We start from the raw sequence: 41,722 nt of genomic DNA, 5'->3' as shown, positions 1-41,722 counted from the left end.
GCGGGCCACGTTGTCCTGGATGGTGGAGATTTCCTTCTGCAGCTTCTGCTGCTTCTCCTTGGCCCCGTTGTACTTCTCGGTGGCCTGCTCCGCCTCTTCGTAGAGCTTGTCGACCTTCGCCTTGACCTCGTCCTTGCCGAGCTTCTCGCTCGGAGCGGCGTTGGCGGCGTTCGCGCTCAGCGCGACGGCGGCGGCGGCCGCGGTGGTCAGCACGGTGACACGCGTGCGGCTGGGCTGCTTGGGTCGACGGTGGGACGCCACGAGGGACGGTCTCCTTGCTCCTTCGGCCGCCTGCCGGGCACGTCGGTGGGCGGGCCCCTGCGCCGTCACTCCGCTTGAGTGATCACCTGAGCGGGGGCTGGAGCACGACCTTAATGACTTTCCTATGGATAGATCAAATGTTTGCATGGGGCCCCGTTCGGCGTACCCGGCCCCGGGACGCCGAGAGGGCGTGCCGTCGGCCGGACGGCACGCCCTCACGCGGACGTCGCTGCGGGGGAGTTGACCCGTCCCGCCGCCGCGCGGGCTCAGCGCATGCGCAGCGCCTCGCGGACCGTGGTGAACAGGTCCGTCTGGTTGGTGACGCCGAGGACCCGGTAGGCCAGCGGGCCCTGGGCGGCGATACGGACCTCGGTGCCGGTGTGCTCCTGCGACTGGCCCGGGGTGTTGGTCGAGTAGTTGACCTTGAGCTGCTGGCCCTCGTCGGTGACCAGGGTGGAGGACAGGCCGGGCGGCGTGGCCTCCAGCGGCACGATCTGACTGGTGTGGCCGTGGTCGGCGGTGGTGACGACCAGGGTGTCGGGGTGCTTGGCCGCGTAGGCGCGGGCCACCTTCACCGCGCGGTCGAACGCCGCGGTCTCACCGATCTGGCCGCACGGGTCGGCGGCGTGGTCCTGCTTGTCGATCGAGGCGCCCTCGACCTGCAGGAAGAAGCCCTGCTTGGAGTGCTTGGCCCGCTGCTTGGCCTCCAGGAGCTGGATCGCCTTGGTGGCCGAGTCGGCGAGGCTGGGGGTCCCGGAGGGGCGGTTCGGGTTGGAGGTGACGCACCGCTGGGGGGCCGTGCCGCCGACGGCCGCCGCCTTGCCGGTCCACTCGGTGGCCACGTTGCCCGGGGCGAAGAGGCCGAGGACCGGCCGGCCCGACTTGGCCGCCTTCATGGACGCGTCGTCGGTGACGACCTGGTACCCCAGCTTCCGGGCCTGCTGAGTGACCGTCAGGCCCTTGTACTTCCCGTCGGTGACGGCCTGGTCGAAGCGCTGCCTGCCCCCGCCGAAGAGGACGTCGACCTTGTGGCCGACCTCCTGTTCGGCGATCGAGCCCGGCCCGCCGGCGGCGATCGTGTCGCCGGGGCACTTGGCCATGTCGGCCGGCCCCTGGCAGGAGCGGTCGGTGGCGTGGGCGGCGAGCACGGCCGGGGTGGCGTCGGTGAGTTCGGCGGTGGTGACGTCGCCGGTGGCGTAGCCGTTCCTCTGCGCCAGCTCCAGCAGGGTCCGCACCGGCTTGTCCGTGCCGGGCGTCTTGGAGATCCGGCCGTTCACCGTCTTCACACCGGTGGCCCAGCCGGTGCCGCTGGCGGCGGAGTCGGTGACGTAGTCCGGGGTGCCGTCGGCGTGCACGGCGTAGGTGGTGTAGGCGCCGGTGAGCGGGAACTTGTCCATGGCGAGGCGGCCGTCGGCGCCCACGGTGTAGTCACGGGCGAGGGTGATCTCCGAGTCGCCCATGCCGTCGCCGATCAGCAGGATGACGTTCTTCGCCTTCCCGTCCTGGATCGCGTCCCGTGCCTGCTCCTTGCCGCCGGAGGCGCCGGCGGCGCTGGTGACGGCCACGGCGGCGGTGGTGGCGGTGACCAGCGCGGTCGCGACCGTGAGGCGACGGCGGGTGGCTCTGCGCATGCGATGACTCCTTGAGCGTCCGGTGATCGGACAGCGGGTCCGACGGGGACCAGATCACCAGGCGCCGGCGAAGAGCAGGTGAACCACCGGCCGTGTGCACGTAGCCAGGTCATGACGTGCGGTGGCTCATGAACCAGTGGGTGTCGAAGTAACGGGCCATCGTGTAGGGATGGTGCGGGTCGACGAGGATGCGGCAGACGAACCGCGCGGTCCCGCTGTCGAGGACGAGGTCCCTCGTGTTGTCGAAGGAGCGGACCACGACCGGCCACCGGTCGGGGTCGTCGCCCTCGGCCCGCCAGCAGTACACGTCCTCGTGCTCGGTGCCCGCCCAGATGAGCAGACCGTCCTCCCTGAGATCCGTCCACGGCTCCTGGTTCAGGTCCAGATACGCGTCGAAGGCGCCCACGCCGAACGTCTCGACCATCCGCTTGTAGTCGCTCGGCAGCGCGGTGCCCAGGCGTGACTCCGTCTCCGCCCAGTCCACGTCCGGCCGCTGGTCGGGCCGGGTCCAGCCGGTGATCTCCTTGAGGCGCTCCAGCCAGTCGACGTCCTCGTCCGGGCCGGTCGCCAGGGGCGGCGGCACCTCCCGGTGAGCGACCGTCAGCACCGGCCGCTCGGTCCCCTCGGTGTCCAGGGCCGTTCCCGCGGCGATCCACCGGTCCCCGTACGCCCACGCCCGTATGGTCACGGCCCGGTCCTGGAAGGGGACGAGGAGGGCCGCGCCCCTGGACTCGTCGACCGTCGGATCGGTGAAGCCGTCGAGGACGAGGGTGCGAGGGGCGCCGTATCTGCCGCCGAGCAGGTCGGTCAGTTCATGCACGTCCAGATCGCCGGGCAGGTACACGGGGCCGTCGTCCGGCCCGAGTCCGGCGAGCAGATCGCCGAGGGCCGCTTGGGTGAGCTGCATGCCGGACAGTGAAGCGCACCGCACCGACAGCCGACGCCTCGGGGGCCGGCGGTCAGGACCGGCCTGCGGTCCTGCCGACCAGGAACTCCACCGCGCCGGACAGCGTGTCCAGTTCGGGGTAGTCGTCCTCGTCGATGCGGACTCCCGTCCGCTCGGACAGCAGCTCCACGAGGGTGAGGAAATCGAGTGAGTCGAGTTCGAGCACGTCGCGGAACCGGTCGTCCGGTTCGAGCCGGCCGAAGTCGGCGTCGGGCACGATGTGTGTGATCGACTCCTTGACCACCGCCGTGGCGTCCGCGTCGTTCAGGGGCTTCATCCGGCTCACAGCTCCTCGGGTTTCCGCAGCAGTCGCTCGACCGCCGTGAGGTAGCGCGCTCCCACGGCGCCGTCCGTGGCCCGGTGGTCGGCGGCCAGGGTCGCGGTCACCACCGGACGTACCCCGAGCATGCCGCCCGCGGCCCAGGGCCGCTCGACGACCGCGCCGAAGCCGACCAGGGCCACCTGGGGCGGGTGGATGACCCCGAACACCGCCTCCACACCCTGGTCGCCCAGGTTGGTGACGGTCAGGCTGGCACCGGTCGTCTCGCTGCCGCGCAGCCGGCCGCGGCGGGCGCGCTGGACCAGGTCCTTGAGGCGGGCCATGAGATCGTCCGGCGAAAGGGTGTCGGCGTGGTGGACGACCGGGGCGAGCAGCCCGCCCTGCCGGAGCGACACCGCGATGCCCAGATTGACCTCGGTCCCCGGCACGAACCCGTCGTCCCGCCAGTGGCCGTTGAGATCCGGTACCTCGCGCGCCGCCACCGCGGCGGCCTTGAGCAGGAGGGCCGCGGGCACGAGGCGCTCGGCGGGCGGACGGCCGCGGTTGGTCCGGCGCAGCCAGTCCCCGGCCGCCGTCAGGTCGATGGTGGTGGACAGGTAGTAGTGCGGGATCTCCCGCTTGGACCGGCTCATCAGGTCGGCGATGGCGCGGCGCATGGCGTCCGCGCGTTCCTCCGGCGGGCCGACGGCCGCTGCCGCCGGACGGGGGCGCCGCTCGCCGTCGCGCGGGCGGTGCGCAGGCCGCGCGGCCTCCTCCCCGGCCTCCCCGGCACCCGGGCCGCTGCCCGCCCTCCGGGCCGTGCGTACGTCCGCCGCCCGTACGGCCCCGCCCTCACCGGTGCCCCGCACGGTCGTCAGGTCGACGCCGAGATCGAGGGCGAGGCGCCGGGCGTACGGGGTGGCCCGCACCCGGTGGGCGCGGGGCGGCGGGGCGTGCTCCACGTCGGCACGGGTGATCCGCCCGCCCGGTCCGGTTCCGTGCACCGTCGTCAGGTCGACACCGCGCAGCGCGGCGAGGTGCCGTACGAGGGGCCCGGCGCCGCCGGCCGTCCCGGCCGCGACGGACGGCTCCTTCCGTGCCGGCGCGGGCGGCACGGGTGCCACGGGCGGTACAGGCGGGACCGGCGGCCGCAGAGCCCGTCCGGGGGGTTCGGCCGTCGCCGGCCGGTTCCCGCTGGCCCCCGCCCGCGCACCGGGCTCGGTGGCCTCGATCACCGCGAGCGGTGTCCCCACCGGCACCCGGGTCCCCGGCTCGACCAGCAGCCGTCCCACGGTCCCGGTCTCGAAGCACTCCACCTCGATGGCCGCCTTGTCCGTCTCGACGACCGCCACGACGTCGCCCCTGCGCACCGGGTCGCCGGGGCCCACGAGCCATTCCCGCAGCACGCCCTCGTCCATGTCCGCGCCGAGGGAGGGCATGGTGAACGCGGTCATCTCAGCCCGACCTCCCGAGGACGGCCCGCGTCCGCGCCGCGTCGGACCCGGCGGCCGCGGGCTCGCCCACGGCGCGACGCGCGGCGGCGACGATTCCGTCCACCTGCGGCAGCGCGGCCTGCTCGAGCCCGCGCGCGTAGGGCATGGGCACCTCCGCGCTGCACACCCGCTCGACGGGGGCGTCGAGATCGTAGAAGTGCTGTTCGGTGAGGCGGGCGGAGATCTCCGCGGCGAGGCTGCCGGTGCGCCAGCCCTCGTCGACCACGACGGCCCGGTGCGTGCGCGCCACGGACGTGCCGACCGTGGCGTCGTCCAGCGGGCGGAGGGTGCGCAGGTCCACGACCTCGGCGCTGATGCCGCCGCTCCCCAGCTCTTCGGCGGCGTCCAGTGCCTTGGGCAGCGAGCCGCCGTAGGTGATCAGGGAGACGTCGGTGCCGGCCCGGCGGACGGCCGCGTGGTCGATGTCGGCCGGCTCCGGGGCGGCGGGCGGTTCGCCCGAGACGTTGTACAGGCTGCCGTGCTCGAAGATCAGCACCGGGTCGGGGTCGGCGAGCGCGGGCGCCAGCATGTACCGGGCGTCGGCGAGGGTGGCCGGGGCGAGCACCCGCAGGCCGGGGATGTGGGCGTACCAGCCCTCCAGGCTGTGCGAGTGCTGGGCCGCGAGCTGCCGTCCCGCGCCCGTGGTCATCCGGATCACTATCGGTACCGGAAGCTGGCCGCCCGACATGTGCAGCAGGGTCGCCGCGTTGTTGAGGATCTGGTCCAGTGCCAGCAGGCTGAAGTTGACCGTCATGATCTCGACGACCGGCCGCATGCCCGCCAGGGCCGCGCCGATGCCGGCGCCGACGAACGCCGACTCGGACAGCGGGGCGTCACGGATCCGGTCGGGCCCGAACTCCTCCAGCAGACCGAGGCTCACACCGAAGCACCCGCCGTACCGGCCCACGTCCTCACCCATCAGGAACACCCGCTCGTCGGCGCGCAGGGCCTCGCGCAGCGCTTCGCGCAGCGCCTCACGGTAGGTGGTCGTAGTCCGGCCGGAGGGCGCGCCGGACCCCGCGGTGCGGGTGTGCGTCGTGGTCATGGCCGGATCGCCTCCACCGGGCTGGTGACGTACTTCAGCAGGTCCTCGACGGGTTCCTCCGGAGCCCGCTCGGCCGCCGCCACGGCCGCGTCGATCTCGGCGGCCAGCCGGTCCTCCAGCGCCGTACGGTCCTTGTCGGTCAGCTCCCTCGCGTCCCGCAGCCGCCGCGCGAGCCCCTCGACGGGGTCGCGTTCCCTCCACCGCTCGATCTCCGCCTTGTCGCGGTAGCGGTCGGAGTCGTACATGGAGTGCGCGCGGAAGCGGTACGTGCGCATCTCCAGGAAGTGCGGTCCGGATCCGCCGCGCACCCCCTCGGCCGCCCGCCGGGCGGCGTCCTCGACGGCGAGGACGTCCATGCCGTCGACGGCCCAGGAGACCATGCCGTACCCGGCGGCCCGCAGCGCGAGGTCGGTCTGGGCCTGGTGGCGGGCCAGGGCCGTGCCCATCGCGTACAGGTTGTTCTCGCACACCAGCAGCAGCGGCAGCCCCCACAGCGCGGCGAGGTTGGCGGTCTCGTGGAACTCGCCCTCGGCGAAGGCGCCGTCACCGAAGAAGCAGCAGGTGACCCGGTCGCGGCCGGTCATGCGGTCGGCGAGGGCGAGGCCCGCCGCCAGCGGGAGTCCGCCGCCGACGATCGCGTTGCCGCCGTAGAAGCGCCGGCCGGTGTCGAAGAGGTGCATCGAGCCGCCGCGGCCCCGGCTGCAGCCGGTGACCTTGCCGAACATCTCCGCCATGATCGCCTCGGCCGGGACCCCGCGGGCCAGCGCGTGCCCGTGCTCGCGGTAGGTCGACACGACCGCGTCGTCCTCGGTGAGCGCCTCGTTGACGCCGACCGCCACGGCCTCCTCACCGATGTAGAGGTGCATGAAGCCCCGGATGCGCGCCGCGCTGTACAGCTCCACACAGCGTTCCTCGAACCGGCGCACGCGCAGCATCGACTCCAGCAGGGCCAGCCGGTGCGCGGCCGGACCGGCCGCCCGGGCGGCGGGCCGGGGTGTGCGCCGGGAGCGGGTGGTGGTCATGCGGACCGCTCCGTCCTGGTCGTGGCGGACGGCGCCTCGGGGGCGGCGTCCTCGAGCGTGGAGATGTCGCCCTCGGGCAGGCCGAGTTCGCGGGCCCGCAGCAGACGGCGCATGACCTTGCCGCTGCGGGTGTGGGGCAGCCGCTGGTCGAAGGCGATCTCACGGGGCGCCACCGCCGGCCCCAGCCGGCGCCGGGCGAAGGCCAGCAGGTCGCGCCGCGTCGCGGCGGTCGCCTCGAAGCCCGGCCGCAGGGTGACGAACGCCTTGACGATGTTCCCCGCCACGGGATCGGGACGGCCGATGACCCCGGACTCGGCGACCGCCGGATGCTCCATCAGGGCGCTCTCGACCTCGAACGGCCCGATGAGGTGGCCCGCCGACTTGATGACGTCGTCGGCGCGCCCGACGAACCAGTACCAGCCGTCGGCGTCGCGCCGGACCAGGTCGCCGGTCAGGTACCAGCCGTCGGCGAACGCCGCCGCGGTGCGCGGCTCGTCGTGGAGGTAGCCGCGGAACATGGACGGCCAGCCGGGCCGCAGGGCCAGCTCGCCCTCGACGCCGGGCTCCTCCAGCACGGTGACGTGCCCGTCGGTGACCTCCGCCCGGCCGTCCCCGCCGCGGCGCAGCACCGCCGCCTCCACCCCGGGCAGCGGGCGCCCCATCGAGCCGGGGCGGATGTCGCAGGCGGCGAAGTTGGCGATCATGATGGCGCCGGTCTCGGTCTGCCACCAGTTGTCGTGCACCGGCAGCCCGAGCACGTCCCGCCCCCACAGCACCGCCTCCGGGTTGAGCGGCTCACCCACCGAGGCGATGAACCGCAGCGCGCTCAGGTCGAAGGAGCGGGGCAGGTCGAACGGCCCCGTCCGCGGCGTCGTCCGCATCAGCATGCGCAGAGCCGTCGGCGCCGTGTACCAGACGTTCACCCGCTGCTCGGCGAGGATCCGGTACCAGCGGCGGGCGTCGTAGTCGCCCTCGTCGACCACGACCGTCACACCGTGCATGAGCGGGGCGGTGATCCCGTACGACATGCCGGTCACCCAGCCCGGGTCCGCGGTGCACCAGTAGACGTCGTCCTCGTGCAGGTCGAGGGCGTACCGCGCGGAGGTGTAGTGGGCGACGGCCGCCTCGTGCACGTGCACGGCGCCCTTGGGGATGCCCGTCGTGCCGCTCGTGAAGTGCAGCAGGGCCATGTCGTGCGGGGAGGTCGGCGGGATGGTGAAGGTGTCGGCCGCTTCCGCCGTCAGCGCGGCGAAGGAGAGGGTGCCGGGCAGGTCGTCCGCCCCGTCGCCGACGATCAGCACATGGCGCAGGACGGCGAGGTCGTGGCGTCGCCCGGCGACCTTCCTGCGGTACAGGTCCGCCGTGGTGACCAGCACCTGGGCGTCGCTCAGCGTCATCCGCTGGAACACCGGGTCCGGTCCGAAGGCGGAGAACAGCGGGCACAGGACGCTGGTGTTCTTCAGCGTGCCGAGCACCACGGTGTACAGCTCCGGGCAGCGCCCCAGCAGCGTCACGACCCGGTCGCCGTACCCGATGCCGAGCGCCCGGAGCACGTTGGCGAAGCGGGAGGTGGAACGGGCCAGCTCGCCGTACGTCACGGAGGTGACGGAGTCGTCCCGGCCGACGCAGCGCAGCGCGACCGCCGCGGACCGGCCCGACGCCGCGTGCCGGTCCACGGCCTCGTGCGCGATGTTCAGCCCCCGCCCACCGGGCAGCCCCTGCAGCCCCTCGCGGGCCGCGCGCCACGAGAAGCCCGCGCGCTCCTTGTCGTAGTCGCGCAGATTGGGCGCGGTGCGCGGCGGGGTGGCCTCGCGGACGGTCTCGAACGGCATGCCGGCCCCTCCTTCCTTCGGCCCTGCCTCGACCATCCGCCCCGACCGCACCGCGCGCACAGGGTCGAAGGGCCCCCGTACAGGGCCGGACGGCGCAAGCCGACGGCCGCCCCCGCGGCATGCGGCCGTCGCGGGCCGCCAGGGGGCCCAACGGCCCCCGCACACGGGCCCACGTGGCTCTGCCGGCGCGGCGGCCCGCAGGAAAAGCTGGGATCGTGGGCCTGAGGGGACGGCATGGTCCCAGTGCCGTCCTTCGTGCCGAAGGAGGCCGGTCATGGGTGCCGACACCCCGGGGAAGCCGGTGGCGGACCCCGCCGACGGGCGGGTGATGGGCAAGGACGGCATGGCCGCGCTCGTCGAGGTGCTGATCCGGCGCGGATTCACCGTGATCGGCCCGACCGTCCGGGACGGCGCCGTCGAACTGGCGGAACTCCGGTCGGCCGACGAACTGCCCTACGGGTGGGGGGTGGAGCTGGAAGCAGGGCGGTACCGGCTGCGGGAGCGGCCGGACGGCGCCGCCTTCGGACACGCGGCGGGCCCCCAGTCGTGGAAGTCCTTCCTGCATCCGTCCCGGGTACGGGAGTGGAGCGCCGACCGGGCGGACGGGGAACTCGTGCTCACGGCCGAGCAGGACGCACCGCCGCGCTACGCCTTCCTGGGCGTACGCCCCTGCGATCTGCGGGCCGTCGCCGTGCAGGACCGGGTACTGACCGGCGGGGCGTACCGCGACCCCGGCTACGCGCGGCGGCGCTCGGGCGCCCTGCTGATCGCGGTCGAGTGCACCGACCCCGGCGCCACCTGCTTCTGCGTCTCGATGGGCACCGGCCCCGCCGCCGGTCCCGGCTACGACCTGGCGATGACCGAGGTGGCCGACGCCGACGGGCACCGCTTCTGGATCCGCGGCGGCAGCCCCGAAGGGGCGGAGATCCTGGCCGAACTGCCCACCCGCCCCGCCGACCCGGAGACCCGGGCGACGGCGCGCGCCGACGTGCTGGCCGCCGCCGACCGCATGGGACGGACCATGCCCGAGGCGGACCTGCGCGAGCTGATGGCCGGAACGCTCGAGGCGCCGCGCTGGGACGACGTCGCCGGCCGCTGCCTGACCTGCGGCAACTGCACGATGGTCTGCCCCACCTGCTTCTGCACCACCACCGAGGACGTCACCGACCTCACCGGTGACCACGCGGAGCGGTGGCGGCTCTGGGACTCCTGCTTCGACCTGGACTTCTCCCAGCTGCACGGCGGCCCGGTCCGCGCCACCGCGCGCAGCCGCTACCGGCAGTGGATGACCCACAAACTCGGCACCTGGTACGACCAGTTCGGCTCGTCCGGCTGCGTCGGCTGCGGCCGCTGCATCGTGTGGTGCCCGGTCGGTATCGACATCACCGAGGAGGCCGCCGCCCTGCACGACTGGACCCGGTCCGCGCAGCCGCCCCCGCCGGAGACGGCGTCGTGACCACCGTGGCGCCCCCGCTGCCGTACCGCGTCGCCGGCGTGCGGACCGAGACCGCCGACACCCGGTCGATCGAACTGGTGCCGGCCGGAGCGGCGCTCGCCCCGTTCGCCCCGGGGCAGTTCGCGATGATCTACGCGTTCGGAGTCGGCGAGATCCCCGTCTCGGTCAGCGCCCTGCGGGGGCGCCACGGCGGTCTCGTGCACACCGTGCGAGCGGTGGGCGCGGTCTCGGCCGCCCTGTACCGGCTGCGCCCCGGCGACACCGTCGGTCTCGGCGGCCCGTACGGCACCGGCTGGGACCTCGGCGCGGCCGCCGGCCACGATGTGCTGGTCGTCGCCGGCGGGATCGGCCTGGCCCCGCTGCGGCCGGTCGTGCACGCGGTCCTGGACCGCCCGGACGGGTACGGGCGGCTCGCGGTCCTGGTGGGCGCCCGCACCCCGGCCGACCTGTCCTACCGCGACGAGATCGAGAGCTGGCGCGGCCCGGCCCGGGTGGAGGTGACGGTCGACCGGCCCGGCCCGGGCTGGCAGGGCGCGGTGGGTGTCGTCACCACCCTCCTCGACCGTCTGGACCTGCGCCCCGAACGGACCTGCGCGCTGGTCTGCGGGCCCGAGGTGATGATGCGGCACACCGCGCGCGACCTCGTGACCCGGAGACTGGTCCCGCACCGCGTCCAGGTGTCCCTGGAACGGAACATGCGCTGCGCCACCGGCCACTGCGGGCACTGCCAGCTCGGCCCGCTCCTGCTGTGCCGTGACGGGCCGGTCGTCGGGTACGACCGCGTGGCAAACCTGCTCCTCGTAAGGGAGTTGTGACATGGCCCCGGACCCCGGACCCGACACCGGCCGACGGCCGGCGCTCGCCGTGTGGAAGTTCGCCTCCTGCGACGGCTGCCAGCTGACCCTGCTCGACTGCGAGGACGAACTCCTCGGCCTCACCGAGCGCGTACGCGTCGACCACTTCCTCGAGATGACCTCCGTCGAGGGCGGCGGCCCGGAGCGCGCACGGCTCGACGGCCGCGGGCCCTACGACCTGTCCCTGGTCGAGGGGTCGATCACCACCGCCGAGGACGCCGAGCGGATCCGGCACGTCCGCCGTATCTCCCGGTACCTGGTGACCATCGGAGCCTGCGCCACCGCGGGCGGCATCCAGGCACTGCGCAACTTCGCCCACGTCGAGGACTTCCTCGCCGCGGTCTACGCCCGGCCGGAGTACATCGGGACGCTGGAGACCTCCACCCCGATCTCGGCCCACGTCCCCGTCGACTTCGAACTGCGCGGCTGCCCCATCGACCGCCGTCAGCTCCTCGAGGTCGTCACCGCCCACCTGGCCGGACGCAAGCCCTCGATCTCCAGCCACAGCGTCTGCTTCGAGTGCAAGAGGCGCGGCACCACCTGCGTCACCGTGGCGCACGGCACCCCGTGCCTGGGCCCGGTCACGCACGCCGGGTGCGGGGCCATCTGCCCCGCCTACGGACGCGGATGCTACGGCTGCTTCGGACCCTCGGCCGAACCCAACCTGCGCTCCATGGTCGCCGAACTGCGCCACGACGGGATGAGCGAGCGGGACATCCAGCGTGTCTTCCGGACCTTCAACGCCGCGTCGCCGGAACATGCCCCCGTACCCGACCTCGCGGCCGAGGAGCGGCAGAACCCCCCGCCCTGACCGCACCGGCCCGGAAAGGCCCGCATGAACGAGCGCGGAACCCGCGACCTGCGACTGGACGCGCTGGCCAGGGTGGAGGGCGAGGCCGCCCTCCACCTGCGCGTCGACGGGGACACGGTCACCGAGACGCGACTGCGCATCTACGAACCCCCGCGCTTCTTCGAAGCCCTGCTGACCGGCCGGGGCCACACCGAACCCCCCGACATCACCGCCCGCATCTGCGGCATCTGCCCGGTCGCCTACCAGATGAGCGCCTGCCGGGCGATCGAGGACGCCTGCGGGGTCACGGTGGACGGCCCCCTCGCGGCTCTGCGCCGCCTGCTGTACTGCGGCGAGTGGATCGAGAGCCACGCCCTGCACATCCACCTGCTGCACGCCCCGGACTTCCTCGGCTGCGCGGACGTCGTGGAGCTGGCCCGCCGCGAGCGGGCCGCCGTCGAGCGCGGTCTGAGGATCAAGCAGACCGGCAACGCGATCCTCGAACAGCTCGGCGGCCGCCCCGTCCACCCGGTCAACGTCCGCGTCGGCGGTTTCTACCGGACGCCGGCACCGGAGGAACTCCGCCCGCTAGCCGAGCGGCTGCTACGGGCCCGCGAGGACGCGCTGGAGACCGTCCGCTGGGTCGCGTCGTTCGACTTCCCCGACGCCGTCTGCGAGCACGACCTCCTCGCCCTGCGCGAACCCGGCCGCTACGCCATCGACTCCGGAACCCCGGCGGTCGTGGCCGCGGGGGCCGAAGGCCCGGAACCGCTCGAGTTCCCGCTGTCCGACTTCGAACAGCGCGTACCCGAGGGGCAGGTGCCGCACTCCACCGCCCGGACGGCCACCCTGGACGGCCGCCGCCACCTGACCGGCCCGCTGGCCCGCTGGGCGATCAGCGGCCGCTGGCTGCATCCGGTGGCCGCCGGGGCGGGGCGGGACGCCGGCCTGGGCGACCCGCTGGCCGGCGCCGTCTGCGACAACCCGTTCCGCAGCATCGTCGTACGCGCGGTGGAAGTGGTCCAGGCCGTCGAGGAGGCCCTGCGGATCATCGGCGGATACGAGCGGCCGGACCGGCCGGCCGTCGACGTCCGCCCGCGCCGGGGGACCGGCGCCGGCGCCACCGAGGCTCCCCGCGGGCTGCTGTACCACCGCTACACCCTCACCGACGACGGCACGCTCACCGGGGCCCGCATCGTTCCGCCCACGGCCCAGAACCAGGCGGCCATCGAGGAGGACGTGCGCAGGGCGGCGCAGGCGCGGCTGCGCACGCCCGGGGCCGCCGCCGGCGACGAGGAACTGACCCGCCTGTGCGAACGCGCCATCCGCAACCACGACCCCTGCATCTCCTGCGCGACCCACTTCCTCGACGTGACGGTCCGGCGCGCATGACCGGCCGGGTCGTGGTGATCGGCGTGGGCAACCCCCTGCGCGGCGACGACGGAGTCGGTCCGGCGGCGGTGGAGGCCCTGCGGGGCCGGGTCCCCGACGGCACCGTCCTGACGGTCAGCGACGGCGAACCGGCGCGCATGCTCGACCTGTGGCACGGCGCGGACGCCGTCGTCGTGGTGGAGGCGCTCCGTGCGCGGCCGGGCCGCCCGGGGACGCTGCACACGTTCACGGCGGCGGAGGCGGCCGCCCGGACCGAGGGGACGGCGAGCACCCACACGCTCGGCCTCGGCGACTGCCTCGCCCTGGCGGAGACGCTCGGCCTGCTGCCGCCGAAGGTCGTGGTGCACGCCGTGGAGGTGGCGGACGTCGCCCTCGGAGCGGGGTTCAGCGACGCGGTGCGTTCCGCGCTCCCCGAGCTGGTCGACCGGGTCGCCGCCTCCGTACGGCGCTCGCGGGAGAACGGGTGAGCCGGGCCGCGGTTCACTGGAAGGCCGCGTGGATCTCCCGCTCGGTCGCCTCGTGCGACACCAGCAGCAGCTCGTCACCGGGGAGCAGACGCTCCTCCGGACGGGGCACCGTGGGCCGCCCGTCGCGCACCACGGTGGCGACCACCGTGCCGGCCGGCAGCGCGATCTCGCCGAGGGTGCGCCCCGCGGCCCGGGACTCCTCGGTGATCGCGGTCTCGATGACCTCGACGCCCGCCTTGCTCAGCCGCAGCAGCGCCACCGTGTCCGTGGCACCGGTGGCCTCCTCGATGAGGGAGATCAGCGGAGTGGCCGAGGGCACGGCCACGTCGACACCCCAGCGCTGGTCGAAGAGCCAGGAGTTCTCCTCCTCGTTGACCCGCGCCGCCACCCGCCCCACCCCGAACTGCCGCTTGGCCAGCAGAGCGATGACGAGGTTGTCCTCGTCGCGGCCGGTGGCGGCGACGACGAGGTCGCAGGCCAGGGCACCGGCGTGCTCCAGTACGCCCGGCTGGCAGGCGTCGCCGGCCACGACGCGTACCTGCCGCAGGCCGCCGAGTTCGGCCACCCGGTCGTCGTCGTGCTCGACCAGGGTGACGTCGTTGCGCGCGGCGGACAGCACCTGGGCGATCTGCGTGCCGAGCCGGCCCGCGCCCGCGATGAGGACCTTCACGTTCCCAGCTCCTTGTCGAGAAAGCCGCTCAGCCGGCCCAGCGACGTCGCGGCGACGCTGAAGGTCACGACATCACCCGGATGGGCCAGCACCCCGTGGGCGGGCAGCATCGACCGCCCGGCACGGGTGATCTCCACGACCCGGATCTCGCCCTCCACGTCGAACTCGGTGACCCGCCGCCCGGCGAGGTACGACGGCAGCCGGGAGCGCACCAGGAGCGTCTCGCCGTTGCCGAAGGAGAAGTCCGGGGTGAGGTGGCGGTGCAGCAGCATCCGGTGGATGCGGTTCACCGCCCAGCGGACACTCGAGATCGTCGGGATGCCCAGCTCGCGGTAGAGATCGGCGCGGCACGGATCGTGGATGCGGGCGAGGACGATCGGCACCCGGTACGTCTCCTTCGCGGTCCGCGCGCTGACGATGTTGCCGTTGTCCCCGGACGTGACCGCGACGAAGGCGTCCGCGTGGGCGATCCCGGCCGCCTCCAGCACCGGACGGCTGAAGCCGTTGCCCACGTGGAAGCCCCCTGAGAAGCCGGGTGACAGCTTCTTGCGCGCCGCGGGCCGCAGATCGACGATCCGTACGTCGTGCCCCTCGGCGGCGAGCCGCGTGGCCAGCGTGGCCCCGACCCGGCCGCAGCCCGCGATGATCACTCTCATGGCGTTCCTCCCTCGGGACGCGGCCGCCGGCGCCGCAGCGCCCACTTCCTGACTTCCTCGGCGGCCAGGAGCAGCGCCCCGAACGCGGCCAGGACCGCCCAGTCGGCGGCGGCCAGCGGCGCGGTGCGGAAGACGGCCTGGAGCGGTGGTGCGTAGCTGATGGCCGCCATCAGCCCGATGCCGAAGCAGCCCGCGGCCAGCAGCCACGGATTGCCGAACAGCCCGGCGCGGAAGACGCTCTGCCGGTCGGTGCGCACGGCCAGCGCGTTGAAGAACTGGCTGACGACGATGCCCGCCTGGACCATGGTGATGGCCTCCCGGTAGACGGGATCGCTCCTGGTGAAGTCCGCGTAGGGGATGCCGGAGGCGTTGACGTGCCAGAAGAAGACGGCGCACACGCCGAGGGCCTGGATGCCGCCGAGGAACAGGATGCGGCCCATGACGGCCGCCGAGAACAGCCGCTCCCGGCGCGGCCTGGGCGGGCTGTTCATCACGTCGGGTTCCATCGGTTCCGCGCCGAGAGCCAGGGCGGGCAGCACGTCCGAGCCGAGGTCGATGGCGAGGATCTGCACGGCCGTGATCGGCACCAGCGGGAACCCGGCGAAGGTCGCCGCGAGGATCGGCGCGAGTTCGGCGATGTTGTGGCTGAAGAGGTAGATCAGGAACTTGCGGATGTTCCGGTACACCGAACGCCCCAGGCCGACGGCGGTCGTGATGGACGCGAACGAGTCGTCGAGCAGCACCATCACGGCGGCCTCGCGGGCCACGTCGGTGCCCGAGGCGCCCATGGCGACACCGATGTCGGCGTGCTTCAGGGCCGGTGCGTCGTTGGCGCCGTCGCCCGTGACGGCGACCACCTCGCCGCGCCGCCGCAACGCCGTGACCACCCGCATCTTGTGCTCGGGGCTGACCCGGCACAGCAGCAGTTCGGTGGAGCCGGCCAGCAGGGAGTCGAGGCCGCTGTCGTCCAGCGCGTCCAGCTGGGGGCCCGTCACCACGGTCGGGTCCGGCTCGCGCACGATGCCGACACGGCGGGCGACGGCCTCCGCGGTCAGCGGATGGTCACCGGTGACCATGACGATCCGCACCCGGGCGCGCCGGCAGGCGTCCACCGCGTCGCGCACCTCCGGCCTGGGCGGGTCGTACATTCCGGCGAGCCCGAGCAGGGTCAGCCGCGTCTCGGCCTCCTCCACCGGCGGGCGCGGACCGGCGATCTCCCGCCGGGCGACCGCCAGCACCCGCAGGCCCTGCCCGGCCATGTCGTCCGCGGCCGCCGCCACCCGGCGGCGCTCGTCGTCCGTCAGCGGCGTCCGTGTGCCGCCGCTCCGCACGGCGTCGCAGCGGCTGAGGAGTTCGAGCGGGGCGCCCTTGGCGTAGGCGAAGAGGCCGCCGTCGGCGCCGCGGTGCACGGTGCTCATGAGCTTGCGGACGGAGTCGAAGGGATGCTCCGCGACCCGTGGTGTCCGCGCCTCCTCGGCCGCGGGATCGAGTCCGGCCTTCCGGGCGGCCACCAGCAGCGCCCCCTCGGTGGTGTCGCCCAGCACCCGCCAGGGGTCCCGTCCGGCCGGCGGCACCAGCCGGGCGTTGCCGCAGAGGGCCGCCGCCCGCAGCAGCTCCCGGACGGGCCCCGCGTCGGCGACCTCGCCGACGGGCGCGTACCCCACCCCGGTGACGGCGTGCGGCACACCGTCCGCCCACAGCCGGACGACGGTCATCTCGGCCTGGGTGAGGGTGCCCGTCTTGTCGGTGCAGATCACACTGGTCGAGCCGAGCGCCTCCACCGCCAGCAGCTGCTTCACCAGCGCGTGCCGGCGGGCCATGCGGCGCACTCCGATGGCGAGCGACACCGACAGGGTGGCCGGCAGCCCCTCGGGCACGAGGGCCACCATGACGCCCAGCGAGAAGACGAACGTGTCGACGAACGGCTGCCCGCTCGGCACGCGCACCGCGAACAGGAGGGCGCCGGTCGCGAGCGCCACCCCGGCGACCCGGCGGGCCATGACCGCCACCTGGAGCTGCAGCGGGGTCTTCTGCCGCGGGGCGGTGGCGGCGAGCCGGAAGATACGGCCGAACTCGGTGGCGGCACCGGTGGCGAACACGACGGCCCTGCCCGTGCCCGCGACCAGATCGGTGCCCATGAACAGGCAGTTGCGCGCCTGGAGCGGCGGTCCCGGCGGCACGGGTTCCGCGACGCGCGCGACGGGATCGCTCTCGCCGGTGAGCGCGGCGTTGTTGACGGCCGCCTCCTGGGCCTCGACCAGCCGGCAGTCGGCCGGAACCGCGTCCCCGGCCTCCAGGACCACCAGGTCGCCCGGCACCAGCTCGCGCGCGGGCAGCTCCCGGCGCACCGCGTCGCGCAGCACGCGGCAGGTGTGCGGCACCATCGCCTGCAGGGACTCCGCCGTCCGCTCGGCCGAGTACTCCTGCGCGAAGCCGATGCCCGCGTTCAGCAGCACCACCGCGAGGATCGCCAGCGCCAGTTGCAGGGTGGCCGGATCGCGGGGCCGTCCCAGCCAGTACGCGAGGAACGTGATCGCCGAGGAGACGAGCAGGACGACCGCGAAGAGATCGGTGAACTGTGCGACCAGCAGCCGCCGGACATGGCGGCGGCTCACCGGGGGGAGTTCGTTGGGGCCGTGTCGGGCCCGGCGTGCGGCCGCCTCGGCCGGGGCGAGCCCGCGCGGCGAGCCACCGGTGGCGGCGAAGACCTCGGGGACCCGCAGGGTGGCGACGGGCGGAGCGGACGCCTCCGGCCGGTCCGGTACCCGGGCCGGCGGCGTGACGTCGGTCCCTGGTTCGCCGGCACCGGCCACGGCCGTCTCCCGCCGGGCGGGACGGGTGCTCATGCCCGGGTCTCCGAGGGCGGTCCCGGCGGCTCGCGCAGGACGCTCCAGGCGACCGGGCCCAGCAGATCGGCCAGCCGCCGGAAGACGTCGAGGAAGAGGTCGTCGATCGTCAGCACGCCCACCACGCGGCCCGCGTCCAGGGCCGGGAGCCGGCGGACCCCGGTGCGGCGGAACGCGCGGTAGGCCGACTGAAGGTCGTCGTCGGCCTCGACCGTGACCACGGCCGTCGACATCACCGCGTCCGCCCGGGCCGCCACGCCCAGACCGCCGCCCATGCCGCGCACGGCGAGGTCGCGGTCGGTGACGATGCCGCGCAGGGTTCCGTCCTCGACCACGAGGACGGAACCCACGGCGGACTCGGTCATCCGCCGGATCACCTCGGCCAGGGACACGTCCGGGGCGACGCACACCGGGGGAGTGGTCATGACCTCGGCGACCTTCATGAGGCGGCTCCTTGGTCCGCGGTCCTGGTGCCCGCCCGGCCCGTGGCCCGCCTGAACCGGGCACCCGGGCGCCGATTCCATGCAAGGCCCCGGTACCGCGGGCCTGCCAGGGCCATTGGTCCCGACCGGGGCGGGGGACGGGCCACCCGGCACCCGGCGGCGCCGCGTGGCCCCTGATCCGTGCGTCGTCGCGGCGTCACCCGGGTGGCGGGACCCCTGGCGGCAGGGGGTGGAGCCGAGGTCCCGCACGTCACCGCGGGCCCCGACGCGGTGCCCGAGAGCCGGGCCTCGCCCGCAGCGGTCGTCGCGCACGGCGGAGCCTCGCAGAATGGTGGCGTACCGACCTGCCGCGCCCACGCGCGGCGGAGCGCGACGGAGGGGCTGGGGAGATGCCCGATTCACGGGACGGCGGCGGCCCGCCGCCGCGTGCGGAGGTGGCCGAGACCCACACCGCGGTCCTGTTCTTCGTCGGCGACCGCGCCCACAAGCTCAAGAAGCCGGTCGACCTGGGGTTCCTCGACTGCACCACGGTGGCGGCCCGCCGCGCCGCGTGCGAGCGGGAACTCACGCTCAACCGCCGGTTCTCTCCCGACGTCTACCTCGGGCTGGGCGAGTACCGCGGCCCCGGTGCGCAGGAGCCCGAGCCGCTCGTGGTGATGCGCCGCATGCCGGAGCACCGCCGCCTCGCCCAGCTCGTACAGGAGGGAGCCGCCGTCGACGACGTCCTGCGGGCCGTCGCCCGGCAGCTCGCCGCGTGGCACGCGGAGGCGCCCCGCGGCCGGGACATCGACGAGCAGGGCACCCGGGACGCGCTGGCCTCCCGCTGGGAGGACAGCTTCGCCCAGGTGCGCTCCCTGGGCGCCGACGGCCTCGGTGCCGACGAGGTGACGGAGACCGAGCGGCTGGTGCGCCGCTACCTCGCCGGCCGCGAGCGCCTGTTCGCCTCCCGCATCGAGCAGGGCCGGGTGGTCGACGGGCACGGCGACCTGCTCGCCGAGGACATCTTCTGCCTCGACGACGGCCCCCGCGTCCTGGACTGCCTGGAGTTCGACGACCGGCTCCGCTACGTCGACGGCCTCGACGACGCGGCGTTCCTCGCCATGGACCTGGAACAGCTCGGCGCGCCGGAGGAGGCGGCGTACTTCCTCGCCCGCTACGGCGCGTTCTCCGGTGATCCCGCTCCGCCGTCCCTGTGGCACCACTACGTCGCCTACCGCGCGTTCGTACGCGCCAAGGTGTCCCTGATCCAGGCCCGGCAGGGCGCGTCCGGCGCGCGGGCGGCGGCCCGGCGGCTGACCTCGGCGGCGCTGCGGCACCTGCGGACCTCCGCCGTCGGGCTCGTCCTCGTCGGCGGCCTCCCCGGCAGCGGCAAGTCCACCCTCGCCGCGGCGCTGACCGACCGGCTGGGCGTCACCCTGCTCAGCAGCGACCGGGTCCGCAAGGAGCTGGCCGGCCTCCCCGCGGACCGGTCCGCGGCAGCCGGGTACGGCCAGGGGCTGTACACGCCCGACTGGACGGCCCGGACCTACGGCACCCTGCTCGACCGCGCCGCCGCCCTGCTGTCGTCCGGCGAGTCCGTCGTCCTGGACGCCACCTGGTCCGACGCGGCGCACCGCGAGGCGGCCCGGCGGGTGGCCGAACGCACCAGCGCCGACCTGACGGCCCTGCGCTGCCAGGTGCCGGACGACGTCTCGGCGGCCCGCCTCATGACGCGCGCCCCGGGCGCCTCCGACGCCGGCCCCGCCATCGCCGCCGCGATGGCGGCAAGGGAAGCGCCGTGGCCCGAGGCCGTCCCGGTCGACACCGGCGGCGCGCTGGAGGCCGCGGTCGCCCGGGCGCTGGCCGCCGTACGCCCGTGGAGCACCGGCCGGGCCCCCGTCTTCCGCCGCCCCTACCCGGAGCCGGACCGAGCGGTTCGGAGCCGGACCGAGCGGTCCCCGTGATCCGACGTGCTCAGCCCGCCGCGGGGGTCTGCGGGGCGGGGGCGGCGGTGTCACGGCCGGGAGGGCCGGAGGCCCAGGCGACGGCCTCCTCCAGTTCGTCGTACTCGAACCGCCGTACTTCGGCCCGGACGAAGTGGTTCGCCAGGTGGGGCGCGAGTTCGGCGAACCGGCTGTCGGCCGCCAGCGCGATCCGCCTGACCCTGCGATGGTGGTCCCGGACGAAACGGACGTGCCGGAGCAGGCTCTTGACGTTCTCCCAGCCCGGGAAGGCACGCGCGTGCACCACGACGCCGTCCAGCGCCTCATGGGTGTCGAGCCAGTCGTCGACCGTCCGCGCCAGCGCGTCGAAGTCCTGGACGCGCAGCGGCTGATCGACCTCGATCACGACCACCCTGGCCTCGGAACGGAGCTGGTGGGACACGCCGGGACCCTCGGGCAGGGAGGTGAGCCAGCGCAGCGCCTCCGCCCGGTCCGCGCAGCCGTAGACGCGCACCGGGCAGGGCATCAGGAAGCTCGTGAGCCGGGTCGACTCGCGGATCCAGCGGATGTCGCTGACGACCGCGCAGCCCTCGAACAGGCGCATGGAGCCGAAGCCCACCTTGAGGTCCTCCCACCCGGCCGCCGGCCGGTACGACCGGAACTCCGGGCCGCACTCCCACAGGAGCCGGATGCGGCGGCCCTCTCTGCGCGCCTCGTCGAGGAGCGGCTGGACCACCGCCTCGTAGTCGTCCTTCGTCACCGTGCCGATCGCCTTGACCGCGTCGACTCCCGGGGGCGCGTCCTGGGCTCTTTCCAGCATGGCGTTCCTTCTCTCAGGTCGGCCCGGCCCTCCCGCTCAGCACCAGTGTGGAGCGCCCTCCCGCCGCGCGCACACCGGCGGAGGGGGGGCGCGCCTCCGTCCCGGCGTGCGGCCGGGAGGACAGGTGGGGATGCTCGAAGGGGGACCACCACGCCCGGCATGCGCGCGACGTCCGGCCGAGCCACCCGGCCGCACGCGTCACCGGCATCGCCGGCTCAGAACGAGACGGAGGCCGCCGCCATGCAACCCGTCGTCACCGTGGGCCTCGACGGCTCGCCCGAGAGTCTGACCGCCGCCCGCTGGGGCGCGGACGAGGCCGAGAGGCGAGGGCTCCCCCTGCGCCTGCTGCACGCCTGGCCCCTGCTCGCGCAGGAACCGGCCGGTGTCCCCGCCGAGGCCGACCAGAACTACTGGGCGAACCGGATCGTCCAGACCGCGCAGGCGGAACTACGGGCCCACCACCCGGGGCTGGACGTCGTCGGGGACCTGGTCGCGGACGACGCGCGGGACGCGCTGCTGCGCGCCGCCTCGGAGTCGGAGCTGACCGTGCTCGGCTCACGGGGGCTGGAGCCCGTGCAGAGCTATTTCCTGGGCGACGTCAGCATGCCCGTCGTGGCACGGGCCGAACGCCCCGTGGTCCTCGTCCGGGCGGAAGCGGCCGAGGGGACGGCGCCCTCGGCGGCCTCGGGCCGGGTGGTCGTGGGCCTGCAGCCGCAGCGCGCCGGCGACGACCTGCTCGACTTCGCCTTCCGCAGCGCCGCGGCCAGGGCCGTGCCGCTCGTGGCCGTGTACGCGCGCAGTGTGCCGCTGCACGCCCGCGTGCCCTGGGGCCTGGACCACGACGTCACCGAGGAGCTGACGCGCGACGCCCGTGAGCTGCTCAGCGGGGCGCTGCGACCATGGCGGGACAAGTACCCGGGAGTGGACGTGGCCGACAGCGTCCGTCTCGAGAGCCCCGCCAGAGCGGTGGTGGAGGCCGCCGAGGGCGCGGCGCTGCTGGTGGTGGGCCGCCGCCGGCACCGCCCGGGTGTGGCACCCCGCCTGGGTCCGGTGGCTCAGGCCGCCATCCACCACGGGCACTGCCCCGTCGCGGTCGTCCCCCACGACTGACCGGGCGGGCGGGACGGCGGGAACCGCGCCGCCGGGCCCGAGGCCGCCCCGGATCCTCCGGTCACACGCCCGACAGGCCCGCCTCCTGCGGTTCCGGGTCGGTGCGGGCGGCGGCATCGGCCAGGCCGAGGCGGAGGTGCTCGACGTGGTGGATGGCCTGGTCGATGAGTTCCGCGACGTGGTTGTCGTAGAGGGAGTACACGATCGAGCGGCCCTTGCGGGTGCCGACGACGAGGCCGAGGTTGCGCAGCAGGCGCAACTGGTGGGAGCAGGCGGACTGTTCCATGCCGACCTCGGCGGCCAGCTCGGTCGCGGGCAGGGGGCCTTCGCGCAGGCGGGAGAGGATGAGCAGCCGCGAGGGGGTCGCCAGTGCCTGGAGGGTGGTGGCCACCTTGGCCGCGCCGGCCGCGTCCAGGCTCCTGCGCGGGACGTGTCCTGATGACTGTGCGGCTCCGTGACCCATGCGGTCATGGTAACGGCACCACGAATGAACACATGAATGAGTCTTCATTTGTTCCTGTTACGGTGGTGAGGCCGGACCCCGCCCCGCCCACCGTGAAGGACCCGCGCCGATGCCGTCCACGTCGTCCACTCTCACCCGTCCGGCGCCGCCCGGTGCCGCCCACGACGCCGGCCCGCCCCGCCGCCGCACCCGGATCCGCGCCGTGCCCGAGGCCCGCTGGGCCGCCGCCGCGCTGGTGCTGTTCCTGATCGCGCTGCCGCCGTACCTGTCGGGGGCACCGGCCTGGACCTGGGGCGCGCTGTTCGCGGCCGTCTACGCGACGGGCGGCTGGGAACCGGGCTGGGCCGGGCTCCGGGCGCTGCGGGAGAAGACCCTGGACGTGGACCTGCTGATGGTGGTCGCCGCGCTCGGGGCGGCGGCGATCGGCCAGGTGCTGGACGGCGCTCTGCTCATCGTCATCTTCGCCACCTCGGGCGCGCTGGAGGCGATCGCCACGGCCCGCACCGCCGACTCGGTACGCGGTCTGCTCGACCTCGCGCCCGCCACGGCCACCCGGGTCGCCGACGACGGCGCCGAGGAGACGGTCCCCACCGGGCGGCTCGCGGTGGGCGAGATCGTTCTGGTGCGGCCCGGTGAGCGGGTCGGCGCCGACGGCCGCGTACTGGACGGGGCCAGTGAGGTCGACCAGGCCACCATCACCGGTGAGCCGCTGCCGGTGGCGAAGGGCGCGGGGGACGAGGTCTTCGCCGGCACCCTCAACGGCACCGGCGCCCTGCGGGTGAAGGTCGAGCGGGACCCGTCCGACTCGGTGATCGCCCGGATCGTGGCCATGGTGGAAGAGGCCTCGGAGACCAAGGCTCCGACCCAGTTGTTCATCGAGAAGGTCGAACAGCGTTATTCCCTCGGCATGGTGGCCGCCACCGTCGCCCTCTTCGTGCTCCCGCTCGCCTTCGGCGCCGCGCTCGGGCCGACGTTGCTGCGGGCCATGACCTTCATGATCGTCGCCTCGCCCTGCGCGGTGGTGCTGGCCACCATGCCGCCGCTGCTGTCCGCCATCGCCAACGCCGGCCGCCACGGCGTCCTGGTCAAGTCGGCCGTGGTCATGGAACGCCTCGGGCAGGTCGACGCGGTGGCCCTCGACAAGACGGGCACCCTCACCGAGGGCACCCCGAGGGTGACCGGCGTCCGTCCCCTCGCCGCCTCCGGCCTGACGGAGGACGAGGTGCTGCGGCTCGCCGCCGCCGCCGAACACCCCAGCGAGCACCCGCTGGCCCGGGCGGTCGTGGACGCCGCCCGCGCCCGCGGTCTGGACATCCCCCCGGCGCGGGACTTCGGCTCCGCGCCCGGCACCGGCGTGAGCGCCACCGTCGAGGGCAGGACCGTCGCGGTCGGCAGCCCGGTCCGGCTGTCGGTCGGCCACCTGGGCCGTCCCGCCGTGGACGCGGCCGCGGGTCTGGAGGAGGAGGGCCGTACGGCCGTGCTGGTCACCCTCGACGGCGAGCCGGCCGGGGTCCTGGGCATCGCCGACCGGCTGCGCGCCGAAGCCGCCGCCACCGTCGCGGCGCTGGGCGGGCTGACGGGCGCCACCCCGGTGCTGGTCACCGGTGACAACCCGCGCGCGGCGGCCCGGCTCGCCGCCGAGGTCGGCATCACCGACGTCCGCGCCGGGCTGCTGCCGCAGGACAAGGTGACGGCGGTGCGGGAGATGGAACGGGCCGGGCGGAAGGTGCTGGTCGTCGGCGACGGCGTCAACGACGCCCCCGCGCTGGCCGCCGCCCACACCGGCATCGCCATGGGCCGCGCCGGCTCCGACCTCGCCCTGGAGACCGCCGACGCGGTGGTGGTCCGCGACGAGCTGGCCACCGTCCCGGCGGTGGTCCGCCTCTCCCGCCGGGCCCGCCGCCTCGTCGTGCAGAACCTGGTCGTCGCCTCGGTGTTCATCACCGGCCTGGTGATCTGGGACCTGGCAGGGACGCTGCCCCTGCCGCTGGGCGTCGCGGGCCACGAGGGCTCCACCGTCGTCGTCGGCCTCAACGGCCTGCGCCTTCTCGCCGACGGCGCCTGGCGCCGTGCCCGTACCGGGGCGGAGCGCCGCCCCGCCTGATCGGGGCACCGTCGTAGCCCTGCACCTCACCCGAATCGGGTGCCCCGCGCCCAGTCCGCGCAGCCCGGCCCTCCGCCTCACGCGGATCGCCCGACGCGGATCGGTGGAGTCCGGTCAGGCCACGGTGACGCTGTTGTCGAGGTAGACGTCCTGGACGGCGTGGAGGAGTTCGATGCCCTCCTCGGTGGGCCGCTGGAAGGCTTTGCGGCCGGTGATGAGCCCGGTGCCGCCGGCCCGCTTGTTGATCACCGCTGTCCGTACGGCCTGCGCGAGGTCCCCCCTTCCCGCCGAGGCGCCGCCGCTGTTGATGAGTCCGACCCGGCCCATGTAGCAGTTGGCCACCTGCCAGCGGGTGAGGTCGATCGGGTGGTCGGTGGTGAGCCTGTCGTACAGGCGTTTGTCCGTCTTGCCGAAGTCCAGTGCGAGGTAGCCGCCGTTGTTCTCCGGCTGCTTCTGCTTGACGATGTCGGCCTCGATGGTCACGCCGAGGTGATTGGCCTGACCGGTGAGGTCGGCCGACACCGAGTAGTCCACGCCGTCCTTCTTGAACGCCGCATTGCGCAAGTAGCACCACAGCACGGTGAACATGCCCAGTTCGTGGGCCCGCGCGAAGACCTCGCTGGCTTCCCCCAGCTGGCGGTCCGACTGCTCCGAACCGAAGTACACCGTGGCGCCGACGCCGGCGGCACCGAGCTCGAAGCACTGCTCGACATTGCCGAACATGACCTGGTCGTAGTGGTTCGGGTAGGTCAGCAGCTCGTTGTGATTCAGCTTCACGATGAAGGGGATCTTGTGCGCGTATCGCCGCGACACCGCCCCGAGTACGCCGAGTGTGCTGGCGACGGCGTTGCATCCGCCCTCGACGGCGAGTTCGACGATGTTCCTGGGGTCGAGGTAGCGGGGGTTCGCGGCGAACGCCGAGGCCGCGGAGTGCTCGATGCCCTGGTCGACGGGCAGGACCGACACGTACCCCGTGCCGGCCAGGCGGCCGTGGTCGAAGAGGGACTGCAGGTTGCGCAGCACCCGCGGCGAGCGGTCGGTCGCGGCCACGGTCCGGTCGACGAAGTCATGACCCGGGACCACCAGGTCCTCCCTGGGAATCCCTTGGGCGGTGTAGGACAGCAGATCCCCGGCCTCGTCGCCCAGCAAGCCCTGGATGTCGGTCATCGGCTCACCTCTCCGGTCGTTCGGAAGTGCCAGAGACGGACGGGTCCCCGGGTTCCCCCTCACCGCCGAGCCCACGCGAATCTGCGCACGCCGTCTCGGAGGCGGCGCCCGGCGCCGGGTGGGCGTGAGTCCACCGGACCGAGCGAGCGCGGGCCCCGCATCCGGTCCCGGAGCCGGAACTGTCCTGCCGTGGAACAGTGGAAGAGGGGAGACAGGGCGGTGTGAGGGGAGACAGGGCGGTGTGCCGCCCGCGCAGGTGCGGGCCGGGCGAAGGAGGACGGGATGAGCCACCGTGTGCTGGCGGGTGTCGACGGGTCCGAACACAGCGCGACGGCAGCCGACTGGGCGGCGCGCGAGGCCGCGCTGCGCGGCGTTCCCCTGCGCCTGTTCCATGCCCTTCCGTCTCTTCCCGGCGCCGTCGTTCCCCGCCCGGCCCTGGACCGGATGCGTGACGTCGGTGCGCGCATGCTCGATCAGCTGGTCACCGGCCTGGTCGAGCGGTACCCGGATGTCGACGTGCGGGGCGAGCAGGCCGACGACGCCCCGGCCCCGGCTCTCCTCGCCGCGGCCCGCGCGGCCGGGCTCCTCGTCGTCGGCACGCGGGGGACGGGCGGTTTCGACGGTCTCGCGGTCGGCTCGGTGGCCCTGCGGATGGCGGCGGCAGCCCCCTGCCCCGTCGTCCTCGTTCCCCAGCGGCCCAGCGCCTTCGAGACGGGGATACGCGCGGAAGGCGACGCCGCGCAGGTGGTGGTGGGGTTCGACGCGCATCGCCCGGTCGGGGAGGCGGCGGACTTCGGGTTCGCTGCCGCCGAGGCGGTCGGAGCACCTCTGCGGGTGGTCCAGGCATGGGCGTTTCCTGCCGAGGCGGTCTCCGCGCGGATCCTGGTGGTGACCGAGGGGGACCGCGCCACGTGGGAGGACCAGGAGGTTCTGCGGCTCTCGGACGCGCTGAGCGACTGGCGGGAGAAGTATCCCCGCGTGACGGTCCGCACCGACGTCATGTTGCTCCAGCCCGCGGAAGCACTCTTGAACGTCTCCCGGGACGCGGCCCTGCTCGTCGTGGGCCGCCGCACCGATCCTCGGGCGGCCGAAGGCCGACTGGGCCCGGTCGCGCACGCCGTGCTGCACCACGCCCGCTGCCCGGTGGCGGTCGTACCGCACGCCGGATGACGGCCGACCGGAGATCTGCCGGCGGGGCGGCGGATCCGGCGCGGCGATCCGGTGGCGGCGGGCCGGTCAGCCGAAGAACACCTCGAACTCGTCGTACAGCGACGGATCGACGCGCTTGGTCCGCGCCGTGGCATCGGCGAGGGGGACGCGGACGATCCGGGTGCCCTGCAGGGCGACCATGACGCCGAAGTCACCGTCCTTGACCGCGTCGACGGCGTGCAGCCCGAAGCGCGTGGCCAGCCAGCGGTCGAAGGCGCTCGGGGTGCCGCCGCGCTGAATGTGCCCCAGCACCGTGGTCCGGGCGTCCTTGCCGGTGCGGTCCGAGATCTCCCGAGCCAGCCACTCGCCGACGCCGGACAGCCGTACATGGCCGAACTCGTCCAGCGACTGATCCTTGAGGACCGCCTGCCCCTCTTTCGGGGCGGCCCCCTCGGCCACCACGACGATCGGCGCGTAGTTGATCTTGAATCTGTTCTTCACCTGCTCACAGACCTGATCGATGTCGAAGGGCCGCTCCGGGATGAGGATCACGTTTCCGCCGCCCGCGATACCCGCGTGCAAGGCGATCCACCCGGAGTGCCGGCCCATGACCTCCACCACCAGGGCGCGCATGTGCGACTCGGCGGTGGTGTGGAGGCGGTCGATGGCCTCGGTCGCGATGCCGACCGCGGTGTCGAAGCCGAAGGTGTAGTCGGTGCCGGAGACGTCGTTGTCGATGGTCTTCGGTACGCCGACCAGCGGAATTCCCTGACGGCTCAGTTCGTTGGCCACGCCGAGCGTGTCCTCGCCGCCGATCACGACGAGCGCGTCCACGTCGTGCCTGGCAAGGGTGTCCTGTACGCGTCGCAGCCCGTCCTCGTGTGTGAACGGGTTGGTACGGGAGGAGCCGAGGATGGTTCCGCCGCGGGGGAGGATCCCCCGCACGCCGGCGATGTCCAGTGGTATGACATGGTCCTCGAGCAAGCCGAGCCAGCCGTCCCGCAACCCGACGAAGTCGAAGGCGTATTCGGCGACGCCTTTGCGGACGACACTGCGGATCACGGCGTTGAGGCCGGGGCAGTCACCGCCGCCGGTCAGTACTCCCACCCTCATGGGTTCTCTCCCATCCGCTGGACGGCCCGCGCGGTCGCAGCCTTCTCGGCGATCAGGACCGCTGCCGGGAACGCCGGGAACATGGATCGCCTGCTTCCAGCCTCCCCCCGTTCGGTTCGCAGTGGCCACTCGCCGGCCGCCGCGCGATGCATGGGGCCCGAGGATGTACTGGAAGTGGGCAGGATCCGCGCGGCGAGAGATTCCGGGGCGAGCGTGTGATCAACGACGACATGGTGCGGATGACGGCTTGAACAGGGGAGAGCGCTGTGAGGGCGACGTTCGTTCTGGGACGGATCGCGGGAGTCCGGGTCGGCGTGCACTGGAGCGTGCTGCTCATCTTCGGCATCATCGCGTTCGGCCTGTCGCAGGGCCGCCTTGCGGAGACGTATCCGGGGCGTGCCTGGGCGGTGTACTGGGCGGCCGGCCTCTGTACCGCCGTGGTCTTCTTCGCCTCCCTGCTGGCACACGAGCTGGCGCACGCCGTCGTGGCACGGCGCAACGGCGTCGCGGTGGATGACATCGTGCTCTGGCTGCTGGGCGGAGCGGCCCGGCTCAGGACCGAGGCGTCCAGCCCCGGCGCGGAGCTGAGGATCGCCGGCGTCGGCCCTCTCGTCAGCCTCCTGCTGGGCGGGCTGTTCGCACTCGGGGCCTGGCTGCTCGACCTGGCGTCCGTGTCCGGGATCGTGGTGGAGATGGTGGCGTGGCTGGCAGGCATCAACGTGCTGCTCGCGATCTTCAACTCGGTGCCGGCCGCCCCGCTCGACGGAGGCAGGCTGCTGCGCGCGTTCCTGTGGTGGCGCACGGGAGACCGGCTTCGGGCGACAGCGGGGGCGACCGCGGCGGGGCGGTTCTTCGGGTGGCTTCTCGTGGCGCTGGGTGTGATCACGTTCCTGACGAGCCGGGCGTTCGGCGGCCTCTGGCTGGCACTGATCGGCTGGTTCCTCATCGCGGCCGCCACTGCCGAGGGACAGCAGGCCCAGCTGCGCGGGGCACTCGCCGGTGTGCCGGTGCGCGACGCGATGACGCGCCAACCTCTCACGGTTCCCGCGGACACCACGGTCGCGGGATTCCTCACCGCTCCGCTCTTCCGATACCGGCATTCGGCGTTCCCGGTGACCGACGACGGGGTCCCGGTCGGCCTGGTGACCCTCGACAGTGCCAGACAGGTGCCGCAGAGCGAGGCACATCATGTGACGGTGAGGCAGGTGATGGTGCCGCTGTCGCAGGTCACCGTGGTGGGGCAGGACAGCCCGCTGGCGGATCTGCTGCCGCGCATGGAGCCGGGCGCCGAGCACCGGGTCCTGGTCGTGGACGACGGCGGGCTCGTCGGAATCGTCTCGCTCTCGGACGTCAGCCGAACTGTGACCTGGCTGATGCGTCCTGCCCCCGGGCGGCGCGACGGCCTGTGACCGCGGGCCGGCGTCGCGCAGCAGTGCGCCGCGCGGGTGAGGGTGCGGGCCGTGCGCGGCAAGTCGAGCACCGAGATCGCCGACGCGCCTGCGACGGCTCCTTGGCCGTACGCAGCCACATACTGGCCGCTGCCGCTCTGGGTGACGTTGCCGACAAGATGACGGCCCATCCGGTTCGTATCACGGCGGGCCGTCGACCGGCGTGGGCTGGGGCGCGGCAGTGCTGAAGCGGCCGGCGCGGCGCCGCAGGTGACGGCGGCCGGCATAGCGCCCCACCGGGGGTGCCACGGCTGCGGCCCCGTAGAAGAGCCGTTTGCCGATCTCGATAAGGGCCAGGTAGGCGAGGATCATACCGATCAGCGTGGCGAAGAATCCCCCGGGAAGCGGCTGGAAGCCCAGGGTGTGGGCGAGTGGGGTGGCCGGCAGCACCGCGCCGATGGTGACGACGCCGAGCGCGGCGAGTGTCAGCGGCAGGCTGGGGTGGCTGCGGAAGAACGGGATGCGCCGGGTACGGATGGCGAAGATCACCAGGGTCTGGGTGGCCAGCGATTCGACGAACCAGCCGGAGCGGAACTGGGCCGGCCCGGAGTGGAAGACCCAGAGCATGACGCCGAAGGTGACGAAGTCGAACACGGAGCTGAGGGGCCCGAAGGAGATCATGAAGCGGCGGATGAAGGCGATGTCCCAGTGCGAGGGCTTGCGCAGCTGCTCCTCGTCGACGTTGTCCGTGGGGATGGCCAGCTGACTGCTGTCGTAGAGGAGGTTGTTCAGCAGGATCTGCGAGGGGAGCATCGGCAGGAAGGACAGGAACAGCGAGGCGCCCGAGGCGGAGGCCATGTTGCCGAAGTTGCTGGAAGTGCCCATCAACACGTACTTGATGGTGTTGGCGAAGATCCGGCGGCCCTCGACCACACCGTCCGCGAGGACGTTGAGGTTCTTCTCCAGCAGGATGACGTCGGCCGCGTCCTTGGCGACGTCGGTGGCCGAGTCGACGGAGATGCCCACGTCGGCCGCGTGCAGAGCCAGTGCGTCATTGACTCCGTCGCCCAGGAACGCCACGCCGCCGCGGCTGAGCCGTTGCACGTGCACGATACGGGCCTTGGCCTCGGGACTCACTCGGGCGAAGACGGTGGTCCGAGGGATCGCCTCGGCCAGTTGCGCGTCGTCCAGGGCGTCGACCTCGCTGCCGGTCATCGCGCCCGCGTCGGTGAGCCCCAGGTCATGGCAGACCTTGGCGGCGACCGCGGCGTTGTCGCCGGTGACGACCTTCACCGCGACGCCCAGGTCGGCGAGTCTGCGCAACGCCGTGGCGGCGTCCGGTTTGGGCGGGTCGAGGAACACCAGCAGTCCGGCCAGGCTCAGCTCCCGCTCGTCCTCGGGCCCGACGGACCGCGTGGCGGTGTCGACGGGCCGGGTCGCGACGGCGATCACGCGGTTTCCCGCGGTGAACTCCGCCGCGAGCGCGTTACGGGCTCCGGGCGGGACATCGGCGCAGCGGTCCAGGACAGTTTCCGGAGCGCCTTTGGTGACGAGGCTCGACCGGCCGTCCCCGTCCCGCACGAGGACCGAGATCATGCGCCGTTCGTGATCGAAGGGCAGTACCGCGACCTGTGTGTACCCGTCCAGGGCGGTCCGCTCGCCGGCGGCGGCCGGAGACCGCCACAGAGCCTGGTCCAATGGGTTCCCGCCGACGTCCCGCGCATCGCGCGCCGCGTTCTCGGTACTGAGCAGCCCCCACCGCACGACCGCCTCGGAGCCGTGGCCGTCGGCGGGAACGGCGCGCATGTACTCGATGCGGCCCATGGTGAGCGTGCCGGTCTTGTCGGTGAACAGGACATCGACATCACCCAGGTCCTCGATGCAGACCAGCCGCTTGACCAGCACCTTGCGCCGGCTCATCCGGCGTGACCCGGCGGCCAGGCTGGTCGAGACGACGGCGGGCAGCAGCTGGGGGGTGATACCGACCGCGATGGCCAGTGAGAACAGCAGCGCGTCGATGAGCGGCTTGTGCAGGGCGACGTTGATCACGAAGATCGACGTGGTCAACGCGCCCGCGACATGGACCAGCAGCAGGGAGAAGCGCCGCAGGCCGACCTGGAACTCGGTGTCCAGCGGGTGGGTGTCGAGCCCGGCGGCGATCTTGCCGAACTCCGTGTGCGCCCCGGTGGCCACCACTACCCCGCGAGCGGCGCCGGTCCGGACGACCGTGCCCATCAGGGCACACCCGGACAGTTCGGCCAGCGGGGTCCCGGCCGCGACAACGGCGATGTTCTTGTCCACCGCCAGCGACTCGCCGGTAAGCACCGACTCGTCGCACTCCAGACCGGTGACCTCCACCAGCCGCAGGTCGGCCGGCACGATGTCACCCAGACGCAGTTCCACCACATCACCGGGCACCAGCGCCGTGACATCCACCAGCGTGGCCCGGCCGTCGCGCAGCACCACCGTCTGGTGGTGGATCTGGGAGTGCAGCGCCTCGGCCGCCTTCTCGGCCCGGTACTCGTTGACGAAGCCCAGCCCGACGGACGCGCTCACGATCAGCCCGATGATCACCGCATCGCCGCGCTCGCCCACCAGGAAGGACGCGACAGCGGCCGCCACCAGCAGTCCGAGCAGCGGCGAGCGCAGTTGATGCCACAGCACGGGAAACACCCGGGCGCGGTGCGTAGCGACCGCATTGGGGCCGAACTGCGCCTGCCGTCGCGCGGCCTCCTCGCCACCCAGGCCCTCCCCGGCGACGACACCGAGCTCACGAAGGACAGCGTCGCCCGACAAGGCCGCCGCCGACACCACCCCCGGCGCGAGCACAGGCAGCCGCGCCGGAGCAAAGACGCTCACCTGCCCCCTCCGGAGGAGGGGGCACCGTTCATCGGTGCGGCATACCGGCCGGCCTCATGATCTCGGCACTGCCGCTTGGGCACACGCGTCGCGGCCCTGGGGCTCCACACCGGGTGAGGACGCGGGGCTCCCGCGGAGGGCGCCGTGGACGTCACGGACGCGGTGTCGTCGTGCCTCGGCGAGGCCACAGGGGACGGGTTTGTCGCAGCAGGGCTCAATACGGTCACCGCCGATGGCCAGGTTGCCGAGGATGCTCTGACTCGGGGCCTCCCACGCGGACACGAGAGCGGTGGAGACCGGGTTGGGCCGAGGGGCGCCGACGGGGCGGGTCAGCGATTCCAGCGGCGTTGCTCGGCTGTTCGACGTCGGATGACGTACAGGTCGGCGATGGCCACGGCGGTGGACGTTGCGCAGAGAGCGGCCAGCGCGATGAGCAGGACGCGGTCGGGCTGGGAGGCAGGGCCCGCTCTCCAGGCGAGGACGGCGAAGCCGGCGGCGCCCAGCGCGAACAGTGCCCCGAAGAGGCGGGACAGGAGTCGTCGGGCCGGTAGGTCGCTGCTTGCCCAGCGTGGCTCGCTGCCGTCGTGGCGCCATCGGCGTGCCGCGGTCCGCGCCCGCCGGTCGGCCGTCCGTGCGTGCCGGCGCTGTGTCGCGTGGCGGCGGTCATGGTGTGGATATGCCATGGCTTCGTCACTTCCCTGATGCGCCGGGCGTTGGGTCGGCCGCCTCCTGCTCGGCTGGTCGTCGGGTCGGCCCTTGGCTGTGCCCCGGCTGCGGTGCTGCAGGTCGAAGACGGTGGCGCGGATGTCCTTGACGACGGTGTCGAGGAGGGCGACGCCGACCGTCGCGTCCCCGGCGGCTGCTTCGAAGGCGACCTCGTCGCCAACGCCGGATGCCGGGCCCGCGACACACGATTGGTCTGCCGGTGCATGCCGGGCCTCCATCACCTCCAGGTGTTGCCGGGCAGCGGGACGGCGCGCCTGTCCAACGGGCTCCCGAAGGGGGACATGCAGGCACCGCCCTCGCTTTCCCAGCTGGCCTCCCGGCGCAGGGCGTCGCGAATGCCGCGCCCGATGACGACTTCATCGGCCATCAGGGCGCCGGCGGTGAGGACGCTCCCGGGGATCGCCGCGGCGGCCATCAGGCGGGCCGCGGCGGCGGGCTCGGTCTCGGGCGGGATCACCAGCAGGTCCCAGCGGCCGACGGTGTAGGAGAGCAGAATCAGCTTGTCGGGGTGCTGCTCGGTGAACCAGCCCACATGCACGGTGTGCCCGGCCACAGGCACCTTGCGTGGGATGACGGGCCAGCGGGTGGGGTTCACGGTGACGCGTGTGATGCGTCCCCAGACCTTGTCGAGTGCGGCCGCAAGGGGCGGAAGCTCCGCCTCGAGATCGCGTGAACAGGGCCACCAGGCCCCGTCGAGCTGGCCGGCGAGGGTGGTCTTCGGGGTGAGAGACAAGCGTGCCGGAAGCTCTGCGGCGAGGTCGCGCGGCGCGGTCCGGTCGAGGGTGGTGGTCATGGTGCGGACCTGCCCCCGGGCTTCCCGTCGGCAGCCCGGTTTTTCGTGATCGCCGGAAACGACACCCGCGTGAAGGCCGGTGTGCGAAGTACTCCCGGTGCTTTCACTGTACGCCCGTTCGGCCTGCTTTGATCGTTCTGACCAGGTATTTTCCGGCGAAGGATGCAGCGGGTGCGCAGCGGCGACGGCCGCGGGAGTTCCGTGAAACGACGGCAGGCTTGGCATGGCTGACTCCGCCCCCCGGACGCCCCCGCTGCTCCTGCCGGACACCACCGCCAGTGCCTCCCGCTCGAGCAGATCGCGGCCGGGTGATCACCGCGCCGGGCTGCGAACTTCCGACTCCGGACGCGTAGGGGGCGATGACGCGTTGACGGCGTGGTCATCGCTTCTTCCGTCCGCTTGGCTGCGTGCCTGGCGCAGGGCGTCGAGCACTACCGAGCCGTCGACGGTCTCATGGGTGACCAGTTCGCCGGCCAGGCGTTCCAGGGCGGGCCGATGGCCGCGCAGCAGCGTGATCGCGCGCTGTTCGGCCTGGCGCAGCAGCCGGGCGACCTCCTCGTCGACGATGCGCTGGGTCTGTTCCGAGTACGGTGGCCGGCCGGGCTCGTCGGTGGCCTCGCTGAGGAAGTTCGGGTGGGCGGAGGCGTAGCCGATCGGGCCGAGTTCGGAGGAGAGGCCGAACTCGCGGACCATGCGGGTGGCGATCTGGGTGGCTCCGGCCAGGTCGTTGGCGGCTCCTGTCGATCCCTCGCCGAAGACCAGGAGCTCGGCCGCGCGCCCGCCGAGGCGCACCGCCAGAAGGTCGGTCAGGTAGCTCTCACTGTACAAGTGGCGTTCCGCTTCAGGGAGTTGCTCGGTAACGCCGAGGGTGACACCGGCCGGAAGGATGGTGACCTTCGCCACCGGGTCGGCGTGCTCGCACAACGCCGCGACCAGGGCGTGGCCCGATTCGTGCACGGCCACCGAGCGGCGTTCCTCGGGCAGCAGCGCGTTGGAGGACTCCCGGCGTCCGAGCAGCACACGGTCGCGGGCGGCATCCAGGTCGTGCGGCTCGATCCGGATACGGTTGTCCCGTACGGCGTTGATGGCGCCCTCGTTGACGAGGTTGGCGAGATCGGCACCGGAGAACCCGGGTGTGGCGCGCGCCACGGTATCCAGGTCGACGTCCGAGGCCAGGGTCTTGTCGCGGGCGTGGACGGCGAGGATCGCGGCCCGCTCGGACTGGTTGGGCAGCGGCACGGTGACCTGGCGGTCGAAGCGACCGGGGCGCAGCAGGGCCGGGTCGAGGGCGTCGGGCCGGTTGGTGGCGGCGAGGACGACGATGCCGCTGGACTGGTCGAAGCCGTCCATCTCGGACAGCAGCTGGTTGAGCGTCTGCTCGCGCTCGTCGTTGCCGCCCAACCGTGCTCCGCCGGCGCGACGTGACCCGAGCGCGTCGATCTCGTCGATGAAGATGATCGACGGGGCGCGTTTGCGGGCTTCGCCGAACAGATCGCGCACCCGGGAGGCACCGACCCCGACGAACATCTCCACGAACCCGGAGCCGGTCACCGACAGGAACGCCACGTCCGCCTCGCCGGCGACGGCTCGCGCGAAGAGCGTCTTGCCGGTACCGGGCGGCCCGACCATGATCACGCCTCGGGGTCCCTTGGCACCCGCCGCGGTGTACCGGGCGGGATTGCGCAGGAAGTCGACGACCTCGCTGATCTCTTGCTTGACCCCGTCGTAGCCGGCGATGTCGTTGAAGCCGGTGGTGGGTCGCTCTGCCTCGATGATCTTTGCGTGCGAGCGTCCGATGGCGCTCAGCCCGCCGGTCACCGACCCCGCGGCACGGCGTCCCATCCACACGACAAGGCCGATCAGCACCAGGAACGGCAGGAACGTGAAGAGCACGGACAACCACGCCGAGCCGCCGCTGCTGCTACTCTGGCTGGCTTTGATGAGCACGTGGTGTGATGCCAGCTGCTGCTGGAGCTGGGCCCCGGTGCCCAGCGCGGTGGGTATCTGGGTGGTGAACTTCGTGCCGTCCTTCAGCGCGCCGCTGATCGCGCCTTTGTCGTTGATGTCGACCGTCTGCACCTGGCTGGCGCCGACCTTGCCGACGAAGTCGCTGTAGGACAGTGAACTCGTGTGTGGCCCGGAGCGGGCGCGAGAGAGCAGCAGGACGAAGACGAGCGTCATCAGGATCCACCAGAACATCCACCGTCCGCCGAACGGGCGCGGTTGCCGGGACGGAGGTATGGGAGGTTCGCGCGGCGGCCCGGGCTTGGCGGGCGGCGTCAGGTGCCGGTGCGGCATCCGCACTCGTGTGATCACCGATCCCACGCCCTTCGGTCGGCATGAACCTCCGTCTGCCAGCGTCAACCCGGGCGTTCCTGGGTGGTAGGGGTCGAATGGCCCTGATGGGGGCCGTCCGGTCAGGGTCCCCCCAGGCTCGCGGCCGCCGCCGGCCGGCGAACAGGAGCGGGCTGATGTGCACGTCGTTTCGCTGTCACATCAACGAAGCACGCCTTTATGTGCGGCCGTCGGGAAGATCGGTGACTTGAGAACGAGAAGCGCCAGAGGCACTCCGGCACACGCGCTGAAACCCAAGATCGTGCCTTCGTCCAGCAACGCGGGCACTCACGGCTGACTCCCCAGAGCGGGCCCTTGCCCTGACGTCCCCAGATTCGGATGCAGACGCGGGGCGGTTTGCCGTGCTGCGTCGGCGGGTGGGTCCTTCGGACCGTGGGTCTGGGCGATCGGCCCTGGACCCGGTTGTCCGTGCTGCGGCCTGACCCGATCCGTCGCTGGTCGTCGTCGATGTCCCACCGCTCGGCCAGCGCGTTCAGCGCCTCGTCTCGTACCTGGTCAGGACCACGTCGCCGGGAAACGTCCGTGTCTCCACCAGGTTCAGGTTCGCCCAGCCGTCCAGCGCGGTGAAGAAGGGTGTGCCGCTACCCAGCAGGACCGGATGGGTGACGATCGCGTACTCGTCGATCAGCCCGGCCCGCATCGCCGCCCCGGCGAGCGCTGCGCCACCAACCCTCATCGGCCCACCGTCCTCGGCCTTGAGCCGAGTGATCTCCGCGACCGCGTCGCCGGTGACCAGGCGAGTGTTCCAGTCGATCTTGTCGACCGTCGAGGAGAACACCACCTTCGGCGTGTCCCGCCAGTTCCGCGCGAACTCGATCTGCGCTGGGGTGGCGCCCGGCTGCCGGTCGCCGGTCGGCCAGTAGGCGCTCATGGTCTCCCACAGCTTGCGCCCATACAGAAACAGGCTGATCGCCCGCTCCTGGTCGAGCCACCACTGGAACAGCTCGTCGCTCGGCCGGCTCCAACTGAGGTCGTCGCCGGGCGCGGCGGCATAGCCGTCCAGGGACAGGTTCATGCCGTAGAGGAGTCTCCGCATAGCGCCAGCCTTCCGTCAGTCGGGCTGGGAAGTCTAGACGGGCCCCGACCCCGAATTCCGGTGCAGGCTTCGGCGAAGGCGAGGTCGATGACGGTGCCCGGCTAGCAGGACTTCCCGCCCTCGATGGGCAGGAAGGTGATGTCGCCGACGTACTCCGTGTTCGGGACCTGGGCGGCTGCCGGTTCGGGGACGGTGGTGCGGTACCGGCGACGCAACCGGACCCCTCGATCCCGCGGACCCGCATGATCCTGGGGACCCGTAGGTGCCGCCTGACTCCTCGGGCACCGCCCGTATCCGGGCGGCCCACCGGGCGTCGTCCACTTGCCCAGGAGGGGGCGCAAGAGCATGGTCCGGTGATTCCACCACCGTCCATGCGTGCTGGCCGGCGCGATGCATGGCGTCAGGCCTTGCCTCGCAGAGCGCGGATGATTTGCGCGACTGCGGAGAGGACCGCTGCGCGGTGGCGTGACTCGGTACCGGCCGCCTACCGGCTCGCACGCTTCCTCGCGGCCGACGACCGGATGGACGAACTCTGGGTCCGCGCTGAAGCCGGGGACTTTCCGGCCTCCTGGATCCTCAGCGGAATCCCTGTCGCCCGCCGCCACGAGGACGCGGCGATTGCCTGGTTCGTAGGGGCGCAGGCGTGACATCGGTGGTTACTGATGACCCATCAGTGGCGTCAGCATGGGGTCAGCGGAGGTATGGCAGTGGGCATGAACCATGTGCTCCAACGTTTCCCCGGCTCAGCGCACCCTTCCGCGGGGTTTCAACGGCACCGGCGGCAGCTCGGGTGCGTGCAGCGGCGCGCCGTCGTAGCCCTTCACCTCACCGAAGCGGCTGCCTCGTGCCCAGTCCTCGCGGGCTTGTTCGATCTCCGCCTGGGTGCGGGCGACGAAGTTCCACCACATGATCAGCTCCTCGGCGAACGGCTCGCCGCCCAGCAGCATGATCCCGGCGTCCGACTCGGCGCGCAGGGGGAGTTCGGTCCGGCCGCAGCCGAGGTAGAGCATCGAACCCGGCAGGACCGGTACGCCGTCCACGTGCACCTCGCCGGACATGGCCAGCACCCCGTACTCGAAGTCGGGGTTCAGGGGCAGGCGTACGTCGGTGCCCCGGGTGAGGGCGAGGTCGGCGCCGACGATCGGGGTGAACGCCGTACCGGGGGAGGACGCTCCGTCGAGGTCGCCGAGGATCACGGTGGCGGTCAGACCGGGGGCCGTCACCTGGGGCAGCTCGGCGTGGTACTCGAACCTCGGTTCCGTGTGGCGGTGTTCGTCGGGGAGCGCGACCCAGAGCTGCGCGCCGTGCAGGAAGCGCGCGTGCGACCGGGGGCTCTCCTCGGAGTGGCTGATCGCCCGGCCGGAGGTCATCAGGCCGAGCTGCCGGGGGCCGATGGTCTGCAGGCTGCCGGTGGAGTCGCGGTGCAGCACCTCGCCCTGGTGCAGCCAGCTCACCGTCTGCAGCCCGATGTGCGGGTGCGGCGGGACCTGCATACCGGGCTCGTCGGCGATGTCGTCGGGACCGTAGTGGTCGACGAACGCCCAGGCGCCGATCATGCGCCGGCCCAGGTTGGGCAGCAGCCGGCGCACCTCGGTCGACTCGCCCAGCTTCACTCGGCGGGGGCTCAGCAGTTCACGGACGGGCTCGGCGACGACGAATCCGCGGCCGCCGCACACACTCGGTACCGGCGCGCGGTCAAGGTTGCTCATGCGGCCCAACCTAGTCGCCTGCGGGCCGCGACGCAGAGACCTGTGCCCCGGCACCCGGCGTGGCTGCCAGGCCCTGAGGGGGTGTTCTACGGCGCGGGACTGCTCGGGGACGGCTGGGCCGGCGACGGGCGGACGGTGGTGGGCACGGGTGTCGGGGTGCCGGTCACCGGCCGGGGGGAGCGGGCCGGCTCGGCCGGGCGGGGCCGGTCGTCCCGGACGGTGAGGAACACCAGGGCCGCCACCGCGGCCAGCGCGAGCAGGCCCACGGTGACCCGGCGTACCGGCAGCCGGCGGGAGCGCGTCGCGGACGGCGGGCGCGGTGGCCGCAGGTCGGCCGGGCCGACGGACCGCGCGCGTGCGTCCAGGGCGGCCCGCAGCCGTTCCTCGACCCGCGTCGGCGCGGTCCCGGTTCCGGTGGCGGAGTCGTTCATCGCAGCCCCTCCAGACGTCGGCCGAGGGCGTCAAGGGCCCTGCTGGCCGTGGACTTCACGGTGCCCCGCGACAGCCCCAGCGTCGCCGCGATCTGGGCCTCCGTCAGGTACGACCAGTAGCGCAGGACCAGGACCTCGCGCTGCCGGGCGGTCAGCGTCCGCAGGGCCGCCAGCACCTCCCGGTGGTCCTCGTGCAGCAGGACGTCCTCCTCCGGCGCGGGCGCGTGCTGCTCGGGTTCGGGGGTGTGCGCCCGTACGGTCCTGCGCCGCCGCAGCACCGAGCGGGCGCCGTTGACGACGCTCGTCCGCAGATACGCCTCCGGGTCGTCGAGCGAGCCGAGGCGGTGGCCGTGGCGGCGGAACAGCGCGGTGAAGGCGTCCTGTACGACGTCCTCGGCCGTGGGCAGGTCGTCGACCAGCAGCAGCGCCAGGCGCACCAGGGAGAGCCGGCGGTGGTGGTACAACTCCTCGATGCCCGGCGGGGTTTCGGCGGTGGCCGGCCCTCGTGCGCCGATGCCGGTGCCGCCTGTCGGTGCCGGGGCGGCCGGACCCCCGGCGCGGACGCGGGCGAGGAGGCGGGCGCGCAGGGGTGCGAACCGAGGTCCCAGGCGGCTCCGCCCGCGCGCCGGGGTGCGGGACGGGCCCCAGGGGAGGGCCGCCGCCGGTGGTGTGGCTGTCGTCATGGATCTCCCGTCCGGTGCGCGGGGAGCCGCTCCGGGCGACTCCCCGCGCACCGGCGCTGCCTCAGTGGTGCCGCGGAACCGGCGCGGGCGTGGCGGACTCACTCGCCGGAACCGGACTCGGCGACGCCGTCCGGTGGCCGTGGTGCGGCGCCGGGACGGGCTCCGGAGTGCCCGGACGCGTCGGGGACGGCACGGGGGACGCGGCCTTGGTGCCCGGCACCGACGGCACGGGGGTCGGCATGTGCGGGCTGGACGGCACGGGGGTCGGGGCGACCGTGGGCGGGTGCGACGGCGACGGGACGGGCTTCGACGTCGGCGGACGGGTCGGGGACGGTACCGGGGACGGCGTCGCGTGGCCGCCCGCGGGCAACGGAGTGGCGGTGGCGCCGGAGTGGGAGGCGGGCCGGGCGTCGCCCTGCACCGCCTGGGCGGTCATGGTGCCGCCCACGGCCAGGGCCGCGCCGACGGCGGAGACCCCAAGGACGGTGCGCAGCCTGCGCCTGCGGCCGGGGCGGGGGAGTTGATGTGCGGACATGGGTTCCTTCGGTCGCTCGGGTCGGACGTGGGTCGAAGTGGAGGCCTCCACCCGGACAGACGTCCGACCCCGGACGAGGTTGCACCCGGCGACCGGGAAATTCTCCGCGCCCGCGCCAGGCGTCAGCCCAGCAGCTTCAGGAGCTCCTCGGCGACCGGGGCGGAGGAGGCCGGGTTCTGGCCGGTGATCAGGTTCCAGTCCACGATCACGTGCGGGGCCCACGGCTCCGCCGGCCGTACGTCGACGCCCGCGGCGGTCAGCCGGTCCTGGAGCAGCCACTTGGCCTGCCCGGCGAGACCGCCCTGGGTCTCCTCCTCGTTGGTGAAGGCCGCGGCCCGGTAGCCCGCGAAGGCGTTGGAACCGTCGGCACGCACCGCCGCGAGCAGCGCGGCCGGACCGTGGCACACCACGGCCAGCGGCTTGCCCGAGTCCAGGGCCGCGACGAGCAGCCGGCCCGAGTCGGCGTCCACGGCCAGGTCCTCCATCGGGCCGTGCCCGCCCGGGTAGAACACGGCGGCGAAGTCACCGAGGTCCACCTCGGCCAGCTTCACCGGCTCCCGCAGCTCGGCGATCGCCGCGACGGCGCGCGCGATCTCGTCGGCCTTGTCCTGACCGCCGTTGGCCTCGGCGGCCAGGCTCGCGCGGTCGACCGGCGGCACAACACCGCCCGGCGTTGCCACGACGACCTGGTGGCCCGCGGCCTTGACGGCGCGGTAGGGCACCACGAGCTCCTCGGCCCAGTAGCCGGTGGGGTGCTGGGTGCCGTCGGCGAGCGTCCACAGGTCGGCGCCGGTCAGTACGAAAAGGATCTTCGACATGGGTCTCTTCTTCCGGGGGCTTGCTTCTCGGGTAAGAACCTAGGCGAGACGACCCATAGGCATCCAATGAAGCATTCAATGTCCGACATCGGAACTCCTATGGGTGGTGGAGAGCGGGTCCCGGTGAATACTCGGACGCGTGGAGATCCCCGACCCCGCCCCCTCCGACGCCCGTTCCGCCGCCCCCGTTCCCGCCTCCGGCCCGCCCTCCTCCCTCCCGCTCGACCTGAACCTGCTGCGCACCTTCCTCGCCGTCTACCGCTCCGGTTCCTTCACCGGCGCCGCCCGGGTGCTGGGCCTGTCCCAGCCCACGGTGACCACGCAGATGCGGGCACTGGAACGGCAGAGCGGCCGGGAGCTGTTCGAGCGGCTGCCGCGCGGGGTCGCGCCGACGCCCGTGGCCGACGAGCTGGCCGCCCGGATCGCCGGCCCCCTGGACGAACTGGCCGGTGCGGCCGGCCCCCACCCGCCGGAGGGC

At 73.2% G+C, this 41,722-nt stretch carries 36 protein-coding genes and 2 pseudogenes (1 of these 38 cut by a window edge); 12 read left to right on the top strand and 26 right to left on the bottom strand.

The features are described from left to right. The 8 genes and pseudogenes from ACWCPN_RS28905 to acsA form a co-directional block, all read right to left on the bottom strand. A pseudogene (locus ACWCPN_RS28905) lies at positions 1 to 261 on the bottom strand (hypothetical protein); the annotation flags it as partial. 266 nt (positions 262 to 527) lie between these two features. Continuing rightward, positions 528 to 1,892: an alkaline phosphatase gene (locus ACWCPN_RS28900; protein ID WP_451211827.1), complete on the bottom strand. Its 1,365-nt coding sequence runs from the start codon at positions 1,890 to 1,892 to the stop codon at positions 528 to 530. Positions 1,893 to 2,001: 109 nt separating this feature from the next. Next, on the bottom strand, positions 2,002 to 2,799 hold the full coding sequence (locus ACWCPN_RS28895; protein WP_451211824.1) for an SMI1/KNR4 family protein: 798 nt from the start codon (positions 2,797 to 2,799) through the stop codon (positions 2,002 to 2,004). 52 nt (positions 2,800 to 2,851) lie between these two features. Continuing rightward, on the bottom strand, positions 2,852 to 3,115 hold the full coding sequence (locus tag ACWCPN_RS28890) for an acyl carrier protein (protein ID WP_199212982.1): 264 nt from the start codon (positions 3,113 to 3,115) through the stop codon (positions 2,852 to 2,854). 5 nt (positions 3,116 to 3,120) lie between these two features. Then, the gene (locus ACWCPN_RS28885; protein ID WP_451211820.1) at positions 3,121 to 4,551 is read right to left on the bottom strand and encodes a dihydrolipoamide acetyltransferase family protein; all 1,431 of its coding nucleotides are present in this window, start codon (positions 4,549 to 4,551) and stop codon (positions 3,121 to 3,123) included. Position 4,552: 1 nt separating this feature from the next. Next, the gene (locus ACWCPN_RS28880) at positions 4,553 to 5,635 is read right to left on the bottom strand and encodes an alpha-ketoacid dehydrogenase subunit beta (protein ID WP_451211817.1); all 1,083 of its coding nucleotides are present in this window, start codon (positions 5,633 to 5,635) and stop codon (positions 4,553 to 4,555) included. Continuing rightward, positions 5,632 to 6,657 carry a pyruvate dehydrogenase (acetyl-transferring) E1 component subunit alpha gene (gene pdhA / locus ACWCPN_RS28875; protein ID WP_199212984.1) on the bottom strand — a complete coding sequence of 342 codons (1,026 nt, stop codon included), beginning with the start codon at positions 6,655 to 6,657 and terminating at the stop codon, positions 5,632 to 5,634. The genes ACWCPN_RS28880 and pdhA overlap by 4 nt, the downstream gene beginning before the upstream one ends. Next, positions 6,654 to 8,489, bottom strand: a complete 1,836-nt coding sequence (gene acsA / locus ACWCPN_RS28870; protein WP_451211814.1) for an acetate--CoA ligase — start codon at positions 8,487 to 8,489, stop codon at positions 6,654 to 6,656. Before acsA ends, pdhA begins: the two co-directional genes overlap by 4 nt. A gap of 274 nt (positions 8,490 to 8,763) precedes the next feature. Between acsA and ACWCPN_RS28865 the strand changes: the two genes are divergently transcribed. The 5 genes from ACWCPN_RS28865 to ACWCPN_RS28845 are packed head-to-tail and all read left to right on the top strand — an operon-like array spanning position 8,764 to position 13,448. Next, on the top strand, positions 8,764 to 9,945 hold the full coding sequence (locus tag ACWCPN_RS28865) for a 4Fe-4S dicluster domain-containing protein (RefSeq protein ID WP_451211811.1): 1,182 nt from the start codon (positions 8,764 to 8,766) through the stop codon (positions 9,943 to 9,945). After that, positions 9,942 to 10,760 carry an FAD/NAD(P)-binding protein gene (locus ACWCPN_RS28860; protein ID WP_451211808.1) on the top strand — a complete coding sequence of 273 codons (819 nt, stop codon included), beginning with the start codon at positions 9,942 to 9,944 and terminating at the stop codon, positions 10,758 to 10,760. The genes ACWCPN_RS28865 and ACWCPN_RS28860 overlap by 4 nt, the downstream gene beginning before the upstream one ends. 1 nt (position 10,761) lies before the next feature. Continuing rightward, the gene (locus ACWCPN_RS28855) at positions 10,762 to 11,610 is read left to right on the top strand and encodes an NADH-quinone oxidoreductase subunit B family protein (RefSeq protein ID WP_451211805.1); all 849 of its coding nucleotides are present in this window, start codon (positions 10,762 to 10,764) and stop codon (positions 11,608 to 11,610) included. Positions 11,611 to 11,634: 24 nt separating this feature from the next. Then, a complete protein-coding gene (locus tag ACWCPN_RS28850; protein ID WP_451211799.1) occupies positions 11,635 to 12,981 on the top strand; it encodes a Ni/Fe hydrogenase subunit alpha in 1,347 nt (448 codons plus the stop codon). Next, positions 12,978 to 13,448 (top strand): hydrogenase maturation protease, encoded by a 471-nt coding sequence (locus ACWCPN_RS28845; RefSeq protein WP_451211796.1) that lies wholly within the window; start codon positions 12,978 to 12,980, stop codon positions 13,446 to 13,448. Before ACWCPN_RS28850 ends, ACWCPN_RS28845 begins: the two co-directional genes overlap by 4 nt. 13 nt (positions 13,449 to 13,461) lie before the next feature. Here the strand turns inward: ACWCPN_RS28845 and ACWCPN_RS28840 are convergent, their stop codons facing one another. Genes ACWCPN_RS28840 through ACWCPN_RS28825 form a run of 4 tightly spaced genes read right to left on the bottom strand, consistent with a single transcriptional unit; the run spans position 13,462 to position 18,063 of the window. Next, complete coding sequence (locus ACWCPN_RS28840; protein ID WP_451211793.1) at positions 13,462 to 14,118, bottom strand: potassium channel family protein; 657 nt, start codon at positions 14,116 to 14,118, stop codon at positions 13,462 to 13,464. Next, positions 14,115 to 14,774 (bottom strand): potassium channel family protein, encoded by a 660-nt coding sequence (locus ACWCPN_RS28835; protein ID WP_451211790.1) that lies wholly within the window; start codon positions 14,772 to 14,774, stop codon positions 14,115 to 14,117. Before ACWCPN_RS28835 ends, ACWCPN_RS28840 begins: the two co-directional genes overlap by 4 nt. Beyond that, positions 14,771 to 17,620: a cation-translocating P-type ATPase gene (locus ACWCPN_RS28830; RefSeq protein WP_451211787.1), complete on the bottom strand. Its 2,850-nt coding sequence runs from the start codon at positions 17,618 to 17,620 to the stop codon at positions 14,771 to 14,773. The genes ACWCPN_RS28835 and ACWCPN_RS28830 overlap by 4 nt, the downstream gene beginning before the upstream one ends. Then, on the bottom strand, positions 17,617 to 18,063 hold the full coding sequence (locus tag ACWCPN_RS28825) for a CBS domain-containing protein (protein WP_451211784.1): 447 nt from the start codon (positions 18,061 to 18,063) through the stop codon (positions 17,617 to 17,619). The genes ACWCPN_RS28830 and ACWCPN_RS28825 overlap by 4 nt, the downstream gene beginning before the upstream one ends. Positions 18,064 to 18,452: 389 nt before the next feature. Here ACWCPN_RS28825 and ACWCPN_RS28820 point away from each other — a divergent pair, with 389 nt between their 5' ends. Continuing rightward, the gene (locus tag ACWCPN_RS28820; protein WP_451211781.1) at positions 18,453 to 20,006 is read left to right on the top strand and encodes a bifunctional aminoglycoside phosphotransferase/ATP-binding protein; all 1,554 of its coding nucleotides are present in this window, start codon (positions 18,453 to 18,455) and stop codon (positions 20,004 to 20,006) included. Between the two features lie 10 nt (positions 20,007 to 20,016). Here the strand turns inward: ACWCPN_RS28820 and ACWCPN_RS28815 are convergent, their stop codons facing one another. Then, entirely contained in the window at positions 20,017 to 20,805 is a 789-nt protein-coding gene (locus ACWCPN_RS28815; protein ID WP_451211778.1) for an STAS/SEC14 domain-containing protein, read from the bottom strand. Positions 20,806 to 21,045: 240 nt separating this feature from the next. Here ACWCPN_RS28815 and ACWCPN_RS28810 point away from each other — a divergent pair, with 240 nt between their 5' ends. Beyond that, complete coding sequence (locus tag ACWCPN_RS28810; RefSeq protein ID WP_451211775.1) at positions 21,046 to 21,915, top strand: universal stress protein; 870 nt, start codon at positions 21,046 to 21,048, stop codon at positions 21,913 to 21,915. 61 nt (positions 21,916 to 21,976) lie between these two features. On the opposite strand, the gene ACWCPN_RS28805 is transcribed toward ACWCPN_RS28810, so the two are convergent. Continuing rightward, positions 21,977 to 22,378 (bottom strand): ArsR/SmtB family transcription factor, encoded by a 402-nt coding sequence (locus ACWCPN_RS28805; RefSeq protein WP_451211772.1) that lies wholly within the window; start codon positions 22,376 to 22,378, stop codon positions 21,977 to 21,979. Between the two features lie 109 nt (positions 22,379 to 22,487). Here ACWCPN_RS28805 and ACWCPN_RS28800 point away from each other — a divergent pair, with 109 nt between their 5' ends. Then, positions 22,488 to 24,482, top strand: a complete 1,995-nt coding sequence (locus tag ACWCPN_RS28800) for a heavy metal translocating P-type ATPase (RefSeq protein ID WP_451211769.1) — start codon at positions 22,488 to 22,490, stop codon at positions 24,480 to 24,482. A 114-nt stretch (positions 24,483 to 24,596) separates the two neighbouring features. On the opposite strand, the gene ACWCPN_RS28795 is transcribed toward ACWCPN_RS28800, so the two are convergent. Further along, the gene (locus tag ACWCPN_RS28795) at positions 24,597 to 25,649 is read right to left on the bottom strand and encodes a class I fructose-bisphosphate aldolase (protein WP_451211766.1); all 1,053 of its coding nucleotides are present in this window, start codon (positions 25,647 to 25,649) and stop codon (positions 24,597 to 24,599) included. 282 nt (positions 25,650 to 25,931) lie between these two features. On the opposite strand from ACWCPN_RS28795, the gene ACWCPN_RS28790 reads away from it, so the two are divergent. Further along, the gene (locus ACWCPN_RS28790; protein WP_451211763.1) at positions 25,932 to 26,819 is read left to right on the top strand and encodes a universal stress protein; all 888 of its coding nucleotides are present in this window, start codon (positions 25,932 to 25,934) and stop codon (positions 26,817 to 26,819) included. Between the two features lie 66 nt (positions 26,820 to 26,885). On the opposite strand, the gene ACWCPN_RS28785 is transcribed toward ACWCPN_RS28790, so the two are convergent. Continuing rightward, positions 26,886 to 27,911: a 6-phosphofructokinase gene (locus ACWCPN_RS28785; protein ID WP_451211760.1), complete on the bottom strand. Its 1,026-nt coding sequence runs from the start codon at positions 27,909 to 27,911 to the stop codon at positions 26,886 to 26,888. Between the two features lie 266 nt (positions 27,912 to 28,177). Here ACWCPN_RS28785 and ACWCPN_RS28780 point away from each other — a divergent pair, with 266 nt between their 5' ends. Continuing rightward, positions 28,178 to 29,320: a site-2 protease family protein gene (locus tag ACWCPN_RS28780; RefSeq protein ID WP_451211758.1), complete on the top strand. Its 1,143-nt coding sequence runs from the start codon at positions 28,178 to 28,180 to the stop codon at positions 29,318 to 29,320. 180 nt (positions 29,321 to 29,500) lie between these two features. Here the strand turns inward: ACWCPN_RS28780 and mgtA are convergent, their stop codons facing one another. The 9 genes and pseudogenes from mgtA to ACWCPN_RS28735 all read right to left on the bottom strand — a co-directional run bounded on the left by mgtA (position 29,501) and on the right by ACWCPN_RS28735 (position 39,891). Next, positions 29,501 to 32,158 carry a magnesium-translocating P-type ATPase gene (mgtA, locus tag ACWCPN_RS28775; RefSeq protein WP_451211755.1) on the bottom strand — a complete coding sequence of 886 codons (2,658 nt, stop codon included), beginning with the start codon at positions 32,156 to 32,158 and terminating at the stop codon, positions 29,501 to 29,503. Positions 32,159 to 32,487: 329 nt separating this feature from the next. Continuing rightward, positions 32,488 to 33,102, bottom strand: coding sequence for a hypothetical protein (locus tag ACWCPN_RS28770; RefSeq protein WP_451211752.1), 615 nt, complete (start codon positions 33,100 to 33,102; stop codon positions 32,488 to 32,490). After that, on the bottom strand, positions 33,102 to 33,677 hold the full coding sequence (locus tag ACWCPN_RS28765; RefSeq protein WP_451211749.1) for a DUF5994 family protein: 576 nt from the start codon (positions 33,675 to 33,677) through the stop codon (positions 33,102 to 33,104). The genes ACWCPN_RS28770 and ACWCPN_RS28765 overlap by 1 nt, the downstream gene beginning before the upstream one ends. A 312-nt stretch (positions 33,678 to 33,989) precedes the next feature. Next, a complete protein-coding gene (ftsH, locus tag ACWCPN_RS28760) occupies positions 33,990 to 35,876 on the bottom strand; it encodes an ATP-dependent zinc metalloprotease FtsH (protein ID WP_451211746.1) in 1,887 nt (628 codons plus the stop codon). 628 nt (positions 35,877 to 36,504) lie between these two features. Continuing rightward, positions 36,505 to 37,068 carry a dihydrofolate reductase family protein gene (locus tag ACWCPN_RS28755; RefSeq protein ID WP_451211743.1) on the bottom strand — a complete coding sequence of 188 codons (564 nt, stop codon included), beginning with the start codon at positions 37,066 to 37,068 and terminating at the stop codon, positions 36,505 to 36,507. A 110-nt stretch (positions 37,069 to 37,178) separates the two neighbouring features. Next, a pseudogene (locus tag ACWCPN_RS28750) lies at positions 37,179 to 37,333 on the bottom strand (IS3-like element ISRhosp5 family transposase); the annotation flags it as partial. A gap of 478 nt (positions 37,334 to 37,811) precedes the next feature. Beyond that, positions 37,812 to 38,777, bottom strand: coding sequence for a pirin family protein (locus ACWCPN_RS28745; RefSeq protein ID WP_451211740.1), 966 nt, complete (start codon positions 38,775 to 38,777; stop codon positions 37,812 to 37,814). 86 nt (positions 38,778 to 38,863) lie between these two features. Beyond that, positions 38,864 to 39,208 (bottom strand): hypothetical protein, encoded by a 345-nt coding sequence (locus ACWCPN_RS28740; RefSeq protein ID WP_451211737.1) that lies wholly within the window; start codon positions 39,206 to 39,208, stop codon positions 38,864 to 38,866. Next, positions 39,205 to 39,891, bottom strand: coding sequence for an RNA polymerase sigma factor (locus tag ACWCPN_RS28735; RefSeq protein WP_451211733.1), 687 nt, complete (start codon positions 39,889 to 39,891; stop codon positions 39,205 to 39,207). Before ACWCPN_RS28735 ends, ACWCPN_RS28740 begins: the two co-directional genes overlap by 4 nt. An 89-nt stretch (positions 39,892 to 39,980) precedes the next feature. Between ACWCPN_RS28735 and ACWCPN_RS28730 the strand changes: the two genes are divergently transcribed. Next, positions 39,981 to 40,415: a hypothetical protein gene (locus ACWCPN_RS28730; protein WP_451211730.1), complete on the top strand. Its 435-nt coding sequence runs from the start codon at positions 39,981 to 39,983 to the stop codon at positions 40,413 to 40,415. 133 nt (positions 40,416 to 40,548) lie between these two features. Here the strand turns inward: ACWCPN_RS28730 and ACWCPN_RS28725 are convergent, their stop codons facing one another. Continuing rightward, entirely contained in the window at positions 40,549 to 41,244 is a 696-nt protein-coding gene (locus ACWCPN_RS28725; protein WP_451211727.1) for a type 1 glutamine amidotransferase domain-containing protein, read from the bottom strand. Positions 41,245 to 41,383: 139 nt separating this feature from the next. Here ACWCPN_RS28725 and ACWCPN_RS28720 point away from each other — a divergent pair, with 139 nt between their 5' ends. After that, positions 41,384 to 41,722, top strand: the 5' portion of a protein-coding gene (locus ACWCPN_RS28720) for a LysR family transcriptional regulator (protein WP_451211725.1). Its footprint extends 633 nt past the window's final position; only the first 339 of its 972 coding nucleotides appear in the window; it begins with the start codon at positions 41,384 to 41,386; its stop codon lies beyond the right edge, outside the window.

This window comes from Streptomyces sp. NPDC002386 (assembly GCF_053593175.1).
This window is presented reverse-complemented; position numbering and strand designations above follow the sequence as displayed.

Bases quoted from the DNA above. Each gene is read 5' to 3' on its own strand.
- ACWCPN_RS28740 (WP_451211737.1), bottom strand. From the start codon at position 39,208: ATGAACGACTCCGCCACCGGAACCGGGACCGCGCCGACGCGGGTCGAG.
- ACWCPN_RS28725 (WP_451211727.1), bottom strand. From the start codon at position 41,244: ATGTCGAAGATCCTTTTCGTACTGACCGGCGCCGACCTGTGGACGCTC.
- ACWCPN_RS28885 (WP_451211820.1), bottom strand. From the start codon at position 4,551: ATGACCGCGTTCACCATGCCCTCCCTCGGCGCGGACATGGACGAGGGC.
- ftsH (WP_451211746.1), bottom strand. From the start codon at position 35,876: ATGTTCTGGTGGATCCTGATGACGCTCGTCTTCGTCCTGCTGCTCTCT.
- ACWCPN_RS28830 (WP_451211787.1), bottom strand. From the start codon at position 17,620: ATGAGCACCCGTCCCGCCCGGCGGGAGACGGCCGTGGCCGGTGCCGGC.
- ACWCPN_RS28855 (WP_451211805.1), top strand. From the start codon at position 10,762: ATGGCCCCGGACCCCGGACCCGACACCGGCCGACGGCCGGCGCTCGCC.
- ACWCPN_RS28735 (WP_451211733.1), bottom strand. From the start codon at position 39,891: ATGACGACAGCCACACCACCGGCGGCGGCCCTCCCCTGGGGCCCGTCC.
- ACWCPN_RS28835 (WP_451211790.1), bottom strand. From the start codon at position 14,774: ATGAGAGTGATCATCGCGGGCTGCGGCCGGGTCGGGGCCACGCTGGCC.
- ACWCPN_RS28745 (WP_451211740.1), bottom strand. From the start codon at position 38,777: ATGAGCAACCTTGACCGCGCGCCGGTACCGAGTGTGTGCGGCGGCCGC.
- ACWCPN_RS28825 (WP_451211784.1), bottom strand. From the start codon at position 18,063: ATGAAGGTCGCCGAGGTCATGACCACTCCCCCGGTGTGCGTCGCCCCG.
- ACWCPN_RS28805 (WP_451211772.1), bottom strand. From the start codon at position 22,378: ATGGGTCACGGAGCCGCACAGTCATCAGGACACGTCCCGCGCAGGAGC.
- ACWCPN_RS28880 (WP_451211817.1), bottom strand. From the start codon at position 5,635: ATGACCACGACGCACACCCGCACCGCGGGGTCCGGCGCGCCCTCCGGC.
- ACWCPN_RS28790 (WP_451211763.1), top strand. From the start codon at position 25,932: ATGAGCCACCGTGTGCTGGCGGGTGTCGACGGGTCCGAACACAGCGCG.
- ACWCPN_RS28895 (WP_451211824.1), bottom strand. From the start codon at position 2,799: ATGCAGCTCACCCAAGCGGCCCTCGGCGATCTGCTCGCCGGACTCGGG.
- ACWCPN_RS28865 (WP_451211811.1), top strand. From the start codon at position 8,764: ATGGGTGCCGACACCCCGGGGAAGCCGGTGGCGGACCCCGCCGACGGG.
- ACWCPN_RS28890 (WP_199212982.1), bottom strand. From the start codon at position 3,115: ATGAAGCCCCTGAACGACGCGGACGCCACGGCGGTGGTCAAGGAGTCG.
- ACWCPN_RS28765 (WP_451211749.1), bottom strand. From the start codon at position 33,677: ATGACCACCACCCTCGACCGGACCGCGCCGCGCGACCTCGCCGCAGAG.
- ACWCPN_RS28770 (WP_451211752.1), bottom strand. From the start codon at position 33,102: ATGGAGGCCCGGCATGCACCGGCAGACCAATCGTGTGTCGCGGGCCCG.
- ACWCPN_RS28820 (WP_451211781.1), top strand. From the start codon at position 18,453: ATGCCCGATTCACGGGACGGCGGCGGCCCGCCGCCGCGTGCGGAGGTG.
- ACWCPN_RS28800 (WP_451211769.1), top strand. From the start codon at position 22,488: ATGCCGTCCACGTCGTCCACTCTCACCCGTCCGGCGCCGCCCGGTGCC.
- ACWCPN_RS28755 (WP_451211743.1), bottom strand. From the start codon at position 37,068: ATGCGGAGACTCCTCTACGGCATGAACCTGTCCCTGGACGGCTATGCC.
- ACWCPN_RS28785 (WP_451211760.1), bottom strand. From the start codon at position 27,911: ATGAGGGTGGGAGTACTGACCGGCGGCGGTGACTGCCCCGGCCTCAAC.
- ACWCPN_RS28845 (WP_451211796.1), top strand. From the start codon at position 12,978: ATGACCGGCCGGGTCGTGGTGATCGGCGTGGGCAACCCCCTGCGCGGC.
- ACWCPN_RS28795 (WP_451211766.1), bottom strand. From the start codon at position 25,649: ATGACCGACATCCAGGGCTTGCTGGGCGACGAGGCCGGGGATCTGCTG.
- ACWCPN_RS28815 (WP_451211778.1), bottom strand. From the start codon at position 20,805: ATGCTGGAAAGAGCCCAGGACGCGCCCCCGGGAGTCGACGCGGTCAAG.
- ACWCPN_RS28900 (WP_451211827.1), bottom strand. From the start codon at position 1,892: ATGCGCAGAGCCACCCGCCGTCGCCTCACGGTCGCGACCGCGCTGGTC.
- ACWCPN_RS28850 (WP_451211799.1), top strand. From the start codon at position 11,635: ATGAACGAGCGCGGAACCCGCGACCTGCGACTGGACGCGCTGGCCAGG.
- pdhA (WP_199212984.1), bottom strand. From the start codon at position 6,657: ATGACCACCACCCGCTCCCGGCGCACACCCCGGCCCGCCGCCCGGGCG.
- ACWCPN_RS28810 (WP_451211775.1), top strand. From the start codon at position 21,046: ATGCAACCCGTCGTCACCGTGGGCCTCGACGGCTCGCCCGAGAGTCTG.
- acsA (WP_451211814.1), bottom strand. From the start codon at position 8,489: ATGCCGTTCGAGACCGTCCGCGAGGCCACCCCGCCGCGCACCGCGCCC.